The organism is Reinekea sp., from assembly GCF_982785585.1.
Genome location: NZ_CEYAVF010000003.1, coordinates 66,423 through 124,093 on the forward strand (window position 1 = coordinate 66,423; position 57,671 = coordinate 124,093).

At 55.1% G+C, this 57,671-nt stretch carries 49 protein-coding genes (2 of these 49 cut by a window edge); 23 read left to right on the top strand and 26 right to left on the bottom strand.

Annotated elements, in window-relative coordinates:
• The 4 genes from hslV to AC4FIC_RS02210 all read right to left on the bottom strand — a co-directional run.
• A protein-coding gene (gene hslV, locus AC4FIC_RS02195; protein WP_100258191.1) for an ATP-dependent protease subunit HslV crosses the window boundary here: on the bottom strand, positions 1–34 show its beginning. 485 nt of this gene lie to the left of the window's left edge; the window shows 34 of its 519 coding nt (coding positions 1–34); the start codon lies at positions 32–34; its stop codon lies beyond the left edge, outside the window.
• Positions 35–173: 139 nt separating this feature from the next.
• Complete coding sequence (locus tag AC4FIC_RS02200) at positions 174–830, bottom strand: SPOR domain-containing protein (protein WP_100258190.1); 657 nt, start codon at positions 828–830, stop codon at positions 174–176.
• 13 nt (positions 831–843) lie between these two features.
• Positions 844–2,529: an arginine--tRNA ligase gene (argS, locus tag AC4FIC_RS02205; RefSeq protein ID WP_100258189.1), complete on the bottom strand. Its 1,686-nt coding sequence runs from the start codon at positions 2,527–2,529 to the stop codon at positions 844–846.
• Between the two features lie 312 nt (positions 2,530–2,841).
• Positions 2,842–5,037 carry a primosomal protein N' gene (locus tag AC4FIC_RS02210; protein ID WP_158524396.1) on the bottom strand — a complete coding sequence of 732 codons (2,196 nt, stop codon included), beginning with the start codon at positions 5,035–5,037 and terminating at the stop codon, positions 2,842–2,844.
• Between the two features lie 135 nt (positions 5,038–5,172).
• On the opposite strand from AC4FIC_RS02210, the gene rpmE reads away from it, so the two are divergent.
• From rpmE to AC4FIC_RS02225, 3 genes are all read left to right on the top strand, one after another.
• Positions 5,173–5,388 carry a 50S ribosomal protein L31 gene (rpmE, locus tag AC4FIC_RS02215; RefSeq protein WP_100258187.1) on the top strand — a complete coding sequence of 72 codons (216 nt, stop codon included), beginning with the start codon at positions 5,173–5,175 and terminating at the stop codon, positions 5,386–5,388.
• A gap of 223 nt (positions 5,389–5,611) precedes the next feature.
• Positions 5,612–6,859, top strand: coding sequence for a malic enzyme-like NAD(P)-binding protein (locus AC4FIC_RS02220; RefSeq protein WP_100258186.1), 1,248 nt, complete (start codon positions 5,612–5,614; stop codon positions 6,857–6,859).
• 259 nt (positions 6,860–7,118) lie between these two features.
• Positions 7,119–8,465: an SH3 domain-containing protein gene (locus tag AC4FIC_RS02225; protein WP_476194816.1), complete on the top strand. Its 1,347-nt coding sequence runs from the start codon at positions 7,119–7,121 to the stop codon at positions 8,463–8,465.
• A gap of 1 nt (position 8,466) precedes the next feature.
• Here AC4FIC_RS02225 and AC4FIC_RS02230 read toward each other — a convergent pair whose 3' ends face one another.
• Positions 8,467–9,258, bottom strand: a complete 792-nt coding sequence (locus tag AC4FIC_RS02230) for a replication protein P (RefSeq protein WP_145980304.1) — start codon at positions 9,256–9,258, stop codon at positions 8,467–8,469.
• Positions 9,155–9,919, bottom strand: a complete 765-nt coding sequence (locus tag AC4FIC_RS02235; protein WP_100258183.1) for a DnaT-like ssDNA-binding domain-containing protein — start codon at positions 9,917–9,919, stop codon at positions 9,155–9,157. Before AC4FIC_RS02235 ends, AC4FIC_RS02230 begins: the two co-directional genes overlap by 104 nt.
• 264 nt (positions 9,920–10,183) lie before the next feature.
• Between AC4FIC_RS02235 and AC4FIC_RS02240 the strand changes: the two genes are divergently transcribed.
• Positions 10,184–11,062, top strand: a complete 879-nt coding sequence (locus tag AC4FIC_RS02240; RefSeq protein WP_100258181.1) for an ABC transporter ATP-binding protein — start codon at positions 10,184–10,186, stop codon at positions 11,060–11,062.
• 5 nt (positions 11,063–11,067) lie between these two features.
• Positions 11,068–12,075 carry an ABC transporter permease gene (locus AC4FIC_RS02245; RefSeq protein ID WP_100258180.1) on the top strand — a complete coding sequence of 336 codons (1,008 nt, stop codon included), beginning with the start codon at positions 11,068–11,070 and terminating at the stop codon, positions 12,073–12,075.
• Positions 12,076–12,092: 17 nt separating this feature from the next.
• On the opposite strand, the gene AC4FIC_RS02250 is transcribed toward AC4FIC_RS02245, so the two are convergent.
• The 10 genes from AC4FIC_RS02250 to AC4FIC_RS02295 form a co-directional block, all read right to left on the bottom strand.
• Positions 12,093–13,058: a patatin-like phospholipase family protein gene (locus tag AC4FIC_RS02250; protein ID WP_100258179.1), complete on the bottom strand. Its 966-nt coding sequence runs from the start codon at positions 13,056–13,058 to the stop codon at positions 12,093–12,095.
• Positions 13,059–13,142: 84 nt separating this feature from the next.
• Positions 13,143–14,387, bottom strand: coding sequence for a type II secretion system F family protein (locus AC4FIC_RS02255; protein WP_100258178.1), 1,245 nt, complete (start codon positions 14,385–14,387; stop codon positions 13,143–13,145).
• Positions 14,380–16,164: a GspE/PulE family protein gene (locus tag AC4FIC_RS02260; RefSeq protein WP_100258177.1), complete on the bottom strand. Its 1,785-nt coding sequence runs from the start codon at positions 16,162–16,164 to the stop codon at positions 14,380–14,382. The genes AC4FIC_RS02255 and AC4FIC_RS02260 overlap by 8 nt, the downstream gene beginning before the upstream one ends.
• Before the next feature lie 21 nt (positions 16,165–16,185).
• Entirely contained in the window at positions 16,186–17,367 is a 1,182-nt protein-coding gene (locus AC4FIC_RS02265) for a tetratricopeptide repeat protein (protein WP_158524395.1), read from the bottom strand.
• On the bottom strand, positions 17,364–18,284 hold the full coding sequence (locus AC4FIC_RS02270) for an ExeA family protein (protein ID WP_100258176.1): 921 nt from the start codon (positions 18,282–18,284) through the stop codon (positions 17,364–17,366). Before AC4FIC_RS02270 ends, AC4FIC_RS02265 begins: the two co-directional genes overlap by 4 nt.
• A 2-nt stretch (positions 18,285–18,286) precedes the next feature.
• A complete protein-coding gene (gene mshL, locus AC4FIC_RS02275) occupies positions 18,287–19,831 on the bottom strand; it encodes a pilus (MSHA type) biogenesis protein MshL (protein ID WP_100258175.1) in 1,545 nt (514 codons plus the stop codon).
• 4 nt (positions 19,832–19,835) lie between these two features.
• Entirely contained in the window at positions 19,836–20,186 is a 351-nt protein-coding gene (locus tag AC4FIC_RS02280; RefSeq protein WP_100258174.1) for a hypothetical protein, read from the bottom strand.
• Positions 20,179–20,826, bottom strand: a complete 648-nt coding sequence (locus AC4FIC_RS02285; RefSeq protein WP_100258173.1) for a hypothetical protein — start codon at positions 20,824–20,826, stop codon at positions 20,179–20,181. Before AC4FIC_RS02285 ends, AC4FIC_RS02280 begins: the two co-directional genes overlap by 8 nt.
• Entirely contained in the window at positions 20,826–21,440 is a 615-nt protein-coding gene (locus AC4FIC_RS02290) for a hypothetical protein (protein ID WP_100258172.1), read from the bottom strand. Before AC4FIC_RS02290 ends, AC4FIC_RS02285 begins: the two co-directional genes overlap by 1 nt.
• Positions 21,437–22,396, bottom strand: coding sequence for a hypothetical protein (locus tag AC4FIC_RS02295; protein ID WP_490359371.1), 960 nt, complete (start codon positions 22,394–22,396; stop codon positions 21,437–21,439). The genes AC4FIC_RS02290 and AC4FIC_RS02295 overlap by 4 nt, the downstream gene beginning before the upstream one ends.
• A 247-nt stretch (positions 22,397–22,643) precedes the next feature.
• Between AC4FIC_RS02295 and trmL the strand changes: the two genes are divergently transcribed.
• On the top strand, positions 22,644–23,108 hold the full coding sequence (gene trmL / locus AC4FIC_RS02300) for a tRNA (uridine(34)/cytosine(34)/5-carboxymethylaminomethyluridine(34)-2'-O)-methyltransferase TrmL (protein WP_100258798.1): 465 nt from the start codon (positions 22,644–22,646) through the stop codon (positions 23,106–23,108).
• Between the two features lie 40 nt (positions 23,109–23,148).
• Here the strand turns inward: trmL and AC4FIC_RS02305 are convergent, their stop codons facing one another.
• Positions 23,149–24,381, bottom strand: coding sequence for a UbiH/UbiF/VisC/COQ6 family ubiquinone biosynthesis hydroxylase (locus tag AC4FIC_RS02305; RefSeq protein WP_100258170.1), 1,233 nt, complete (start codon positions 24,379–24,381; stop codon positions 23,149–23,151).
• 21 nt (positions 24,382–24,402) lie between these two features.
• Complete coding sequence (locus tag AC4FIC_RS02310; protein WP_100258169.1) at positions 24,403–25,608, bottom strand: FAD-dependent monooxygenase; 1,206 nt, start codon at positions 25,606–25,608, stop codon at positions 24,403–24,405.
• A 275-nt stretch (positions 25,609–25,883) separates the two neighbouring features.
• Between AC4FIC_RS02310 and malE the strand changes: the two genes are divergently transcribed.
• Positions 25,884–27,152 (top strand): maltose/maltodextrin ABC transporter substrate-binding protein MalE, encoded by a 1,269-nt coding sequence (gene malE, locus AC4FIC_RS02315; RefSeq protein WP_227003696.1) that lies wholly within the window; start codon positions 25,884–25,886, stop codon positions 27,150–27,152.
• Between the two features lie 71 nt (positions 27,153–27,223).
• Here malE and AC4FIC_RS02320 read toward each other — a convergent pair whose 3' ends face one another.
• The gene (locus tag AC4FIC_RS02320; RefSeq protein WP_100258167.1) at positions 27,224–27,604 is read right to left on the bottom strand and encodes an MmcQ/YjbR family DNA-binding protein; all 381 of its coding nucleotides are present in this window, start codon (positions 27,602–27,604) and stop codon (positions 27,224–27,226) included.
• A 150-nt stretch (positions 27,605–27,754) separates the two neighbouring features.
• Between AC4FIC_RS02320 and pulA the strand changes: the two genes are divergently transcribed.
• Positions 27,755–31,315: a pullulanase-type alpha-1,6-glucosidase gene (gene pulA, locus AC4FIC_RS02325; protein ID WP_476194820.1), complete on the top strand. Its 3,561-nt coding sequence runs from the start codon at positions 27,755–27,757 to the stop codon at positions 31,313–31,315.
• 71 nt (positions 31,316–31,386) lie between these two features.
• On the opposite strand, the gene AC4FIC_RS02330 is transcribed toward pulA, so the two are convergent.
• Positions 31,387–34,086, bottom strand: coding sequence for an Ig-like domain-containing domain (locus AC4FIC_RS02330; RefSeq protein ID WP_100258165.1), 2,700 nt, complete (start codon positions 34,084–34,086; stop codon positions 31,387–31,389).
• Positions 34,087–34,529: 443 nt separating this feature from the next.
• Here AC4FIC_RS02330 and AC4FIC_RS02335 point away from each other — a divergent pair, with 443 nt between their 5' ends.
• The 7 genes from AC4FIC_RS02335 to AC4FIC_RS02365 all read left to right on the top strand — a co-directional run bounded on the left by AC4FIC_RS02335 (position 34,530) and on the right by AC4FIC_RS02365 (position 41,884).
• Entirely contained in the window at positions 34,530–36,713 is a 2,184-nt protein-coding gene (locus tag AC4FIC_RS02335; protein ID WP_490359372.1) for a CHASE2 domain-containing protein, read from the top strand.
• Positions 36,714–36,730: 17 nt separating this feature from the next.
• Entirely contained in the window at positions 36,731–37,216 is a 486-nt protein-coding gene (locus AC4FIC_RS02340) for an SH3 domain-containing protein (protein WP_158524393.1), read from the top strand.
• Positions 37,213–38,037 carry a M48 family metalloprotease gene (locus tag AC4FIC_RS02345; protein WP_100258161.1) on the top strand — a complete coding sequence of 275 codons (825 nt, stop codon included), beginning with the start codon at positions 37,213–37,215 and terminating at the stop codon, positions 38,035–38,037. The genes AC4FIC_RS02340 and AC4FIC_RS02345 overlap by 4 nt, the downstream gene beginning before the upstream one ends.
• Before the next feature lie 9 nt (positions 38,038–38,046).
• The gene (locus AC4FIC_RS02350; protein WP_100258160.1) at positions 38,047–39,297 is read left to right on the top strand and encodes an OmpP1/FadL family transporter; all 1,251 of its coding nucleotides are present in this window, start codon (positions 38,047–38,049) and stop codon (positions 39,295–39,297) included.
• 162 nt (positions 39,298–39,459) lie between these two features.
• The gene (locus AC4FIC_RS02355; protein ID WP_100258159.1) at positions 39,460–40,257 is read left to right on the top strand and encodes a M48 family metalloprotease; all 798 of its coding nucleotides are present in this window, start codon (positions 39,460–39,462) and stop codon (positions 40,255–40,257) included.
• 35 nt (positions 40,258–40,292) lie between these two features.
• Complete coding sequence (locus tag AC4FIC_RS02360; protein WP_100258158.1) at positions 40,293–41,546, top strand: OmpP1/FadL family transporter; 1,254 nt, start codon at positions 40,293–40,295, stop codon at positions 41,544–41,546.
• Between the two features lie 5 nt (positions 41,547–41,551).
• A complete protein-coding gene (locus AC4FIC_RS02365) occupies positions 41,552–41,884 on the top strand; it encodes a putative signal transducing protein (protein WP_100258157.1) in 333 nt (110 codons plus the stop codon).
• Here the strand turns inward: AC4FIC_RS02365 and AC4FIC_RS02370 are convergent.
• Together AC4FIC_RS02370 and dxs are read right to left on the bottom strand one after the other, a co-directional pair.
• Entirely contained in the window at positions 41,873–42,556 is a 684-nt protein-coding gene (locus tag AC4FIC_RS02370; protein ID WP_100258156.1) for a zinc metallopeptidase, read from the bottom strand. The genes AC4FIC_RS02365 and AC4FIC_RS02370 overlap by 12 nt on opposite strands.
• Before the next feature lie 2 nt (positions 42,557–42,558).
• Complete coding sequence (gene dxs, locus AC4FIC_RS02375) at positions 42,559–44,445, bottom strand: 1-deoxy-D-xylulose-5-phosphate synthase (RefSeq protein ID WP_100258155.1); 1,887 nt, start codon at positions 44,443–44,445, stop codon at positions 42,559–42,561.
• A gap of 170 nt (positions 44,446–44,615) precedes the next feature.
• On the opposite strand from dxs, the gene AC4FIC_RS02380 reads away from it, so the two are divergent.
• The 4 genes from AC4FIC_RS02380 to AC4FIC_RS02395 all read left to right on the top strand — a co-directional run bounded on the left by AC4FIC_RS02380 (position 44,616) and on the right by AC4FIC_RS02395 (position 50,699).
• Positions 44,616–45,896: an efflux RND transporter periplasmic adaptor subunit gene (locus AC4FIC_RS02380; protein WP_100258154.1), complete on the top strand. Its 1,281-nt coding sequence runs from the start codon at positions 44,616–44,618 to the stop codon at positions 45,894–45,896.
• A gap of 9 nt (positions 45,897–45,905) precedes the next feature.
• Positions 45,906–49,007, top strand: a complete 3,102-nt coding sequence (locus tag AC4FIC_RS02385) for an efflux RND transporter permease subunit (protein ID WP_100258153.1) — start codon at positions 45,906–45,908, stop codon at positions 49,005–49,007.
• Positions 49,008–49,011: 4 nt separating this feature from the next.
• A complete protein-coding gene (locus AC4FIC_RS02390) occupies positions 49,012–49,812 on the top strand; it encodes a CLCA_X family protein (RefSeq protein WP_476195063.1) in 801 nt (266 codons plus the stop codon).
• A gap of 155 nt (positions 49,813–49,967) precedes the next feature.
• Positions 49,968–50,699: a substrate-binding periplasmic protein gene (locus tag AC4FIC_RS02395; RefSeq protein WP_476194338.1), complete on the top strand. Its 732-nt coding sequence runs from the start codon at positions 49,968–49,970 to the stop codon at positions 50,697–50,699.
• Between the two features lie 24 nt (positions 50,700–50,723).
• Here AC4FIC_RS02395 and AC4FIC_RS02400 read toward each other — a convergent pair whose 3' ends face one another.
• From AC4FIC_RS02400 to AC4FIC_RS02410, 3 genes are read right to left on the bottom strand one after another with little or no spacing between them, the layout of a single operon-like run.
• On the bottom strand, positions 50,724–51,041 hold the full coding sequence (locus AC4FIC_RS02400; RefSeq protein ID WP_100258150.1) for a MazG nucleotide pyrophosphohydrolase domain-containing protein: 318 nt from the start codon (positions 51,039–51,041) through the stop codon (positions 50,724–50,726).
• Between the two features lie 34 nt (positions 51,042–51,075).
• Complete coding sequence (locus AC4FIC_RS02405) at positions 51,076–51,957, bottom strand: polyprenyl synthetase family protein (protein WP_100258149.1); 882 nt, start codon at positions 51,955–51,957, stop codon at positions 51,076–51,078.
• A complete protein-coding gene (locus AC4FIC_RS02410; protein WP_100258148.1) occupies positions 51,954–52,193 on the bottom strand; it encodes an exodeoxyribonuclease VII small subunit in 240 nt (79 codons plus the stop codon). The genes AC4FIC_RS02405 and AC4FIC_RS02410 overlap by 4 nt, the downstream gene beginning before the upstream one ends.
• 250 nt (positions 52,194–52,443) lie before the next feature.
• On the opposite strand from AC4FIC_RS02410, the gene pomA reads away from it, so the two are divergent.
• Both pomA and AC4FIC_RS02420 read left to right on the top strand, forming a co-directional pair.
• Positions 52,444–53,196 (top strand): flagellar motor protein PomA, encoded by a 753-nt coding sequence (gene pomA / locus AC4FIC_RS02415; RefSeq protein WP_100258147.1) that lies wholly within the window; start codon positions 52,444–52,446, stop codon positions 53,194–53,196.
• A gap of 20 nt (positions 53,197–53,216) precedes the next feature.
• Positions 53,217–54,170 carry a MotB family protein gene (locus AC4FIC_RS02420; RefSeq protein WP_100258146.1) on the top strand — a complete coding sequence of 318 codons (954 nt, stop codon included), beginning with the start codon at positions 53,217–53,219 and terminating at the stop codon, positions 54,168–54,170.
• A 66-nt stretch (positions 54,171–54,236) separates the two neighbouring features.
• On the opposite strand, the gene AC4FIC_RS02425 is transcribed toward AC4FIC_RS02420, so the two are convergent.
• Positions 54,237–54,599, bottom strand: coding sequence for a hypothetical protein (locus AC4FIC_RS02425; RefSeq protein WP_100258145.1), 363 nt, complete (start codon positions 54,597–54,599; stop codon positions 54,237–54,239).
• 303 nt (positions 54,600–54,902) lie between these two features.
• Here AC4FIC_RS02425 and AC4FIC_RS02430 point away from each other — a divergent pair, with 303 nt between their 5' ends.
• Together AC4FIC_RS02430 and AC4FIC_RS02435 are read left to right on the top strand one after the other, a co-directional pair.
• On the top strand, positions 54,903–55,715 hold the full coding sequence (locus tag AC4FIC_RS02430; protein ID WP_100258144.1) for a carbohydrate-binding protein: 813 nt from the start codon (positions 54,903–54,905) through the stop codon (positions 55,713–55,715).
• Between the two features lie 238 nt (positions 55,716–55,953).
• Positions 55,954–57,671: the 5' portion of a winged helix-turn-helix domain-containing protein gene (locus AC4FIC_RS02435; RefSeq protein ID WP_273286466.1), read on the top strand. It continues 931 nt past the right edge of the window; only the first 1,718 of its 2,649 coding nucleotides appear in the window; it begins with the start codon at positions 55,954–55,956; its stop codon lies beyond the right edge, outside the window.

A 57,671-nucleotide genomic window follows, 5' to 3' on the forward strand; every position in this document is an offset into this window, starting at 1 on the left:
GGTCATTACGGCGGACCGCAACAATCGTTGTCATGAAGGGGTTGCCTATCATTGAATTCAACGATCTATGTGGGGACGTCGGCGCAAGTTTAAAAGGTAAGGGGCAAATTAAGCCATTGCTGGGCGCGCAGGCAGGGCGCTAAGCGATCACCCGGCGGTGGCAATGGAGACTGCTATTGGCTCTTGACCAGGACCTGATAGTTGAGTTTCGCGAGCGTGTCTTGGGCCTTGTTGAGCGAGGGGCGATGATCAAAGGGGCCGACCATAACACGGTGAAAGGTGCCTTTACCGGTCACTTCGACCGACTGTATTTCAGTATTGGGTAACCCATTTAATATAAGTTCCGCGCGCAACCGATCAGCGTCAGCCACCCGATTAAACGAGGCGACCTGAATAATCCAGTTTTTAGCGTCGGGCACCGCCACGGGCGCCGCCTTGCTGGAGCTGTCTTGGCTGGCAGCTGGGCCGCTCTGGGTCGGCACGGTCGGGGCTATCCGGTCGCCTGGCAGATCGATCGACACCTCATCGGTTTCCAATAATTGATAAAACTCGAAGGCCTGCTTGAGTGTCTCAGCCTTGGTCTTAATGTCCTCAATGCTTTCATATTCCGGGCTGACCGCCGTGGACTCAGGTGCGGCCAGCGGTTCGCGCAAGGCGATGGCCAGCTGTTTGCGCACGGCGTCGGCACCGCCCTTGTCGGCCGGTACTGCGTTTAAATAATATAAGAAAGCGCCAAAACCAAGGGCCACCGTCACGGTAAAGATCCACACCCAAGTTGGAATGGAACTGCCCTGAGGGGCCTTGGGTTTGTGGGCGAAATCGCGTGCCATCGGTTACTCCAGGTTACATTTTTTCAGGTGCGCTGACGCCTAACAGGTCTAGGCCATTGGCCAGGACTTGTGCAACGGCAGTGGACAAGACCAGGCGGGCGTTACGAATTTCATCGTCGGCTACCAACATCTTATGGTTGTTGTAGTAGCTGTGAAACAGGCCGGCCAGATCCCGTAAATAGTTGGCAATCATAGCAGGTTCGAGGGCTGTACCGGCGCTTTTTACAATGTCACTATAGCGCCGCAGCTGGGTCATTAATTCGCGTTCCGCTTCTTGATCGAGGCGGCTCAAGGCGGCCAGGCCATCGGCCTGGTTAAAGCTCAGTTGCTGGTCGACCAGCCGGTCGAGAACGCCAAATACGCGGGCATGAGCGTATTGAATATAATAGACCGGGTTGTCGTTATTTTTTGATCGAGCCAGATCGATATCAAAGGTGATCTGGGCATCACCTCGGCGCGACACCAAGAAATAGCGGGTCGCATCGCGGCCGACCTCATCGATCAGATCGCGCAACGTGACATAGCTGCCCGCTCGCTTGGAGAGTTTCACCTCTTCCCCACCGCGTACGACCATGACCATCTGATGCAGGTTATAATCGGGGTAGCCGGCCGGAATGCCAACCTGAAGGGCCTGTAAACCAGCGCGTACTCGGGTGACGGTGCTGTGATGGTCGGCACCTTGCTGATTGATAACTCGGTCGAAGCCACGTTCAAATTTATTTTTGTGATAGGCCACATCGGGGACAAAGTAGGTATAGCCGCCGTCTTTTTTGCGCATCACCCGATCTTTATCGTCACCGAAGTCGGTGGTCTTTAGCCACAGGGCGTCATCCTTTTCATAGGTGAAGCCGCTGGCAATCAATTTAGTCACGGTTTCCTCGACTAGACCGTCGGCATAGAGCGAGGATTCGAGAAAGTACACATCGAAGTCGACATCGAAGGCCTGCAAGTCCAGATCCTGTTCGCGGCGCAAATAGGCCACGGCGAACTGGCGTATGGCATCCAAATCGTCTGGATCGCCATTGGCGGTGACATTCTGGTCATCGGCAATCACTGTTTCACCGGCCAGATACGCACGGGCCACATCACTGATGTAATCGCCGCGATAACCATTTTCCGGCCAACCCTCTTGGTCTGGTGCGATATTGTGCACCCGGGCCGACACCGATAGGGCCAAATTTTGAATCTGGGCGCCGGCGTCATTGTAATAAAATTCTCGGGTGGGCTGCCAACCGTTGGCGGCCAAAACGCGACACAGCGAGTCGCCGACGGCGGCACCGCGACCGTGGCCGACATGCAATGGGCCGGTTGGGTTGGCGGAAACAAATTCGACCTGCACTCGACGTCCGTCACCGGAGTTGTTGGTGCCAAAGGCCGAACCTTGGGCCAAGACTTCGGCGACAATTTCCACGCTCGAGGCACCGGCCAAAAAGAAGTTAATAAAGCCCGGCCCGGCAATTTCGATCTTGCTGACCAGCGGTGTCTCGGGCAGCGCCGCAATCAAGGCGGTGGCCACGGCGCGCGGATTATTGCGGCACGCCTTGGCCAAAATAAGCGCCAGATTGCTGGTCAGATCACCATGGCTTTTGTCACGAGTATTATCGACCATGACCGCGATGGCCTGGTCACTCGGAATAAAACCGGTCGCTTTCAATTGTTCGGCAGCGGTGGCTAACAGTTGAGCAATCTGTTGCTTCATGAAAAAGTGTTCTCCGGAACGAGGAAATGGGCGGTAAAGCGCTGCGCATTATCCATATTTTCGGCCTCAGTAGCCAGCGTCCCGTATCGGCGAACGGAGGTTAGACTATCAGCGGATCGGCAGCGGAGTCTTGGTGGGTGGGCGCCATATTATTGACTTTATATTTGGGTATATTTGTCAATATTGTGCCGAATAAGCAAAATGACCGACCAAGTTGATCGGCTACGACCCGTTGGCCGGGACCAGTCAATTCGTCGGCCCGGCTGGTGATGGAGTAAATGATGCGGGCGGCTGGTCGACGTGTCTGCGCGACTAAGCCAGCTCGGCTGGGTCAATATCGATGTGCCAGCTGACCTGCTGTTGGTCGCGCGGATAATGCTGGTGTAGCGGGGTTAGGCTCTGGTGCAGATGGCTGCGCTTGTCACTCTGCACGATGAGCATAAAGCGGTGTTTGCCGGCGCGCCGGGACAGTAGGGCGGGAATGGGCCCCAACACCCGAACTCGTTTCGTACTCAATAGATAATGCGCCATTTGCTGCAGGCGCGCCTCGGCTCGATCGGCGAAGGCGCTATCGCAGCGAATTACCGCCAGATAGCCAAAGGGCGGCAGGCCACTGCGTTGGCGCTCGGCCAGCAGGTCGTTGGCAAAGGTACGATAGTCATGCTGCTTGAGCGGCACAAAGATCGGATCGTCCGGGTAATAGGTCTGGATCAATACTTCGCCGCGCCGTTCGCCGCGCCCGGAGCGACCGGAGACCTGGGTTAAGAGTTGCCCCATGCGTTCCCGCGCGCGCAGATCGGCACTGAACAGTCCGATATCGATATCCCAAATGCCGACCAGTGTCACCCGCTCAAAATGGTGGCCTTTGGCCAGCATCTGGGTGCCGACGATGATCGCCGGACCGGGCAGGTCGGTGCGCTCCAGTTGGGCGACAAACTTGTGTCGAGTACTGGCGGCATCGCGATCGAAACGAATCACCGGAACCGCGGGAAAGAGTTCGCCGAGCAGTTCTTCGGCCCGCTCGGTGCCGGTGCCCATGGCCGATACCTGGTTGGAATGGCAGGTGGGGCAGCTCTTGCGCGGCGCCTCGCGATGGCCACAATGATGGCAAATGTTGCTATAGCCCTGGCGATGATGGGTTAGATGCGCATCGCAAAACACACAGTCGGCCATCCAGCCACAGTCAGCGCAAAACCAAGATGGCGCGTAGCCGCGCCGATTTAGGAACAGCAGCACCTGGTTGCCATCGGCCAGATGGTCGGCCACACGCATCAGGAGCCGTTCAGACAGCCCGTTCTGATGTTGCTGTTTGCGCATGTCGATGGTCTCCACGCCGGGCAGGGCCATCCCGCCGGCACGATGATTTAACAGCAGGTGGCCAAAGCGACCGGTTTGAGCGTTGTGTAAACTTTCCAATGACGGCGTTGCCGTACCCAGGATTATGGGAATGCCGGCATCGTGGGCACGTTTGAGCGCCACATCGCGCGCCTGATAGCGCAGGCTATCTTGCTGTTTATAGGACAGGTCGTGCTCTTCATCGACCACGATCAGTCCGAGATTGGGTAATGGAGTGAGCACTGCCGAGCGGGTGCCAATTACGATCGCGGCCTGTCCGAGGCTGGCTTGCAGCCAAGCCGACAGGCGTTGCGCGTCGGACAGGCCAGAATGCAAGGCCACTACGCGATCCTGGAAACGACTTTGGAAGCGCTGAATGGTCTGCGGAGTCAGACCAATTTCCGGTACCAGTACCAAAGCGCGTTTGCCTTCCCGCAGGCAGCGTTCGATCGCCTGTAAATAGACTTCGGTCTTGCCGCTCCCAGTGACCCCTTCCAGCAGAAAGGGTGAATAGGGCTCGCGATTGACCGCATCGAGCGCCAGTTGCTGCTCATTATTGAGCTCAAGGGCCGGTTCAAACAAAGTGCCCGTAGGGGCTATGGGCTGGTCGTCCTGATGGATTTGGATCGTGATCAGGTCCTTCTTAACCAGACTGGTCAGTTGGCCGCGACTGAAGCCGCGCTCGCGCAGTGCGCGCACCGTACTGGTAGAAATGTCTTGCAGCAAGGCGATCAACTGTTGTTGAGCCACTGAGCGTTTCAGTTGGTCGGGCAGGATCGCCACACCGGGGACCGTCAGGGTGACCCATTCCTCGACCGGCAACTCGGCGCCGCCGCCTTTGCGCAACAGGGCAGGCAGAGCAAGCAGAAAGCCGCTGCTGAATTCATGCAGGTAATAGCGCCCCAACCACGCCGCCAGCGCCAAGATGTCGGCCGGCAGCAAGGCGCCTGGGTCGAGTACGGCGCCGATGGGCTTGAGCCTTTCAATGGGATAGTCCGCGCCATCGGGCCCGGGCGCGACGGTCACTCCGACCACGCTCCGGCGACCTAGGGGGACCAGGCAACGCGCGCCGAGTGCAACCGGGCTGTGATGGCAGTAACCGAGCGGTCCACTGAAGGGGCCGGGTATGGCGACATGGATTCTATAGGGCGGAATCTTTATTTGGCTTGTCAAATGATTGGACTCTGGTAGTATTGCGCTCCCTTTTTGGGGGCTGGTCGAATGACCATTGTGCCCCTAAAGTTTATGTTCCGTCAAAGCGCGGTGCCCGGCAACGACCAGGTAGCGGCGTAAATTGAGGTATTAGTTATGCAAGATAATATGCACCCTAAATATGAAGCCCTTACTGCAACTTGTTCGTGCGGTAATGTTATTGCCACCCAGTCAACTCGTGTTGGTGCCATGCACTTAGACGTATGTTCCGCTTGCCACCCTTTCTACACGGGTAAGCAGAAGAATGTTGATATCGGCGGTCGAATTGACAAGTTCAACACCCGTTTCGGCGGACGTAAAATCGGTAAGTGATCCGTCACATCGATTGTTAGAAGAAGCCCGGTTTATACTGGGTTTTTTTTATGCGGGCAATTTCTGCTCCGGCCCGTCCTTTAGGGTCTTTGGGCATCTTCAAACGCCGCCGATGGCACGATAATTGGTGCTTGGTAAAATGATACTAAGCTTAGGTTGAGCGCGGGGCAGCGCGGCGTTATGCTAGCGCCACCGAAAACACCAATAACAACAGGAAGTATTCATGTCTGACAACTTCAAGCAAGACGCTCTCGATTATCATGCCAACCCCAAGCCCGGCAAGCTCAGCATCGAAATCAGCACCCCTGCAGAAACATCACGCGACCTGGCGTTAGCCTATAGCCCGGGTGTTGCCGAGCCAGTGCGCGCTATTGCCGCCAATCCAGATGATGCCTACAAGTACACCATTAAGGGTAATCTGGTCGCCGTTGTCTCCAATGGCAGCGCCATTTTGGGCTTGGGCAACCTGGGCAGTTTGGCCAGTAAGCCAGTTATGGAAGGTAAGGCATTGTTGTTTAAGCGCTTTGCCGCTATCGATTCAGTCGACATCGAGATCAATTCTGCCGATATCGACGAAATAGTACGCACTGTTGAGCTGATCGCCGATACCTTTGGTGGCATCAACTTGGAAGACATTAAGGCACCGGAGTGTTTCGAAATTGAACGCCGTCTGATCGAATCTTGCGATATTCCGATTATGCACGACGATCAACATGGTACCGCCATCGTGACCGTAGCCGGTATGTTGAATGCGCTGGAAATTCAGGGTAAAGACATCGCCACGGCGAAAATGGTTTGTCTAGGTGCCGGTGCGGCAGCCATCTCTTGTGCTCGCCTGCTGGTTGCGGCGGGTATGAACAAAGACAACGTAATAATGATTGATCGAACCGGGGTGATCTACACCGGTCGTGAAGGCGTCAACCAGTACAAAGCTGAGTTTGCCAATGACGTCACCGAAACACGCACACTGGCCGAAGCGATTGTTGGTGCCGACGTGTTCTTGGGCCTGTCGGGTGCGAACCAATTGTCGGTTGAAAACCTGCGTGCCATGGCCGCTAAGCCTGTCGTGTTTGCTTGCTCTAACCCGGACCCTGAAATTTCGCCGGAACTGGCGCGGGCCGAACGCAGCGATTTAATTATGGCCACCGGTCGCTCGGACTATCCAAACCAGGTCAATAATGTCTTGGGCTTCCCCTTTATCTTTCGCGGAGCCTTAGATGTTCGTGCTAGCAAGATTAACGAGGCGATGAAGTTGGCGGCGGCCTATGCCCTGCGTGATCTGGCCAAAGAGCCAGTATTGCAAGAAGTGGTTGATGCTTACGGCGGTGCAGCCTTTGTCTACGGTCAAGAGTATATTATTCCCAAGCCGTTGGACCCGCGCCTGTTAATTAGCGTGGCCGGTGCCGTAGCACGCGCCGCGGTGGATTCCGGGGTGGCGCGTCTGCCTTTGCCAGAGCATTACAAACTCTAGCATCGACCATCAGGCCTGCTCACCAGCAGGTCGCTGCCGCCAGAGAGTGTTTCTGGCGGCATCTTTGCATCATATGAGTCCACTGAAGCGAGATAAACACACGCTCATTAACCCTGCTAAGGGTATGTTCGTAGGTGTAACGCTGACCTGACGGCGCCCATATTTCCAGAAAGAGCTAATTTGATGTTAGGATAGTAAAAGAAGCAGTATTTATTTGTTACTAATCAGACCCTGATTGAGTTCACTGAAAAACATGACAATGACAAACGATAACCCACTCGATGAATCGACAATGGCTTTTTGGCTAACCCATCCGGACCCGACCCAAGCGTCGGTTCACCTGGCATTACAGTGGTTAGCTCATGTTTATCCTGCGAGTGAGAAACAAATCGATCGAATCCTTAATTCAGCGCTGCCCTATGCGGACAGCGCCCTGTCTGCGCGCTGGGCGCAGTTTCTTGAACAGCAAGACGTGGAAGGTCACATAGATGCCCTGACATGGATCGCGGACACTCTGTCCGAACAACAGATCCCCTTTTTGATCGATACGTGCTGGCGTTTGCTCTTGGTCGACCATGAATTCCCCACTCAGGTGCCATTGGCCTTGCGGATTATCGGCCGGATAGTCGACTTTGAGGACAGCCAGCAAATGGTTATTGGCGCTGCTGTATTTAACGAATATGCAGAGGACGATCTAGAGCGCCCCCGGGCACCCTTGGTGCCCATTGATCCGCGTTATCTTGACCGGGTCGAGTGGCGACTCTATGGCCACAGTGCGACGCACCGGCGTACATCCTATCCGGTTGTGAACCAGGCTGACAAAAATCGTGGCGGCCTCTATGGCTTTATTGGCGGCACCGTCTTTGGTGCCCTACTGGTCGGTGGTCTGGTTTTTGGGCCGCTGCAGCTGGGTCGTTTACAGGTCCCTACCATGTCGCATGATGGGTTGTTGGCCGACGCTCAGCCGGCGTCAAGTGCCCCAGCTCCGGTTGAGATGGTGAGTCCAAAGCTAGTCACCACCCCAGAACCGGTCTACAGTGCTATTTTGCCTGCCGATATGGCGAGCCCAGCGGCAGTCGCTACCGAGTCCGCCCCTGCCGACATACCGACGGCACCGATTGGTTTGACTAATATTGCATCGGCGCCCATTGAGCAGGAGCCCACGGCACCGACAGAAATGCGTGCCGAACGGGTGGGCGATGTTGTGGCGCCTGGCGAAGCGGTGCTTGAGCCGGTGACCATGGTGGTCGTTGAATCGCCAGCGCCAGCGCCACCGCCAGCGCCACCGGTTATCGAGGCAATACCCTTGGCCGTGACGGAACAGCTTGGCGTTGTTACCATCGACCCTTTGGCAGAACGCGCACGCCCAGCAGTCACACCATCGGCCCAGTGGCTCGGCAGTCGAGTCTTGATGGAAGTCACCGCGACGATCCTGAACGTTCGCCGTGAGCCATTGGTCGACAGCCCGGTGCTGATCAAGTTAGCAACCAACGCACGGGTTTGGGCCTATCCGGGTCAAGTGGGTGGGCAATGGATGGCGGTCAAGGTTGAGGGCGAAACCGGTTATGCCAGCGCCCGATTCTTAGCGGAAGTGGACTTGCCATAAGCTACTCTGGTAATTCGAGTGCCAGGTTCAGTTCGCTTAACTGGCTTAGAGCTCTCGCTCGATATCGCTGCCGAACCTGGCTGCCGGCGGGTTTGGTTAGGTAGTAAGCGATCAATTGGGCTTTTTCAGCCGGCACCGCCAATTCATCCAGCCGCACCAATAAGCGATCCTCGGCATCGAAATCTGGCGGCGGTAAACTGACCACCTCCTTTAGCTCCAGACTCTCACCTCGAACCAAGCGTTCAATCAACTTCTGATACTGACGGGCAAAGATTGGTCGCGTGGTGCGTTCTGTTTCTGAGCGCAGCCTAAAGTAGCCGACCTGCTGCGCGGCCAGTTGCACAATAAGATGACTCCAACCATGATTCGATGGATCATGACTGAAACGGCACCCTTCCAAATAGGCGTCTTCTAGGGCTGGTAAGCCTAGTGTCTCGGGTGAGGGTTGCAGTAGTTTCAAAAATTCGGCGATGGTCGGTGGCCAAGCATGCTCACGTTTGCAGCGTTCCAGGGCAAACTCAATCAGATTCGCCGAGGTACCCAGTAGCGTCATGGCCCATTCGCGTTTGGCCTGATTTAGCGTAGTTTCGTCCCGGTAGGCACTTTCGAAGCGATGGGTGTAAATATGGTGGAAGCGGGCAAAAATCATATTGATTAACACCTTGGTGTCGTGATCAATGCTTGGCCGCTTACCAGTCAGTATCCCGGATATTTCGGAGGGCATCTCGGACCTGGGTGCGCTTGTCTCGAGCAGGCTCTGCAGACTCACCATTTGTCGCTTGTTGTCGGTCATGTCTACCCTTGGAATTGAGTGAGTCGTGCCAGGATCGCTGAACCCAGTTCAGGAAGCGAACATCCCAACTGATTTCGGTTCGGTCTGTGGCTGTGTAATACTGCCGGAATTTCGCCAATTCGGAAAGGGCAAATTCCATTGGAATATCGTGGAAGGCGAGCAGTTTTGGAAAGCTGTCACTCGGCTCCCAATCTTGGCCGAGCCGGCTCTTGCGAGCTCGGCCGGCTGGCGTTGCCGGTGGATCGTTTTTTAGATAGGCCAGCTCTTCGTCGAATTGATTGCGCTGGCGTGTCTCATTTATAGGTTCGCTTAGGGCGTAGACCGGCACTGGCTCGCTGCGCAACGCCGGCCGGCTCGCCTGGATCGTGGGCTCCGCCGGCGCCATGACCTGGAGCTTAGCTGCGTTATCGAATAGGGCGGTATCGCAGACAATGGTCCAAGGCCCCTCACCCCTGACCTGGACCAGCCCGAGCGCCCTGAGGCGCTTAAGCACGAGGCTGAATTGACTGGCGGTCCAGAACGGCACCAATGTTTGCTGTTGTTGCCGACTTAACGGGACTTCGGCGCTGCCCTGCAGTTGTTGCAGATCAAACAGCAGCTGCACCAAAAGAGCCTCTTCCAGGCCGAGAGTTTGGGCCAAAAGAGGTGACACCAGCAACATTTTTTCCAAGAGTATCACAGCCTTTTGTCGGTTTAGCGGAGTCTAAACGAAGTTAAATACAGCCGGTCATTATATCACAGGGTCAGGCATCGAGTGAGTTTGTATCGTCGTTTGAACGCTGACATTTTTGCCGCGGCGGCCTTGGTATTGCCGTCAGCGGCTGCAAAGTGAGGCAGGGACGCCAGAAGAGGCTGGTAAGTTGGGCCGGGCTTAGTTAGCCTGTCGCTTTTGATCTGCAGACGCATCAACAGGAGACGCGTGACCATGGCCGATGTGATTGAGGTGCGGTCCTTAACAAAAACCTATGGCTCTCTGCTGGCCGTCGACGGTATCAGCTTTGCCATCGCCGAAGGCAGTTGCTTTGGTCTGCTCGGTCCCAATGGCGCCGGTAAAACCACGACCATCGAGATGCTCGAGGGTATCGTTAAGCCCACATCGGGTCTGATTAGCCTCTTTGGCCAGCCGGCCAGCAAGGCGCTCTATAGTCGTGTGGGTATTCAATTCCAGCATACGGCCTTGCAGGATCATCTCACCGTGGCCGAAACCCTGCAGCTCTTTGCATCCTTTTATGAACAGCCGGCCGCCATCGCAGAACTGGTCGAGCTGTGTGCTCTGGGTGAGTTTATCCGCCAGGACGCGCGCAAATTGTCGGGCGGCCAGCGGCAGCGGATGTTGCTCGCGTTAGCGTTGATCAACAATCCCGATCTGGTGTTTCTCGATGAACCGACTACCGGTCTGGACCCTCAGGCACGGCGTAATTTTTGGGACCTGATCGGTGCCATCAAGGCGCAGGGGAAAACCATCGTCCTGACGACTCACTATATGGATGAGGCGCAGATGTTATGCGATACCATTGCCATTCTCGATCAGGGTCAGATAGTCGCGCGCGGCTCCCCCAGCAGTCTGTTGGCCGAGCATTTTCAGGGCGTGCTGGTGCAATTGCCCAAGGCCAATCTGGTCGGCAAGGCGGTTGATCTGGCCTTTGTGGAACGCAATCAGCACATCGAGTTACTCACGGAACAGCTCGATAAGACGCTACAACAGTTGCTTGCTCAGGGTATCCCTTTAGATGGTATGCAGATCAAGAGTGCTAACCTGGATGATCTGTTTCTCAAACTAACCGGCCATGCGCTACGGGGGTAGGCACTATGAAACGTATGCTGGCTGTTTTTCGGGCCCGAAACACCGAGTTCTTTCGCGATCGCAGTACCTTTACCTGGAATCTGTTATTTCCATTTCTGCTCTTGCTCGGCTTCTACTATATTTTTGGCCAAGCACAACCCATGTATAAGGTTGGGGTCCTGTCGGAACAGGATGGCTACATCAGTCGCCCAGTCTTTATGGCCACCAAACACATTCAATTTATTCCCTATGGCGACCTCGAGCGCGGCTTGGCCCCCTTAGCCCGCCATCAGATCGATCTGCTGATCGATATTGATCGAGCGCAATACTGGGTCAATGAGGAGAGTCGAAAGGGCTATATGGCTGAACAGATCTTGGCGGTCAGGGATCCGGATTTTAACCGCACGGTGATTCGGGGCAGCGCCATTCGTTATGTCGATTGGGTCTTGCCCGGCATTATCGGCATGAATATTATGTTTAGTGCCCTCTTTGGTGTCGGTTACGCCATCGTTCGCTATCGTAAAAATGGGGTGCTCAAGCGGTTGAATGCGACGCCGTTGACCGCCTTGGAATTTATCGGCGGTCAGCTGATGTCGCGCATTGTGATGGTGGTGATTGTCGGTCTGGTACTCTTGCTGGGCGCGCGTTTTTTGCTCTCGACCTTGATGCTCGGCAGCCTGGCCTTGCTAGTATTGACCATGTTTATGGGGGCTTTGGCGTTGGTCAGTCTAGGGTTGCTGGTTGCCGCCCGCCTGCGCAGTGAGGAATTTACCGGCGGGTTATTGAATATGACCACTTGGCCGATGATGGGCTTATCCGAGGTCTGGTTTTCACTGGAGGGCGCTCCGCACCTGGTGCATCAGATTTCCCAGCTGATGCCTCTGACCCATCTGGTCCAAGCACTGCGGGCGATCATGGTCGATGGCGCCGGCTTTGTCGCCATCAGCGATCATCTGGCGGTTCTAGCGCTGATGTCGGCGATCTTTCTGGCCATCGGTTCGATGACCTTTAGCTGGGCTGCCGACGGCCGCTAGCGCGTCGGGCGCCCTAATTAAAGGCCTTCTTCGATGGTCAAGGGCGGTGTGATGATATCCGGCGTCGGCTCGCCACCTTGGGCCTCATAGCGTTTTAGGGCGTCCAGGCATAGATCGTAGCCGCGTTCGATATTTTTGTCCGCAAGATGGTAATCGAATAGGCCGCCGCAATCGTAGGGCACTTCGACCAAAATATCGGGAATATTGGCCGCCAACTTCATCTGGGCGATGGTGTTTTGCATTGTTTCGATACTGCGGTTGAGCAGTTCCAACGTGCTGTATTCGTTCGCACGTCGACTCTCTGGTTCCACAGCATCCTCGCTTTTCCAACGATCGATAAACCGGCCGATGGCCCGTTGCACGCCGCGCTGCGATACCTGATCGAGCGCGATATGCGGCTCGCGCGACTGGCTAACCATATTGAAGGGTGTTCGTTTGGCATTCAGATTGACTGCGATGGTCAGATCCGTGACCTGCTGCATGGCTGCCGACACCGGAACCGGATTGAGCACGCCACCGTCGACCAGCCACATATCGCGATAGTTGTGCGGTTTAAAGACCGAGGGGATCGCAATAGAGCCTCGAATGGCCTCGAATAGGCTGCCGTCGGTAAACCAGACTTCCTTCTGGCGATCCAAATCCACCGCGACAACGGTTAATTTGATGGTCAGGTCCTCGATGACCTGATCTTTGACCAGCGAGCTGAGCGCATCCATCAGCTTAACGCCTTTAAAGAAGCCTCCACCGGTAAAGCTGAGATCGAGCAGGCCTAACACATCCTTGCGCTCCAAGGCGGTAACCCAGCTTTGCAGCCGATCCAGCTGCCCCGCCGCATAGAAGCCACCGACCAGCGCACCGATGCTGGCGCCGGCAATGTTTTCGATCTGATAGCCCTGATCTTCCAAACATCGAATCACGCCGATGTGGGCCATGCCACGGGCGCCGCCGCTGCCGAGAACCAAAGACACGGTTTTTGCTGCCATCTGTAACTCCTTAAGGGGGATCGTACCAGGCGAGTGGCCATTGGCGGCCGAACGCGCAGCCGCTGAGCAGGGCATGGGTAAGGCCTAGTTGACCGCTGAACCCAGTTCCCACATCGGCAAAAAGACGCCCAGTGCCAAAATCAGGACCATAGCGCCCATAAACATCAATAACAAGGGTTCGATCGATTCGGCCATGCGTTTTAAATCGTATTCTACTTCTTGGTCATAGAAGTCGGCGATGTCGACCAACAGATCGGAGACATTACCGGTCTCCTCGCCGACGGCAATCATTTGCAGAATCAGCGGATTGAACATCCCGCTGCTCGATGCCGTCGCCAAGAGCGACTCGCCCCGCTCGATGCCATTCTGCATGCCGTCAATGCCCTTGCCTATATGCTCATTGCCAACGGTGCGGGCGGTCACTGCTAGGGCCTGCAGCAAGGGTACGCCGGCCTCGAGCATCATCGCGAAGGGTCGGGCGAAGCGGCCCAGAGCGACCCGTTCGAAGATGCCGCCAAGAATCGGTACCTTTAACACCCATCGGTCCCAGGTGAGGAGCCCAGATGGGGTTTTTTTCCAACGCACCAGGGCAATAATACTGCCGGCGAGCACGCCCAAGATGGCCCACCAGTAAGCGATCATAAAGTTTGAACTGGCGATGAGCAGCAGCGTCGGCGCGGGCAGGTCGGCACCGAGCTTGCTGAAAATACTGGCAAACTGTGGCACCACAAAAATATTAATAATAAATAGTGCAATCAGGATAAAGACGGTAACGATCATCGGGTATCGGGTCGCGGCGACGATCTTTTTACGGGTGTCCTTTTCCAGTTCCAGATGATCGATCAACTGCTTAAAGGCGGAGTCGAGTCGACCGGTGGTTTCACCCATGCGAATCATCGACACAAAGAGCTCCCCGAACACCTCCGGATGGCCGCGAAAGGCGTTTGACATGGTGGTGCCCTGGGTTAGGCTGCGGGTGATATCGCGCAGCACCCGGGCCAGCACCGGCGAACGGGTAGCATCGGCCAAGCCGCTGATCGCCCGGATCAACGGAATGCCCGAGCGTGCCAAGGCATACATTTGCCGACTGAACATGATCAGTTCGTCGATCGAGACGGTAGTGGGTTGAAAGAGCCTTGATAGGCTCGCCCAAAGCGTGCTCAGCGACAGACCGGTGCCCTTGAGTTGGCCACTAGCCGGTTCGACTCGGGTGGCGATCAGGCTTTGACGCTTCAGTTGCGCCAACACCGCGCTGCGCGACTCAGCGCTTAGGATGCCCTCTACCTGGGCGCCCTGGCCGTCGCGGCCTTGATAATAGAAGTCAGCCATCGAGCTCGGCCCCCATATGGGCCACAGCCATATTGGGTCGATCGCCCTCGAAGTCATCGAGATCGATCGAAATGCGGAACACCTCATCCAGATGGGTGATGCCCGCCTGCGCGTATTCCAGGGCCAACTCTTCCATCGTCTTAAAGTTGGGATTGTTCCGCGCTGCATCGATAAAGGCATTGTGATTTTGATCGCGCAGAGCCATCAACAGCGCGTCATCTAACTCTAACCATTCATAGACGGCGATCCGGCCGGTATAGCCGGTATTATTGCAGTGGTAGCAACCCTCGCCGCGATGGAACTGGCCATTGGCAAATTTGCCGCCGAGCATATTGCGTAACCATAGCTGTTGGCGCGAATCGGGTTGGTGCGGTACTCGGCACTCCAAGCAGATTCGGCGCAACAGTCGCTGGGCCAAAATTCCGCGCAGTGCGGTGGCCACCATATAGGCTTGCACGCCCATATCGGCCAGGCGTATGGCACTGGAGACCGCATCGTTGGTGTGTAGGGTACTCATCACCAGGTGACCGGTCATCGCCGCTCGAACGCCAATGGCGACGGTTTCCTGGTCACGCATTTCACCGATCAAGACGATATCGGGATCTTGGCGCAGGGCCGTGCGCAAGATATGGGCAAAGGTCAGATTGATCTTGGTGTTGACCTGTACCTGATTGATACGACTCAAGCGATACTCGATCGGATCCTCTGCGGTGATGATCTTCCGACTGGGCGTATTCAGCGTCGACAGGGCCGAGTAGAGGGTGGTGGTCTTGCCACTGCCGGTCGGGCCGGTAACCAGTATCAAGCCGTGGGGTCGTTCAATCATGATTTCAAAGCGTTTGCGAATATCCTCTGGCATACCGAGCGCCTCTAAGCTCAAAATGCCGGACGACTGATCGAGTAACCGCATCACCACCGACTCGCCAAACTGTACCGGCATGGTCGAGATGCGGATATCGACCGAACGATTGCGCACTCGGACATTGAAGCGGCCATCTTGCGGCAGGCGACGTTCGGCGATATCCAGATTGGACATGATTTTCAAACGCATCACCAGGGCCGACGCGACGCGTTTTTCCTTAATCACCTGCTCTTGCAGAACGCCATCGACGCGCATGCGGATTCGAAATACGTTCTCGTCCGGTTCGATGTGAATATCCGATGCTTTAATGGTCACCGCATCTTCCAGCACCGACTGCAGCAAGCGCACCACCGGGGCATCCTGCAGGTCGCTGTCATCGGCCAGACCGGCTAGGTCGAAGTCGGAGTGGGACAGCTCACTGTCGAGTTCACCGGCCAATGATTCGATTGCGCTGGTGTTGCGATAGACAATGTCGAGCGTCGCCAAGAGTTCCGATTCGCGTACGATTGCCGGGTAAATGGTTTTGTTAAGGGCCTTTTCCACCGCGTCCATGGCCATCAGGTCGAGCGGGTCGGCCATGGCCAGCTGCAGGCCGTCCTGGTGCTCGGCTAAAATTAAGCAGCGAAAGCGGCGCGCAACGGACTCATCGAGTGCCAGCATCAGCTTGCTGTCGAGCTGAAATTGGCGCAATTCAATAAAGGGAATCTTGAGATGTTCAGACAGGATCGAGAGCAGTTGCAGTTCTTGAATTAGGCCCATATCGAGCAGCACCCGGCCGATTTTCTTGCCAGTGATTTTTTGCTCCTGCAGAGCCAAACCCAGTTGCCCGGAAGTGATCGCACCGGCCTCGACGAGTAGGTCGCCGAGTCGAATTCTTGCCCCTTTGGTGGCCGATGAGGCTGCTTGCGTCGTCATCTTAGGATCTACCCGGGGCCATTAATACCCACCGAGGGCGGTCAAACGTTGCTGGCTAAACTGCGTCAAGGCCGGATCCTCTAATTCAAAAAGTGTTAGATAAGTTTGGTACAGAGATCTGGATTTCGCCAGTTGTGCGCTGTTTTCACTGTTAATCGCCCAAAACAGTAGCCAGCGACCGTTCTCGGGATTTACCTGATAGAGCGCTTCGAATAGCTTTGCGGCCAATTGGGGGCGGTCGGTGCGTTCATAGATTAGACCGAGCAGTGCGTTGGCGTCCGAGCCCGTGAGGGTCGTTAACAACGGCTCGGCAGCCCGATAGAAACCACTATTGATGTAGATGCGTGCCAACCAGATGCGCGGTACTGGATCACTCGGGGCGGCGCCGAGCCACTGTTTTAAAATGGCTTCGGCCTGTTCGATAGCCCCCTCGGCCACGGCCTGCTGGACCTGCTGTTGCCACAGGTTCTTGCTGCGCACAATAACCTTATCAGTCGGCGGCTCGACCGATATCGAGTCGATCAGCTCTGCGCGCAAGCCAGGGTCGATCAAACCCTCCCCACTCGCGGCGCGGGCAGTGCCCGAGCGTGCGGATGGCGCGGCGCTGGACACAGGACTTTTAGCCCGGGTCTGAACCGTGCTTGGTATGACCTGGGTTAGGCTCGATTGGGCTGCGGGAGGAAGTGTGGGGGTGGCATTCTGCACCGCAGCGGAGGTTGCGCGGTCGGACCTGAGCGTTTTTTTGCGCGCGCTCGCGCTGGCCACCCTAGGCGGGGCATCCCCCGAGGTCGGGGTTAGGGTGCTGTGCGCTACCCCAGGCAAGGCTGCAGCTGTCACGATGGTCTGGTTCAGTGCATCTTGACGCGATTCAGTGGCGGCGCCTGCCGGTACCTCGTCAGTTGCCGGATTGTTGCTGGAGCTCTGTTCGGATTCGATCTCGAGCCGCGACTCGGGCGTCAATGCATCCGAGGTTAAGGCCTCAGGTATCAAGGTTTCTGGCTCAGAAGTAAGCACCTCTGATTTGGTGACCGGCCACGCGACCACCGCGATGGCTGCCCAGATCAGTAGTCCGCCAATAATAACCAGCGGTGAGATCGTAGCTGGAGAGGATTCCTGGGGCGTCGAGAGCGGGTTGTACTCATTCTTTGGACCTTGGCTTGAGGCTCGTTCGGCTTGGCGCAGCGCCTTATGAATAAGGCTCACACCAATCTCCAATAGACGGCGGCAGCAAATAACAGCGTGGCCACTAGGGTTAACCAAGACGCGAGCTTAAGGCTTGGTGCTCGCTCCGCAGTGTCTTGACCGTATTGGCCGTCGGCCACTGCGCGCTGTATATGGACCGGTAAAACCTCTTGGCTTTGGTCGGCAAAGGCCGCCATTAGGGATTTATGGGCGATTACGTTGATCATTCGGGGTGTGCCGTGGGCCGTGCGGAATAACAGATCAACGGCTTTGCTGCTAAACAAAGCAGGCCCGTTGTAACCGCATTGGCCTAGACGAAAGGCAATATATTGGCCGGTTTCCAAGGCGCTCAGCGGTTGCAGATAATGGGCGAAGGTAATGCGTTGGCGCAGCTGGCGGAAGCGATCTTCATTTAATAGGGTGTCCAATTCGGTCTGACCAAAAAGGATCACCTGGACCAGTTTTTTCTCTTCCGTTTCCAGATTGGTAATCAGTCGCAAGGCTTCCAGAGTTGCGGCTGGCAACGATTGCGCCTCATCGATAACAATCACAACACTTTTGTTCAATTCGGCCAAGGCGAGGATTTTTTCAGTGATATGGCTCAAGAGGGCATCGTGATCATTCTGCTGCTCGGCCAGCAAGCCCAATTCTTGACCCACGGCACGATACAGTCCCACCGATGAGAGCATCGGGTTGGGTATATAGACCGAATGGTATGCTTCGGCCTGATCGGCATCGAGGAAGCGCAATAGTTTTCGACACAGGATGGTTTTACCGGTGCCGACTTCACCAACCACCTTGAGGAAACCCTCACCGCTTTCTAAGACGTGAATCAAGAGCGCAAAGCAGCGCTCGTGGCCGGGCAGATTAACAAACAGACCGGTGTCCGGGGTCAGCGAAAAGGGTTTTTTAGTTAAGCCGAAAAAAGTTTCATACATGATTATTCAAATCGTTCCAAAACAGTGTCCACGTCGTTCAGACTGGTGTATTGATCGTACACCGTGGGTTTCAACAGTATCACCAATTCGCTCTTTTGTTGGCTATTGCGATCTTGGTTAAACAACCAGCGTAGCCCTGGGATCTTACTAAACCAGGGCAGTCCAGTCGAACCCAAATCCTGCTTCTGTTGCAATAGTCCGCCAATCACAACAATCTGACCATTGGTCGCACGGATGATGCTATCGGATTCGCGAATGTTTGAATAGGCCAAGGGTAGGGAGTAGGTCTCGCTGCCAAGGTTGATCACCTTGGTGCGGCCAACAACCTCGGTCACGGTCGGTCGCACATGCAGGGTGACCGAGTTGTCATCGGAGATTTGTGGCGTGACATCGAGCGCGATGCCGGAAAAGAACTGTTGCAGTTCAACCGCCGGGGTGACCTGACCTTCGGTGCCGGAGGCAACATTGGTGACGGTGGCAAAAAACTCATCGGTACCCACCTTAATCACCGCTTTCTGGTTGTTGACCGTCGCAACCCGCGGACTGGACAGCACCTGAACATCGCCCTGATGATCGAGTAATTGCAGCATGGCACTAAAGTTATCGAGTGTCAGGCTGAGATTGAATATACCGCCGGCGTTGCCGATGCCGGTAAGATTGTCGCCGGACAAGCCGGTACCGACCGAGTCATTCGCCCCGCCAACCCTATCGTTAAAGAGCGACCAATTGATGCCGGAGCGATACTGTTGGTCGAGCGTGACCTCAACTATTTTGGCTTCAATTATGACCTGTTTTTGCAGTATTAATGCGGCATCGGCGAGAAAGCGGGCAATGGCCGCATGCTCGGTGCTGGAAGCACTGACCACCAGCAGACCCGTCTGCGGATTGATCACCACAGCATCGCTGTTGCCCTCATTGGAATTGATAAAGCCCAGTAGCGAGCGTTTGATGCCGTCCCAAAAATTCCCTTCCGTGCCCACCAAATTGGTGGCAAAGGCTGTGGTGACCGTGTTGCTGTCGTCGCCACCGACGGTGGTTTTGGAATTACCGGTCCGTTCTATATTTAGATAATTGAGCCGATAGATGCGCGTTGATACCTGATTGGGAGCAATTCGATAGCCATAGCTAGTGCGGCTAAACTCGTAGCCATAGATATCGCGTAGGACGGCAATGACTTGGGTTAGGGTGACGTTGCGCAGCGACAGTGTGATGCTGCCGAGCACTAATGGATCGATCACTATATTGAGCCCTTGGCTGCGACCCAATTCGGCGAAAAACAGTGCGGCCGGTCGATTGGTGGCCTCAATGTCGATGCGCTGCTCACTTTCGGGCGGTGTCGTTAAGGTCAGCAAATCTTGGGTCAGGGCGCGGGGTGACAGCACCGGGTCGAGCGTCCCAGCGTTGTTGGTGACGGTGTCTGGACGATCGCCTGCCAGCTCGGCGCGCACATCGAGCGGTGGCATATCGACCTGAGCCGATTGATGGGCACAACCGCTCAGACCGATTGCGATCAGGGTCAGCCATGGCCAGATACTAGGTTTGATCAAGGTGTTAATCCTCTTGTGCCGATGAAATAACCAGTTCACCGGTCGATTGTAGAGTTAATCGGGTGGTTTGACTTCCCCGTTTGAGTCGCACGCTGGTGGCATCGATGGCGATTAGGGTATAGCCATCGATCCGATCGCCAACCGCCTGTTCTCTATTGCCAGAAAAAATCGCGCGTTGCCAAGCGCCGATAATTACAATGCCAGTTAACTGCGGCACCCGCGGGCTTGGCGCCCTCACCTTGTCGGGCACGCTACTGTTTTGTGCCGATTGCGGGTCGGGACGCATGGGATTGGCCCAGCTAATCAACGGAATGACCAAGAGCAGAAGCCGTAAAGAGGGTGCGAGTCTAAACATTCAACCAGTCCTTGTCTTGACTTAAAGTATGGACAATCAGTTCGATGCGCATCAGGGGAAATGATTCGGTCTGAATCGTTAAGGCATCCCAGAACAGCTGGGTCGGTAAGGCTTCGATTTTAGCTAAATAGGCGATTAGGGCATCAAAACCGCCTTCCAACTCGAGCTTGAGCGCATGTTGGTAAAACAGCTGGGCGCCATCGACATCGGATTCGATCACCGTGACCGGTTGAACCTGAAAACTGACCAATGCCAGTTGCCCCTGCTTGTCGAGCAACTCCTTTAGCAAGGCGACCATTCGATCGGGCGACATCAACGATTCATCGATGCGTGCGATCCGATCCTGCAAGCTATCCAGCTGCATTTGCAAATCGTCATTGCTATTTTTCAGCGCAATGATTTTGGGATTGTTGCGCGCCGTTTCGAGTCCGCTCAGAGTGGCTTGATAGCGCGCCACATCGGTCTGAATCCGGCCAATGCGCTCGAGTATGAGCGTATGTTTGTCGAAGCCAGTGAGCCGCAATCCGGCCCACGTCAGCAGCAGCACGGCGGCACCGATTAGCAGCACGATCATGACCCGCTCGCGCATTGAGCGGCGATCGATTAATAAGCGCAGCGCGTAGGATTGTCGATTCAGCATTAGGGTCGCTCCACGCTAACGCGTTCACGATGATTGGACAGGGTGAAACGCCATAAATTGGATCGGCCGGGGGACTTGGCCAGCGCTAATTGATCGATGCCGATGCCGCCGAAACTCGACCGCCCAAGCCGATCGAGGTACTGCGGTATAAGTTCAGGGTTGCGCACAAAACCGTCCAGACTGAAAAACCGTTGGCCGTCTTTAAGCGCAATGGCGTTCAACCAGAGACCGTCGATATCCTGCTCCGCCAAATGAATCAACGGAGTGTGGAAGCCCTCGATGGCATTCTCAACCTGATTGGTCAGCCCACTATAGGTTTCTCGAGCCGTCTGCAGTTGGCCAGCGAGCTGCAGGTTGATGCTCGACAATTGGCTTGCGTTAGTGAGAGCCGGGTAGCGCTGACGAAATTGATTGAGCCGCTCTAAGCTGCTCACCGCCTCGGCCTGCCATTGTTGTTGTTCGCTTAGTAACCCCTGGCGCGCCAGTAGCGATAGCCCAACCCACGCGCCCGCCAGCAGCAGCGAAATCAGCACCGCGCCGACAAAGACTGGCAATTGCATCTTGCCGTAACCGGGCAATAGGTCGTCGCGCAGTAGGTTGATCTGGCGGGTCATTGCGCCGCTGCTCGGAACAGGGTGCCGGCCAAACCAAAATAGTCCGCCGGGTCCTGGTCGCTCTGGGCCATGCGAATGTCCATCAGATCGTTCGGGTCGAGCCGTTCGAAGCGCACCCCCAACTTATCGGCTAACCGGTCGGCCAGTACATGGTGCTGGGGATCGCATAAAAATTGAATCTCGGCAATCGCACCCAGGCCGAGTTGGGACTCGTAATAATCGAGGGAGCGGCGAATTTCCAGCACCAGGGCTTCAAATTGGATGATCGCTTGGGTGTCCTCGGCCACCGTCACTTCCAATTCGCCCTCCAGTACAGTGCTTTCGCTGAGCAGACTCGAAAGGCCAATATCGAAGGTACGCGTCAGCACCATTTCCTGATGGTAATTGAGCACCAAGCGACTGTTATGGGTTTTTAGATGAAAAACCCCGGATTCATTGAAATTTTGTTTCACCAACGCTAAATTGCGCAATTGGGTGGTTTCTATATCGATAATATCCACCCGGATACCCAGACGAATCAGTCCCATCAGCCAGAGCCGCAGCGGATTCTTGCGCGCGGCAATAATCAGCGCCATGCGCATGCGGCCGCGGTAGGCCTCTTTGGGCAGATGAATGGTATCCAGGGTAGCATCATCGAGATCATAGCTGAGCAGATCGCCGGCCTTGAGCTCGATAGCTGCAGCCATTTCGGCCTCCGGCACGTCCGGCACGTCCGATAATAATATTTGATAAAGTCCATCGGCGAGCAAGATATTGAGCCTTCCGGCGACCTGCGATTTAACCCATCGGGTCTGGGCATCGATCTGCTCAAACGGCTTGGCGCTGGCTGTACTGGCCTTGATCGCTAGATAAGGCAGGCCGCTCTTGGTCTTGCCCGTTTCGAACAAAGTCAGACCATTGGGCAACATATAGAGCCAGTTTTGGGTGTTATGTAGGTATACGGTACTTGCAGACATCTAGGACCCAGCTCTTTTTTTATTAGTTCACAACCTATAATCAGTCTAGCAAGGGTTTTTGTTTACTGCCCAATTAGCAGCATATTTAGGTGGATTTTGCATTCGGCATGGTTTCGGTTGCTGGCACCCAAGCACGCTGATGACGGCCGTCTCGGTCAGGGTGAAAATGGCCAGGCCTAGGTGCTGACTTGTGTTCCGGGGTAATTCCACTATCATGCCGAGCTGGCCGATCAATGGAGATTTCTGTGTGTTTAATATAGTACTGTTCGAACCGGAAATACCGCCGAACACCGGAAACATCATCCGTCTGTGCGCCAATACCGGCTGTCAATTGCACCTGATTGAGCCGCTCGGTTTTTCGATGGATGAGAAAGCTTTACGCCGCGCGGGCTTGGATTATCATGAATTTGCCTCGATTCGATTGTGGCCGGATTACCCGACCTTCTTAGCCGAGGCCAAACCGGAACGGCTCTTTGCCTTGTCGACCAAGGGCACCGCCGGCTACACCGAGGTCCGCTTCGAGCCGGGCGATTATCTGCTGTTTGGGCCAGAAACGCGGGGTCTGCCGGCGGATGTTCGAGCGGCACTGCCAACGGATCGGGTCTTGCGCTTGCCGATGCTGGCGGCCAGCCGCAGTCTGAATCTATCCAACACGGTGGCCGTCATCGTCTATGAAGCCTGGCGTCAACAAGGCTTTGCCAGCGCCCTCTAAACCCAGTTAAACGACCCGTTTGAGCCTTAAACGGTCCGCTTCAGCGGCACAGCTCGGGCAATTCTGGCCCGATCTGGCCCAGTGCGCCGAGGATAAGCGGGCGTTTGGCCAATGCACTGGCATTGAGCATGCGCAGTCCACTGTTACGCAGCAGAACCGGCAGCGCCGATTGGCTATCGAACAGGCGTTTCAGACCTTCCATTGCGCCGCCTACGGCCAAGTTGTGGCCTTGGCGTTGGCGTTGAAAACGGCGCAAAACAAAAGACTGGCCCAAGTCCATGCCCTGTTGGCGCGCGCGTTGCCAAGTTTCGGCCAAGGTCGCGGCATCCAAAAACCCCAGGTTTGCACCCAAGCCCGCCAGTGGATGAATGCTGTGGGCGCTGTCGCCTAAGATGACCACGCGCTGGTTAAAATAGGTTTTAGCCTGTTGCGCCGAGAGTGGAAAAGATGTCCGTTCGCTTACCTGTTCGACGCGTCCTAAACGCTGCTCGAAGGCCTGCGCCAAGGCTCGAGCAAAATCCTCGCTCGACAAGGCCAGCAGCTCGGCTACCTGCTCACTCTTCACCGACCACACGATCGAGCTATGGTGCTCTGGGCTAGCGGCATTGCGCAGCGGCAAGAAGGCCAGTGGGCCGGTCGGCAGAAAGACCTGTTGCGCGCAGCGCTGATGGGCCAATTCATGTCGTACCGTGGTGACGATGGCGGTGTGATGATAGGGCCACTGCCAGCTAGCGATATCGGCCTCTTGGCGCAATGGCGAGTGTTTGCCTTCGCTTGCCACCAGGCTTTGGGCAACCAGCACGCGGCCAATTTCAGTCTCCACCTTAACCCCTGCGTCATCCTGATGCCACGTACTGATCCTATCCGGCAGGCACAAGTCGATACTGTCCAGTTCGTCGATACGCCGCCAAAGGGCCTCAATAAGAGCCGGGTTTTCGATGATATGACCGAGCTGCGGTTGTTGAATTGCGTGGGCATCAAAGTCAATCTGGCCCTGACCCAAGCCATCCCAAACATGCATCGCATCATAGGCCGATAGGCGTTCTGCCGGCAGGTGCTGCCAAACCCCGAGATTGGATAGCATGCGCTGGCTGGCCAAGTTGATGGCACTGACCCGCGGGCTGAAGTGCTCGGCATCGGCATCGAACGGAACTCTGGGCTGTTGTTCGATAAGGGCGACCGTGAGCCCGGCCTGAGCACAGGCCGCGGCCAAGGACAGACCGACCAGGCCGGCACCGGAAATTATTATATCGTGTGTGAAATGGTCGGCCATGATGGTATCTCCTTCGATGAATTAGGTGGTCGCGAGTGCCGGCACATCAGCCAATAGCCCCATCCCCGCCAAGGCAACGCCCTGGCGCAAGGTGGCATGACGATCTAGGCTATTAAGGGCCAGCCCCCGCCCCCAACGCAACAATGGAGCCGATGACTGAAACAGTTGGATCAGTTCACGCGATACGTTCGCAGTTTGGGCCTGGTCGCGGGCGATGGTCTCGGCCACCGCGTTGAATTGGCGGAACGAGGGTAGGCCATGGTCTTGGTCATACTGACGATTGATCAGGTTGGCGGTGCGCGCTAAGCCGCGCATGGCGAGGTTGAAACCTTGACCGGCGACCGGATGTAAGGTTGCGGCGGCGTTGCCCAAGGCTAAAAAACCATGGCTGCAGGCGGTCGTCATTTGGCGTTCGATTAGAGGGTATTCCGACCAATCCGTCAGGCCGGTAATACGACCTAGGCGTTGGCCAATACGCTGCTCTAGCCAAGGAATGGCGGTTGCAGGCGTGTTGGGCAGGGTGCCGATGAGCTTCTCGGGTACAGTCCAAACCAGCGTGCTCGCTTGGCCAAAGGGCAACAGGGCTATCGGGCCCAATTCGGTAAAGCGCTCAAAGGCTCGGCCCCGATGTGGCTTCGCGGTGGTTAGGGTCGCGACCCGGGCCACGGCCTGAAAGGGTGTTTCGCGTAAACTAAAGCCTAACGACTCGTGCAGTTTGGAGCGGCCGCCATCGCATAGAATAACTTGATCTGCCGCCAAGACGGTGCCATCGGTCAGCGTCACCACTTGCCCACTCTGGCTAGGCGCTAGGTTGGCCACCTGACTATTAAAGCGCCAATGGACGGGCAGAGATTGGATTTTTTGCCAGAGCAGAGCACCTAGGTCGGCATTGGCCACCACCGCGCCAAAGCGTTCAAAACCCAGCGCGTGGGCGTTTAGGTCCAACAAGCCGGCATGGCCGCGATCGCTGACTTCAATCTCTGTGATATCGCTCAGGGCCTGCTCGAGCTGGGCCATGTTCAACGCAGCAAACAACTGCAAGGCTTGGGCCGATAAGGCTGTGGCGCGACCGTCAAAGCTTGGCGACGGAGCCAAGCCAAGTTGCGGCTGTACCGCAGGGTCGATCAGGGTGATGCCCAAGCCTTGTGCCATGGCCGGCGCAAGCGCTGCAATCAGCGTCATGCCCACCATGCCTCCACCCACTACCACCAGTTCGAACCTTGCCATAATTCAACTCATTGCCTGTAACCGTTCTCCTATACTAACAGTCTATGAGTAATGGATCAGAATAGTTCACCCAATGGAAAAAGATACTTTTTTTAATAATTTTTAAATCGAAGCCATTCAGAAACTGATTATTCTTGCTGCGAGGCCCGCACCCCTAGCTCGGAACGACCTTTACCACTAATACAATTACAACCAACAAAGCCGTATTTGCTTGGTTAGACGGCCGTGATAAACAACTCAATATTTACAGCGTAGCGGAGAAAGGTATGCACTTTATGTCCCAAATACGATTAGCCTCACTGGTTCTTTTCCTGTCCTTGTTTGGCCAGGCCAGCGTCGCCTTTGAGCGCGATGCCCTGGTGGTGTGGATCAATAATGACAAGGGCTACAACGGCTTGCGCGAAGTCGCGCAGCGCTTCACCGCCGACACCGGCGTGCGCGTGATCGTCAACACCCAGGACGATTGGGACGGCGGTGAAGATCCGGCCAACCGCTTCGCCAAGGTGGCGGCGACCACCGAAGGCCCCGACATCATTTTTTGGGCCCACGATCGTTTTGGGTCCTGGATCAACGAAGGCTACCTGGAACCGGTGTACCCCAGCCAGGAGCTCTACGGCAAGCTGCACGATTTCGCCTGGAACGCGGTGACGGTAGGCGATGAAATATATGGTTACCCCATTGCCATGGAGGCGATTTCATTTATCTACAATAAGGATCTGGTGGCCAAACCGCCCAAGACTTGGGAAGAGGTGATCGCCCTAGATAAGATACTGCGCAAAGACGGCAAGCGCGCCCTGCACTTTAAGTATGGCGATACCTACTTCGCGTGGCCGTTGATTACCTCCGCGGGTGGTTACTCCTTTAAAAAGGTCAATCGGGTCTATCAACTGGTCGATGTCGGTGTTGACAGTCGAGGTGCTTTGAAGGGGCTGAACATGATGCGGCGGCTGCACGATGCCGGTGTGATCGAAACCAGCGACGGCCAAGATTGGGGCGCAATGATGACCGCCTTTAAAGAGGGCAAGGTGGCCATGACCATTAACGGGCCATGGGTCTGGAACGAGCTGCGGGATTCGGGCGTCAATTACGGCCTGGCCAAATTCCCGCAGGTGGACAAAAATTCCGGCTCCGGTCGACCTTTCGTTGGCTTTATGGCGGCGGCGGTGAACAGCTTTTCGCCCAACGATGCCCTCGCAAAGAAATTCCTCGAAGAATATGTCGTTGTCTACGAAGGGGTCAAGGCAATGGATGCTGATCGCCCCTTGGGCGCGGTGGCCAATAAGCGTTTGATGACCGAGCTTGAGTCGAACGCCAATATTGCTCATACCTTTGCGCTCGCTGCGACCGGCGAAACCATGCCCGATATACCCGAAATGAAGCGTTTCTGGAGCTCCATGCAAGCCAACTTGCAACCCATGGTTACCGGTGAGGTAAAGGTTGAGGAGACGATGGCCGATGTCGCCAAACGTCTGCGCAAGTTGGACACCATGAAAATGTGGACCCGCAAACACTATCTAACGGCCGCAGCCACTGGGCCAAACTAGATTTTTCGTGCGCATAGCACAAGCCCGCCTTGCGGGCTTTTTTTTGCCTGATCAATCTGGCTAAAGCGGGATTAGGATTGTCCGCCTAAGCGAGCCTGGAGGGCTTTGGGTAAACCCTTGACGACCAGATCATAGGAATCATCGAGCCAGCCCGCTAACAGGTCTTCGTCCAGCTCGGCGCTCAGGTCTATGGTGTTCCAATGTTTTTTGTTCATATGATAACCGGGTATGACCGCCGCGAAGCTGGCGCGCAGGATCATCGCCTCTTGCGGATCGCACTTGAGATTGATCGTTAGCGGCGTATTGACCGACAGGGAAGCAAACATCTTACCGGCGACCTTATAGACCAACACATCGGGTCCAAAAGGCGTTTCTTCGCTGCTGCCCAGCTTGGCCAGGCAACGCTGGCGCCAGTAGTCGAGTCGATCGGCGGCCTGGTTATTGTGTGTCATCTGAATTCATCCCCCTTGCTAATTCGGCTCCACCCCGTCTAAGGATGACGGCTAGGATAGCCCGACTTGTGCCATCGTTGGCCTGACCGCTTCAGTGCGCCGGCCCGGCCCTACAGCCCGCCAAAATAATAGAAATGACAGGGAATTGCCATGCTTAGAATCGCCTTAACTCGAATAGTATCGGTCTTGCTCGCCACTGGGTGGGTACTGGGATCGACCCTTGCAGCGGCCTCGGACGCGTCTGTTGACGAGCTGTATCAAGCCCAGCCCAATGAAGCCGTGATCTACTATAAGCGCGCCGACGGCCAATATCAGGACTGGGGCCTACACCTCTGGGATGGCGATGGCCGAACCAATGGCGTCAATGAGCTGATCAGCAGCACGGCCTGGGATGTGCCGCTCGCCCCGGCGGGTGTGCACCCGGACTATGGCGCCTACTTTATCGTGCCGATGACTGGGCCGGACTGGGCTGACTTTATGTTTATTGTCCACCAGGGCAGTGACAAGGATTTAGGCGGCCTCGATCAGCTGTTCGACCGGGCCACGCTGGGCGGTCAACGGGTGTTTACCTTTGCCGGTGTCTCGAAGCTTTTCAGCGAACCTCACTTGGTGCCACCGATCGCCATCGAGGGTGCCGCGGCCCATTGGCTGGACCGACGTACCCTGGTCTTTAACCCCGGCCCGGTGCCCAGCGTGCGGCTCTATTACAGCGCCGATGCCGATATCCAAACCGATGCCATCGCGAAAAAAATCATCGGCGGGCGCTCGGTCGTGCTGACGCGCAGAACCTTAGGCGCTGAGCTGCGGGCCCGTTTTCCGCATCTGGCCGACTTTAAGGCCTGGACCGTTCCGGTAGACCTGGATATAGGCGCCGCCCTCAAGGGCCAACTGGTCGTTGCGACCTTTAATCCCGATGGCAGTCTGGCGGCCGCGACGCAGGTGCAGACCGCCGGCGTGCTCGACACACTCTATGCCGATGCGGCCGCCAACATCCAGCTGGGCGCCCAGAGCACTGGCCAAGTTACCCACTTTCGACTTTGGGCGCCCACCGCGCAGGCCGTGGCACTGCAACTCTATCCGCAGCTCGACCAACCAGCTCAGAGCCTACCGATGACCTTCAATGATCAGACCGGGGTCTGGTCTGCGACCCGCCCGGGCAACCTCCAGGGTCTCTACTACCGTTATCGAGTGCAGGTCTATCATCCCGACAGCGGGGCTATTGAACGCTATGAGGTCACCGACCCCTATAGTCTTAGCCTGAGCCGCAACAGTCGGTTCTCCCAGGTGGTCGACCTTGAGCACCCCAGTCTATTGCCGACCCATTGGGGCGAGACGGAGCACGGGCTCGGGGTCGCAAACACTGTCGCAAACACTGCCGGGGGAGCGCAAAACAGGGTGATCTATGAAGCCCATCTGCGCGACCTCACCCTGAGCGACACCAGCGGTAGCGCCGCCCTCAATGGCAAATACGGCGCCTTTGGCGAACCCGAGCGCGCCAGCATGGCGCATCTTCAGGCGCTACAGCAGGCCGGTCTGACCCATCTGCATCTGTTGCCCAGCTTCGATATTGCCACTATCAACGAGTCTGCCGAGCAACAGGTCAAGCTTGACGACCCAGTCTCCCGGCTGTGCCAGCTCAGCCCGAGCATGCAAACCAGTTCATTTGCCGAACACTGTCAGAGCGACCAGAGCATCGCCTCGCTGCTGCGTTCATTGCCCGGCGACAGCGAACAACAGCAGGCCTTGATGGCCTATATCCGGCCCTTGGACAGCTTCAACTGGGGTTATGACCCCTATCACTTCACCGTGCCGGAGGGCAGCTATGCCAGCGACCCGCAGGGCTCGGCGCGCATTCTGGAATATCGTCAGATGGTTCAGGCGATCCACGCTATGGGGCTCAAGGTGGTAATGGATGTGGTCTATAACCACACCAATGCCGCCGGGCTAAGCGATAAGTCGGTGCTCGATCGGGTGGTGCCCGGTTATTACCAGCGCCGCAACCCGACCTCCGGCGCCGTGGAAAACTCCACCTGTTGTCAGAACACCGCGACCGAACAGCGCATGATGGCCAAGCTGATGATCGACTCGCTGGTGGTCTGGGCGCGCGACTATCAGATCGATGCCTTTCGCTTTGATCTAATGGGTCACCATATGAAAACCAATATGGAGCAGGCCTTGACGGCCGTGCAAGCGGTGCGCCCCGAGGTCTACTTCTATGGCGAAGGTTGGAACTTCGGTGAGGTGGCCGATGGTGCGCGCGGTGAAAACGCGGTGCAGTGGACCATGGCCGGCACCGGCATCGGCACCTTCAGCGACCGACTGCGCGATGCCGTGCGCGGCGGCGGTCCGTTCGATGAGGGTGCCGCGTTGCGCCGTAACCAGGGTTTTGCCAATGGCCTCTATTATCTGCCCAATGAACTGCGCCAAGATGCCGACCAGGACCGGGCCGATCTGCTCCACCAGGCCGACCTGATTCGGGTCGGCTTGGCGGGCAATCTGCGCGACTTCGTGCTGATCGACCGCACCGGTTTCCCGGCCCTGGGTCAGGACATTGACTACAACGGTCAACCGGCCGGATACACTCTGGATCCGCAAGAAAACATCTCCTATGTCTCCAAGCATGACAACCAAACCCTGTGGGATAACAACCAATATCGTATCGCCGATTCGGTCTCCACAGCTGACCGGGTGCGCATGCAGAATTTGGGCTTGGCGCTCAATCTGATGGTCCAGGGCGTGCCGTTCGTCCATATGGGCTCGGAGTTGTTGCGCTCCAAGTCGATGCAGCGCGACAGCTACGACAGCGGCGATTGGTTTAATAGCGTCGATTTTAGCGCGCAGGAATCGGGCTGGGCCCGCGGCTTGCCACGCCAGGATAAGGACGGCGGTAACTGGGCTTGGATTCGTCAGGCCTTTGCCAATGAGCGAACTTACAGCTCGCCCGCCGATCGCCAGCAGGCTGCGGCGGTGTTTAAAGAATTCCTCAGCATCCGCCAGAGCAGCCAGCTGTTTCACCTGAGCACGGCCGAGGCGGTGCAACAGCGGCTCGATTTTCACAACGTTGGCCCGAACCAGGTACCCGGCCTGATTGCCCTATCGATCAACGACGGCCAAGGCCTGGCGGATCTGGACCCCGAGGTGGATGCCATCCTGGTCTTGATCAATGCCGCCGACGTCAGCATGGGCCTGGCCGTGCCGGGTGCACAAGACTTTGTGCTACACCCTAATCAGCAGCAATCGATAGACCCAACGATTCGCCGGGCAGCCTTTGTCGCCGGCGAATTCCATCTGCCAGCCCTGAGCGTCGCCGTGTTTGTGCAACCCCAGCAGGGCGAGCAGGGTCCGGGTCTGCCCGTGCTCGGCAAAGACCTCAGCCAGCGGCCGCCGCTCGGCCGCACACCGCTGCATTTGCTCGGCACCGCGACCAGCTGGGATGTGCTCGATGCCAGTAATAGATTTCAGTATCAAGGCCAGGGCCGCTACGCGCTTGAACTGAGCCTCAGTAAGGGCTTTTATCGGCTGACCGTCGGCAATAAGGCCGATCTGAACTGGGGCCGACTGGGCGCGGTGCTAACAACTGACATACCGGTGGAGCTCGACAGCTCGGGCGGGGTGATGAATCTGCAGGTGGCTCAAGACGGCCGCTACCGATTTGCGGTGGATCTGACTGACCTGCAGCAACCTAGCTTTGCGGTGCAGCAGATCGATTAGGGGGTAAACCAATAGACCAAAAAAAACCGCCCGAGGGCGGTTTGATGGATTGTGGGTATTAGACGCGATTATTAATCGTAGATATCGTCATAGGTATCTGTGAGATCCGTATTATATGCCGTGGGAATGCCGCCGCTGAAGTCCTCGGTATAGACATCGTTCATGCTTATATCACCGTTGCTGTCTAGGCTATTGAGAATAAAGTTATCAAAACCAACGGGTTCCTGAACCCGCAGCAAGATTCGATTGTCGGTGCCACTACGAGTCGCCAAATCGGTTACGGTTAAATTGCCGACTGCCTCATAGGCGGTATCATTTTCACCCAGGACTTTGGTGTCCACCATCAGATCGTTGCCAAACACACGAATACGATAGGTTTTCCAGCTGCCGTTAAAAACACTGCGTGTTTCGCCATCGATCCAGTGCCAATTGTTGTCTGTATCCTCGTAGTCCACCCATGACCAGCTACCTAGGCCCATTCTGAAGTCCGTCCGTTGATTTGGCAGGCCACTGGCCACGTCAAATAGGTACAGTTCAACACCCTGCCAGTTGAAGTTCTTAGCATCAAAGGTCAGTTCAAAGTGATCCGGTGCCGAGGCGCCAACCAAATCATAGGTTGACCACTTACGGGTACCATCGCTCCGGCCGGCATAGAGCAGGGTCTCGTTAGTATCGACATACCAACCTGAGCTCGGGCGGGTGGTCACTGTTTGGCTCGCATCAGAGACGAGAGCGTTGCCGAAGACATCATTGGTGGTAGCGGCCACGGTTAGAGTGTAGGCGGTGTTGGCCGCCAGTGGCGCGGTGCCAGTACTGTCAGAGAGCCCTGTGACGTCTAGGTCGGGAATCAGATGCAGCGTCTTATTGACCCAGATTTTCATCATATCGATGGGGTTCGAAGCCCCATCTACTAGGCTCAGGTTTTCCTCAACCGAAGCAGTATTCATGCTGGTACTGAAGTCGATGCTCATGGAATAGAGGTTGTCCATGGACTGGAAAAACGTCAGGTTAGGCTCGTCTCCCGGGTCAATCTCAGTGCTGACCGCACGCAATACTTCGATATCTTGAATGGCCGATGCTGCACCAGAGGCCGAGGCGGACTCGGTTACAGTCAAGTAGACAGAGCTGTCGGTTTCCGGTGTGAACCGCGCTGTTTCGATAACACCGGTAACCACACTGTTGTTATCCTTCTTAAGCCCAGAGAAATGCAGCTCATCGCCGGCTAAACGCCAGTTGTATATTTCATAACGACCCACGCCATCAACAGGTGTGAGCAGTTGTGTCTGGAGGCGAGTAGTGAGGTCAACCATAATAATAACGTTGGCGGTTCCTAAGAAGGGTACGTCGACCGAGTCGCTGTAATAGAGCGTATCACCGGATACCTGGAAGGGCGTATTTTGCATCCAATCCCACCAGCTGACGCCGTCAGCCAAGACCAGCTCGAGCTTCGGCACGCCATCAAAGGGTAAGATTTGATAGACGGTCAGGGTGGTCTCCCAACCCGAGTGCACGCCATTCGCATCGATGGTATCACGACCGCCTTCAAACACACCGTAGATACGGCCGTTGTCGCCGACTAACAAACGGCGCGGTTTCGGGTTACCCCAGCCACTGCCGCCGCTATCGCCGCCAAAGAGCGAGGTATCTAAGCTGGCTTTCTCAACACCGCCTGCAGCACGTGGCCGAGCAAAGCGTAAGCCGTTTGCCGCACTGCCAGAGCCTTCAGCGCCAAAGATAACTGTATTGCTGTCGTCAACAGTAAAGAAATCCAGGCCCCAACCGGAGCTGAGATCTATCACACTATCGCCTTGTAACATCTTCAGTTCGGCCGACCAGGTTGATTCATTGCGGGATTGGTAAACCAATTCACCGGATTTCAGCACCGAGAAAAACTCGATATATTCGTTATCTTGGGTGATGGCGGTGGCTGTGTCTTCACCGACCAAACGACGGAAAATTCTAGGCTGCCAATCGGTCGTATCGAGCCATTTGTTAGTTCGAATTTCACAGATCTCTTGGTCGTTTTGATCATCAAAAAAACAATCGGTCCAGCTGTCTTCTTGCACCGAAAAGGTGGTGCCGGCAAAGTACAGATTGCCGTCACCATCGAATTGGATCGGCTTTTGATTGCCGCTGACTGCTTGCCTGTACTCGTCATTCATGTTCTGCACGAAGATACCCTCGGCGACACAGCTGTGCTCGTTGGTGGCAACGGTTACCTCCATTAGGGCGCATTTTGTTTCCGCGATTACCCGGGAAAAATCAATCCGGCGACCGTCGGCGTCAACGGCCTGTTCATCGTCGAACCAGCCTGGGTCAAGTGCCAGATAAATTTTATTGCCACTCGGGCTGCCCACTGAGTACATTACCTTGGTCGGAAAGTTGGTCTCCATAGCCGGCGTAAGGTCTCCTTGGTCGTCGAGTGCTAATAGGTTTGAGCCCACTACCTCGGATGCGTCACTCGAATCGCGTGACAGCACAGCCCGTTCGGAAATGCCCATGCGTGTCCTAGAGCCGCCAATAATGCGGTATTCGAACAGGCCTGTTTCGAGCGAACGAGTCCCCTCGGTAATATCCGCATTGGCGACCAAGGCGACAGCCGAGTCCATAGCAAAGTTCATGACTACGTCTACGTTGCCATCGCGGGTGATGGTCGTAAAGTCGTTGTTATCGGTGCTACTACTAGTGCCGTCATCTACGGGCACTTCACAGCCACTGAGAACCAGAGCTGTTGCGGCGATACAGAAGCCGAGTGCAGAATTTTTAATCATAGTGTTGATCCTGAAATGAATTGGTATTAAATCCCAGTCTGCATATAGGCGGAAAGGGATCCCAACTGTTATTAGCGTGCATTTGTTGCTGAGGTTAGCATAGCATCTGCCTCTAGGTCGCGCTCCAACTCGTCTTATTGACATATGTGGCAATTTCTCGTCTGAGGAACCCAAAAAAACAATAAGCTAAGCAATAGTAATGCTGCGTAGTAGCTACATTGACACTTATGTGTTTTTTGTGCGGTTATATTTTGACGCTAAGGCTCATTGTGTAATTTTTATCGTGCTTATTAGGAAGTTGATTCGCTTTTTTAAGGATGATCTCAAATATAAAAGCAGCGGGTCGGTATCGGATAATGCCGTATCGCACCAATTAGAGTCGTTATTAGTGGCCAAAGAGTCCTATAATGGCCGGTCATAACCTTATCAGCAGGAAGTCGCCCGTGGCAAAAACCCTAAGCCGAAATCTATTGGTGCGTATGCGTATCCAGCTCTCCATACTTATAGTGACGGTATTGGCTGTGCTGGTGATGGACAGCCAAGGCTGGGTGCTCCGCCTGGAGAATGCCCTGTTCGATTACCGCATCACCCAAACACGGTCCGCCACAGTGTTGCCCTCTGCCGTCAAGGTCGTGTTGATCGATGAATCGTCGATGGCCAAGATGTCCCAGAGTCTCGGTCAGTTTCCATGGCCTCGAACCGTCTACGCGGAGTTGTTGGAATTTTTCGATATGGCCGGTGCGCAGGCGGTGCTGTTTGATATTCTGTTTACCGAGCCGGAGCGCGCCCAGTTCGGTAACAGCGATAGCCTGTCCGACCACGATGCGCGCTTGGTGGAGGCCACGGCCGAATTCCCCTTCAGCGTTCACGCGGCCATGTTTAATTTGGATACGATCGATGAGGAGCTGAATGATCTAAACCAGGCTTTACCGCCGGGCGTGGTGGAGAAATTCAGTATCAAGCAGGTGCAATCGAACGGTACCGCTAAGTTAAACAGCTTTACCCTGCCGCTGCCGGAGTTAACCGCCGCAAGTTCCCATCTGGGCTTGGTCGGTGCCGATCCCGATGAAGACGGTATCTATCGACGATTGCGTTTGTTATGGCCTTATCAAGGTGACTATTTTCCAGCCTTTTCATTGGCCCCACTGTTGATCAATGAGCCCGATCCCATAATAGTCAGCAGTCCTTACCAGATGCGCTTCAATGATCGCGTTATCCCAACGGACCAGAACGACCGACTCTTAATCAATGTCTACGGCGACTACCGACCCTATCCGATCGCGCGTATTTTTCAGGCCTATGACCAAATTAAAAAAGGCGAGCTCGATCAGCTGGCAATCGATCCCTATGAATTTGAAAATGCGGTGGTGTTTATTGGCGCCAGCGCGGTCGGATTAGAAGATATCAAGTCGCTCGCCAATAACCGCAAAGCACCCGGTGTCTATCTGCACGCCGCCGCTTACGGCAATATAATAGACGATGATGGCCTGAGGATCGCTCAGCCCTGGGTGACCCGCTCTGCGGTGATTGCGGCCGCCATACTGGCCCTGGTGCTGATCTTTATGGTGCCGTCGTTCTCGTTAAAGATCGCCCTGTTATCGGCCCTGCCGGTGGCTTGGTGGTTCGTCACCGGTCGAGCCCTAGAGCAAAACGGGGTCATAGCTTTTTCCCTACCGGTACTGGCGCTGTTGCTCACAACCGGGGCCTCCTTTACTTATTTAAGCTTTACCGAGGGTGCAACCAAGAAACGGGTTAAGCGCATGTTGTCTCAGTATGTCTCAGCAGCCATGCTCGACCAGGCCATGGCCCAGTCAGACGATATCCTCCACGCCGGCGACGGGGTTGAGGAGGAGCTGTCGATTCTGTTTTCAGATATTCGCGGTTTTACCAACTTCTCAGAGACCTTGCCGGCCGTCGATGTCGTTCGACTGTTGAATTGCCATTTCAGTGAAATGAGTGAAGTTATTTTCAATAACAGTGGCACTCTGGATAAGTTTATTGGCGATGCCATGATGGCCTTTTGGGGCGCGCCGATTCAGGTCAACAACCATGCCGATCTAGCGGTGAAGGCCGCCCTGGATATGCTGGTACAAATTGTTGTGGTAAATCAGCTGTTAGCGGATAAGCAGTTGCCGCCGATTGAAATCGGCATTGGCATCAATACCGGCCGGGTGATTTTGGGCAACATAGGGTCCGATCGGAAGCTCGACTACACCGTCATTGGCGATGCGGTGAATTTGGCGTCGCGTATGGAAGGCATCACCAAAAGCTATGGCGTGCCGTTGGTGATTAGCGAGTCAACCCGTCTGAGCCTGCAGACCGACCGACCCTGTCTGATCCTGGATCACGTCCGAGTGAAGGGCAAGCTGCAGCCCGTGCCGATCTATTTACCGCTGCCGAACCAGCAGGAAGAACCCGACAACTATCAGCAGCATCTCGATGTTGCGTCAAACGGGCAGGCGGCCTTTGCGGCCTATCAGGCCGGGAACTGGTCTGAAGCAGAATCGCTCTACGCGCTGTTGCCGTTTGAGAAGTTACGGGACCTCTATTTAGCGCGGATTGCCAACTTTCGGGTCAATTCGCTTCCTGAAAACTGGGATGGTGTCTATACTTTCGAATCAAAATGAAACGATGGGGTCCGTATATGATGAAACAACCGATGGTCTGGTTACTTGCCGCTTTGGCATTGAGCCCCTTGGTCGCGGCTGAATCGCTCTACGTGCACAGCGCAAAAGCCTCTCTGCTGGCGGCGCCTAAATTCAATGCCGACATCCTAGTAAGCGTCGAGAAGGGCGCCGAACTGGTATTGATCGAGCAGCAGAAACGCTGGTTTCTCGTGCAATTCGATGATCAGACCGGTTGGGTGTCTTCCCTGTTGGTCAAGAGTGAGCCACCCTTGGATAAGGTCAGTGTGATCGGCTCGGATGCGGTCGAGATCACCGGGCAAACGCGCAGTCGTGCCTCCGAAGTGTCGACAGCAGGTGCAACACGTGGCCTCACCGAGTCGGATGCGAGCACAGATGATGGTGTGTCCGATTACAATGAATTGGTCGAGATGGAAGCTATTAGTGTGCCCGGAGAAGAAATAATAGAATTTGCCGATGCTATTGTGCGTGAAAACGGCGAATGAGGGCTTTGGGTAATCGGGTTCTGCTGGTCCTAGCCGCACTTGGGCTGGCCGGCTGTGTCAGCATGGACCAAGACTTCAGGGCGCGCTTGTCCGAATTGGACAAATCAGCCGATGCGCAAGGCGATGTCGAGGCAGAAGTGCTTTTTGGTCGTAAGGTCGCCGCCCGTCTGCTGGGCGGTTACGATGGGGTGTCAGACCAGGAGCTGCAGTACTATGTAAATCAGGTCGGCGCTTATCTGGTCCAGTTTGCCGGTCGTGATGAGATAGACTTTCATTTCTTAATTATCCAATCTGCCGAAATTAATGCCTATGCCCTGCCCGGAGGTTACATCTTTGTCACCTCGGCAGCGGTCGCGGCCATGCGCAATGAAGCCGAACTGGCGGGTGTGCTGGCACACGAAATTGCTCACGTCCGAGAAAAGCATATCGTTAAAGCATTGGATATTCGCGGTGTCTCGACCGGCGCCGCCTTGGGGCAGCTCACTTCAGGCGGTAACGACGCCTTTCGCGTTGCCTTGACCCAAGCATCGCAAGCGGCCTTGGCGATATTAACCGACGACGGCCTGCAACAGGAGGATGAATTTGATGCCGATGAGCTGGCTTTTTATATTCTGGTGCAAAGCGGTTACGACTCCCAAGCTTATCTCAATTTTTTAGCTCGCATCGACCAAGACCAGCAGCTGTCGACCCAAGAGGTGAGTCGAACGCATCCGGACATGTCGACTCGACTGAGTCGATTGCAAGGGCTGCGCGAGGCCAATGGTCTGGACAATCTACAATATGCTGTCGTCGAAGACAGATTTTTGACCTTCAAACGCTAAGGGATCTCTATGTTTAGGTATGGCACAGCAGTTTGGCTGTTTTTGGGAGTGGCCCCCTACCTGTTCGCCGATGCCGGCCGTAACATCAATCAGATCGTGGGCGATCGCGCCATCGGTATGGCTGGGGCCTATGCCGCGGTGTCGGATGACCCATCCGGTATGTACTACAATCCGGCGGGTATCGCCTATTCCAGTAGCGCGAACATTTCCGCTAACGTGAATACGCTGCAGAGCTATGCTATTACCTATGATGATGTTGTGGCCGGTGAGTTCGACTATGTGCGCGATAGCTTCCAGGTCTTACCCAATTTTTTCGGGGTTATTCAACCACTCGGCAACTATACGGTCGGTTTTTCGTCGACCATCGTCGACTCGGTACGAGAAAAACAGAGTCAGACCTTTAGCGATCTGACCGCCATTAATGTGGACAAATTTGTCTTCAATTTCGATCGCATTGATACCACCTACAATGTCGGGCCGAGCGTGGCTCGGGTTCTGGATAATAAGCTGGCCGTTGGCCTCAGTATGCATCTGCATTATCGTTCGGCGGAGTCGATCTCGAATCAACACATTAAGTTCTCTGCCGCATCGGGCAACAATATATCCTGGAATAATAGCTACGCTGAAATCAAAGAAGTTGGCATTCGACCCAAGTTAGGCCTTATTTGGTCTCCGATGCAGTCCTTGTCCTTCGGCCTAAGTGCTGACAAAACCTTTCTTATTAGCGGCAACCTGACCAGTCAGGTGAGCGCGTGTGGCACGGATTTGACGAATATAGGCTGCCAAACACAAAGTGACCCAAGTATCACCGCAACCGCGTTTGAACGCGACTACCCTTGGCAAGTGCGCATGGGCGGTGCCTGGTTCCCGTCAAATGTCCTGCTAGTCAGTGCCGATCTGATCTACAACAGCCCGACCTATGATGACTCCGGTGACGGCGTGTTGTTGTCAACGGTTGATGGCGCGCTTGGTGTGGAATGGTATTGGTCGCCGAAATGGGCTTTGCGCTCCGGTCTCTACACCGCTAATGCCAATACGCCGGAACTGGCCCTCGGCTCGATTAATCAGGCCGGCCACGTCGACTTGATCGGTGCCACCGTGAGTATCACCCGCTTTAATCAGGGCTCGTCTATTTCACTAGGAACCTTGCTTAACTACGGTCAGGGTCAAAGTCAGCTTTTCCCGACCGTTGCATCGTTACTACAAACAACCACAATCGTCGGCGGCACGGTATTTTTTACCACGTCCTATCGCTACTAGGCACTCGCTCCTGACAAGAACCATCGTCACCGCTGCCGACACGGCTCAATGCCGCTCAGGGCGGTGATGACGGGATAGCCCTATTGCACCGCCGAGCGAATGCAATAAAATATTACCGGAGGCTAAGTCATTTTAAACTCCAATTTCTGGCGCACATTTGCCTTGCCGCTGCTGATGCTAACCGCCTGCAACACGATGCCAACGGATGGCGATTTTCGCGCCCGTGCCTCCGATTTACTTAAAACGGCCGACAATGCCGCCGATGTGGATGCTGAAATCCGCTTCGGCCGCGAAGTTGCCGCACGCTACTTGGGTGTCGTCGATGCTGTCGATAACAACGAACTGCAACGTTACGTCAGTACCTTAGGCGGCTATTTGGCACAATATTCCGGACGTAGCGAGCTCGTTTTTCACTTTCGAGTGGTCGATTCGCCGACTATTAACGCCTATGCGATGCCGGGTGGTTATATTTTCTTAACCTCAGGTACTTTAGCCCTAATGCGCAACGAGGCCGAATTGGCCGGTGTCCTAGCCCATGAAATTGCCCATGTACGAGAAAAACACATCGTCAAGGCGCTCAATATTCGCGGGCTGGGCTCCGGCGCCACGCTTTCTCAGCTCGCCTCCGGTGCCAGTGATGCCTTTCGTGTCGCGCTGGATCAGGCGACTGATGCGGCCTTGGGTATTTTACAGGCCGATGGCCTGCAGCAGGATGACGAGTTCAGCGCCGATGAAATTGGTCTGTTTATTATGGTCCAAGCCGGTTATAACCCGGATGCCTATTCCGAGTTTCTGGCGCGGGTCAGTCAGGCTGCCGGCAGCGACCGGGCTCAGATGTCTCAGACCCATCCGTCCTTTGTGGATCGGCTAGACAAAATCGAGGTCATTAAAATCACCCATGGTCTTAATGACCTCGATTATGCTCTACTGGTGAACAGATTTAAGGCCTTTAACCCGTGAACGCTCCGTTGCGGTCGGCCCTAGGAAGGAAATCCATGACCCGTCAAGTGCTAGCGCTGTTGGCGCTCTATATTGCACCGCTCAGTCTGTACGCGAATCCGAATCACAATATCAATCAGGTAGTCGGTGACCGCGCCTTGGGCATGGCGGGTGCCTATGCCGCGATTTCCGACGATCCGGCCGGTATGTATTACAACCCGGCTGGTATTGCTTACAGTCGCAGCGCCAATATTTCGGCCAACGTCAACACCGTGCAATCGCTCAACATTACCTACCAGGACGCCTTGGCCGAAGAATTCGATTACAATCGCAACAGCTTCCAGGTCTTGCCCAATTTCTTTGGTGTGGTGCAGCCTTTGGGGGGGTGGATGGTTGGCTTCTCCTCGTCGATCGTCGATTCGGCGCAAGAAAATCAGGACCAGAGTTTTCTCGCCTTTGACCATATTGAAAGTTTAATCCTCAATATTAGCAATCTCGATACGGTCTATAATGTGGGGCCAACGGTCGCCAAGAAACTTAACGATGATCTGTCCATCGGTCTATCGCTGCATTTCCATTATCGGCGGGCCGAATTTGTTAATAACCAGTTTGTTAAGTACAACGCTACCGACGAGAATAATCGGGATACCCAGTGGGTTAATTATTATCGCAAGTTGAGCGAGCAGGGTGTTCGCCCCAAGCTGGGGATTCAGTGGTCGCCCCTGCCGCATTGGTCGCTGGGTCTGATGGTTGATAAGACCTTCTTGGTTAGCGCCACCGAAACTCGGCAGCTGGCCCGATGTGTAACCGATAGCACTGCTGTTGGCTGTTTAACGGAGCAGGTGCCGGAGATTATTACTTATCAGGATACCCGAACTTACCCATGGCAAGTGCGCACGGGTATTGCTTGGTTCCCGAGCAGTGTATTGCTGATCAGTGCCGATGCTATCTATAGCACGAGCTCAGCAGCCATTGGTGGCTTTAGCGGCCGAGAGCCGACGCTCGATGGAGCAGTGGGCCTGGAGTGGTATTGGACACCGCGCTGGGCCCTGCGCGCTGGACTCTACACCGCCTTCGCCAGCACACCAGAGGTGGATCCAACCCGTTCAGGTCAAGTTCAAGAAGCTCATATTGATATCTATGGCGTGACCAGTAGCATTACCCGCTTTAACGAGGGTTCGGCCATATCCATAGGCCTAATGGGCAATTATGGCAATGGCGATAGCCAGATCGTAGAGGATTCGACTACGATCCAGCAAACCACGATCTTGGGCATGACGGCCTTTTTCACCACCTCCTATCGATACTGATGCCCATGAATGTCCAGCCGCGCCAGAAACCCGAGCCAATTTACGCCCATCCCAACCTATACCAGGTGGTCAATGTCCAAAACAGTTTGCGCCTGCAACGCATTGAGACCAGTCTACGCAATGAATTTGCCGCCGGTGGGGCCGGTGAGTTATCACCGATCGATGTCTGGCCGCAGCTCTGGCTAGTGAACGAATGGGATCGCGATGCAGCGCAGCGGCTGATTCAGGAGGCCACCGCCACAGACGTGGAGGAGTGGTTTTGTGGCGCGTGCGGCGAACAGAATGGTGGCGCGTTTGAACTGTGTTGGTCTTGTCGCCACGAACGCTCAGCGCCTTAGTAACGCAAACCAGCGAGTGAAATTGAGCACACCCAAGAGTGCCTGGGCGACATAGGTCAGGGCGCAGGCGAGCAGAATGGTGCGCACCTTTTTCATATCCCGGTTCGAGACATAGTTGCCCTCGCTCAGGATCGGCAGGGCCCGGCCGAATGAGGCGTCGAACTCGACGGGCAGGGTGACAAAATGAATAATGGTCGATAAGAACATTGAACCGATAAAAAAAACCAATACCAGTCGTGCCACGGGGGCCAGCCCGGGCACCATGGCCAGCAGCGGAATTACAAACACCGCCAAGCCGGCCAAGCGCTGTATCTTTACAGCTTGCTTCGCCAGTATCGTGCGAGTGCTCAGCGCCCGATAGGCTTTGGCATGCTGCAAGGCGTGGCCGAACTCGTGCGCCGCAGTGGCGATCGCGGTTAGACTCTTCTGGTTCATGACCGCATCGGTCAGGCGGACGGTTTTGCTCTCCGGGTCATAGTGGTCACCCAGTTCGGTTAGCTCCAACGACACCTCGCTCAGCTCAAAACGCTTGATCAGATGCGTGGCCAGTTCACCGCCGGTCCCGGACAGATCATCGCGCACCCGACTGTTGCGCGCCAAAACCCGCTTCACCCACAGGCCCGGCCCAACCAATAGGCCTAGGACCAGCACAACTAACAGGATAATCGGCATACTCAGGCCTCCGCGAGACGTTGTTGTATCGAGCGCAGAATCCCCGCGCTGTCTAGGCCCACGGCCGCCAACATGCGCTGCGGTGGCGCGTGGTCGGTGTAGGCATCGGGCAAGCCGAGCTGCAAACAATGGCACAGGATGCGCTCGGCGCTGAGCACCTCGGTGATGGCCGATCCGGCGCCGCCCATAATGGTGTTTTCTTCTACTGTGACGATCAGTTCATGCTGCTGAGCGGCCAAGATAATCGCCGCCCGATCGATTGGCTTGATGAAGCGCATGTTAATCAGCGTAGCATCGAGTTGTTCGGCCACCGCCATGCAGGGTGCCACCATGCTACCAAAGGCGAGGATGGCGACCTGATGGCCCTGGCGTAATGTCTCAGACTGTCCGATGGGCAGGCAGGTTAGGTCGTTGGCAATCTCAACTCCGGGACCGGTACCGCGTGGGTAGCGCACCGACGCCGGACCCGGGTGCATAAAGCCGGTGCTGAGCATCTGTCGGCACTCGGCCTCGTCTTTCGGGGCCATGACCACCATATTGGGCACGCAGCGTAGGAAGGTATAGTCAAAGCTGCCGGCGTGCGTCGGGCCGTCTTCACCGACCAAGCCGGCCCGATCGATGGCGAAGAGGATATTCAGGTTTTGTAGGGCAACATCGTGGATCAGCTGGTCGTAGGCGCGTTGTAAGAAGGTTGAGTAGATCGCCACCACCGGCTTTAGGCCGGCGCAGGCCATGCCGGCGGCAACCGTCACCGCGTGTTGCTCGGCGATCGCGACATCGTGATAGCGCTCGGGATAGCGCGCCGAAAAGGCCACCATATCGGAGCCTTCGCGCATGGCTGGGGTAATGCCGACCAGGTGCTTATCGTGCGCGGCCATATCGCACAGCCATTGGCCAAAGACACTGGAATATTTGGGTTTAGTCGGCCCTTTGACGACATCGGCGGGTGCTTGGCGCTCAATCTTATTGATGGCGTGATATTTGATCGGTTCATTTTCCGCCGGTAAGAAGCCCTTACCCTTCTGGGTCGCGACGTGCAAAAACTGCGGTCCCTTAAAAGTCTTGATATTGCTCAGGGTCTGCACCAGCTCGATCACATCGTGGCCATCGACCGGACCAACATAGTTAAAGCCGAGTTCTTCAAACAGGGTGCCGGGTGCGACCATGCCCTTCATATGCTCCTCGGCTTTGCGGGCGAACTCCAGCATCGGCGGCAGATTTTTCAGTACCTTCTTGCTGTTCTCGCGCAGATGAGAGTAAGTCTTGGAGGAGAATACGCGTGAGAAGGCGCGATTTAGGGCACCGACGTTTTCGGAGATCGACATATCGTTGTCGTTCAATACCACCAGAATGTTGGCGCCATCGTGGCCGGCGTGATTGAGTGCCTCGAAGGCCATGCCGGCGGTGATGGCGCCATCGCCGATTACCGCAATCGCCTGTTGGTCCCGACCCTGTAAACGATCGGCAATGGCCATGCCAAGCGCGGCAGAAATGGAGGTGCTGGAATGGCCGACACCGAAGGTGTCATAGTCACTTTCGGCACGGTGCGGGAAGGCATGCAGGCCGCCTTCCTGGCGGATGGTTGGCAAGCGCTCGCGGCGCCCGGTCAAGATCTTATGCGGGTAGGCCTGATGGCCGACATCCCAAACCAATTTTTGCGCCGGCGTGTCGTAGACATAGTGCAGGGCAATGGTCAGCTCAACGACGCCCAGACCGGCGCCAAAATGGCCGCCGGATTGACCGACGCTGTAAAGCAAAAAGGCACGCAGCTCATCGGCCAGGAGCGGTAACTGATGCACAGCCAGCTGCTTTAGATCGGCGGGGCTGTCGATCGTATCGAGCAACTCGGTGGTTGGGCGAACTTTCGGAATGTGGTCAAAAACCTTCATCTATTACCCTGATTTTACAGAAAACCGCCTACGGCGCAGCGCCCAGAGCGGACTGCGGCTAGTGTACCCAAAAGAATCGCCGATGGGAGTGCCTATTGTCTTATTTCTGCCATCCAAGATGGTTTGACCGGCGTATGTTAGACTATTCTTAAATTTTTTTTGGAGTTTGTATGTCTATTCGCTGGCGTCGTTGGTTATATCCCTTGCTGGTTTTGATCGTTGGCGCCGCCGTGGGCAGTTGGTTGATGTCTAATCCGGTCGCCCGCGCGGGTAAACCAGAGGCCGGCGTGGTTGTGGACCCCTTGCTCGATGCCCCAACGGTGGCGGCGCTAGCGCCGTTGTCTCAATCTTATGCTCCGCAGATGCAACTCTACAGTCAGTTGCAGAGTCGCCAGCAGGTCTCGGTAACCAGTCCGGCCAGTGCCGATGTGTTGGCAGTTCGGGTCCAAGAAGGCGATAGCGTTGAGGCTGGCGCGGTTTTAATCGAATTAGACACCCGCGCCCTGACCCGTCAGGTTGATCAATTAGCAGCACGTCGCCAAGATTTAAATGCTCGGCGCGCGCTCGAGGCGCAGCAGCATGACAGCAATAAGAAGGCCCTGGACATCGAACGCAATCTGGTCGCCATCGCGCGACGCAGCGTCGAACGCTTGACCGACCTGAAGGCTCGTAATCTGACGTCCTCATCTGAAATGGAAGTAGTCGAACGCACCTATCAAAACCAACTCTTAGCACTGCAGAATCGTGAGCTGGCAATAGCACGATTCCGCTTAGTGGATCAGCAGTATCAGGCACAGGGTGTCGATTTGGACAGTCAACTCGATCAGGCCAAACAAGCCCTGGCCGAGGCGACCATCAGCGCTCCTTTTGCCGGTCGCGTCTCGCGCGTGCTGGTTCAGGTCGGTGCGCAGGTCCAGTCTGGCGCAGCGTTACTGACCCTAGTGGACCCCGATCAGCAGCAGCTCGTTGCGTGGGCCGCGGCGAGCAGCTTGGCCGGCGTGGATTTGTTAAGCGGACTCAGCGGCAACCTGGCACTGGACGCCCAACTGGGTAACCAAGCCGACATTCAGACCGTCGGTGTGGCGCTGTCCTATGTTGATCCTGCCTCAGATGGCGGCAGCCTGCGGTTGTTTTTCGCCACTGACCCGGGGGCTAATACCTTAGTGCTCAATCGCTATTATCGACTGTGGATCGATCTGCCGCGAGTGGAAGCTTTCGCCGTGCCGCAAACCTCGGTCTACAGTGATCAATATGTTTATCGAGTCGAGAACGATGCCTTGGTTCGGGTGCCGGTCCAGATGGTCGGCGATCGCTTGCAGGATGGTGAGCTCTGGCGCTTGGTCACCGGTGACCTTGACGGTAGCAAGGTATTAGCAACCCGATTGCAAGAAGCCGCCCAAGGGTTGGCGGTGCGTGTTGCTAGCACACCCAACTCGCTTGTTTTGCGCTAGGAGAATTCGATGACCGGAATCATAAGCGCTTTTGCCAAGCATCGGATCGCCCCGAATGCGATGATGTTTATCGTTATCTTTCTCGGCCTGATTGGCCTGGATCGGCTCAATACCCAGTTTTTACCCGACTTCGATCTTAATTTGGTGCGGGTCAGTACGCCTTGGCCGGGTGCCAGTGCTGAAGATGTTCAAGAGGGTCTCTCTATCCCGGTCGAACGCGCCATTCTTGGTCTGACCGACGTCAAGCGGGTCACCACGACCAGCATCGAGGGGCGGGCAGAGATGACCGTGACGCTAAACGATTCGGCCGCTCCGATCGAGCAGGTCATGAGCGATATCGAGAGCGTCATTGCCGCTCTGTCGCTGCCCGATGGCGCCGACGACACGGTGGTCGATGCCGTAGTGGTCTTCGACCCAGTCGCCGATGTCCTGATCTACGGGGATCTGACACTTGAGGAGTTGGAACTGCTCAGCGACCGGGCTGAAAAAAGCCTCAAGGCGTCAGGGATTCGCCAAGTGGTGGTCAGTGGCCTACCGGAGCGGCGCATTGAAGCGGAGTTAACGATCAATGACTATCTCAGTGTCGGGGTTGGTCTGGACCAGATCGGCGAGCAGTTTGCTCGCTCGAACATCAATGCCCCAGCCGGCATTACCGGAGCCGACGCGGTAACCACGCAGATTCGCGTGCGTAATGCCGAACAGACGGCCACTAATTTAGCCCGACAGAGCGTCACGCTTAATGACCAACTGTTGAGTCTCGACCAGATCGCCGACGTGTCGAGTCTTCGCGATGACAGTCAGAGCCTGATTTTTTATCAAGATTTGCCTGCCTTGAAGCTCAGCCTGAGCCGTTCCGGTGAACAGGATACGCTGGAAATGGCCGATGCATTGGCCGCCTGGCAGACCGATTTCGCCGAACAATTGCCCGGCGGAGCCCAGATCCTGGTCTACAACGAGACCTATAAGTTTGTTCAATCGCGAGTCAGTATTATCGTCAATAACGGCCTGAGTGGGCTGGTATTGGTCTTGATAGTGTTATTTATCTTTCTCAATCATCGACTGGCTTGGTGGGTCGCCGTTGGCGTGCCGGTGTCCTTTTTAGCAACCTTTATGTTCCTGGAATTGTCCGGCAATTCAATCAATGTGATCAGCCTGCTTGGATTTCTGATTGCGCTCGGGGTGATCGTCGATGACGCCATCGTGGTGGGGGAAAACGCTTACGCCAATATGGCCAATGGCGATGAGCCAGAGGCGGCGGCGATAAAAGCGGCGAAACGCATGTTGCCGGCGGTGGTTGCCTCATCGGTGACTACCATCGCGGCCTTCCTGCCGTTGTTGCTGGTCGGCGGGCCATCGGGCGCGTTCACCAAGGGTGTCCCGATTGTTGTGATTATGGCCATACTCGCGTCGCTGATCGAATGTTTTCTGATCTTACCGGGCCATTTGGCGCACAGCTTTAAGAAGGGCCAAGCCAGAACGCCGAGCCGCTGGCGGCAAGCTTTTGAACGCGGTTTTGACGCCTTTCGTCAGAAGGGTGTACGCCGTGTGGTGACTTGGGCTGTCGATTATCGCGCGACTACTTTCACGCTGGTGATCATGGCCTTAGTGCTGTCGATCATGCTGGTCGTGTCTGGGCGGGTCAAATTCGTCTTCTTCCCCGCCATTCAAGCCCCTCAGGTGCAGTTGCAGGCGGAGTTTGCCGAAGGTACCCCGCAAGCGACCATAGAGGCTTTCTTGATTGATATGGAGCAAGCCTTGTTGAGCGTCGAACGCGATGCTGGCGAGCCTCTGGTATCGACCATCATCCGTGAATTGCAGGCCGGCTCAGCGCAACGCGGCGAGCTCTTTGTTCAGCTCGATGCCGGTACCGATCGCGGTCTGTCCAATACCCAGATCATCAGCGCCTGGCGGGCCAAGGTCACGCCACCGGCTGGCTTGGTAAAGCTTAGCTTTGTGGAAGGTCAACAAGGTCCCTCTACCAACGGCGTGAGTGTGCGTTTAATCTCCGAAGACCTAGCCCAATTGCAGGGTGCCAGTCAGTTGCTCAAGATGGAGTTAGCGGAAATGACCGGTCTGCTCGATATTCGCGATGACCTGCCCTTAGGCGCGGAACAAATAAATTTGAAGCTGACGGCAGATGCCCAGGCTTTGGGGCTCACCCCAACCATGCTGGCCCGCTCATTGCGTGAATTTGTCGACGGCTATGAAGTACAAAGTCTGCAGGTCGAGGGCGAGGAGTTGTCGCTGGTGTTGCGTATCCGTGAGACCGATGTCGACAGTTGGTTTGCCTTAGCGCAATTACCAATCGCCTTGGGCAATGGTGCTTTTCGGCCGCTCGCGGCCTTGGCCAGCCCGAGCTCTGAGCGAGCCATTCAACAACTTAGCCGAGTCGATGGCGAGCTGTCAGCGGTCATTACCGCCCAGTTGGCCAACCGAGGCGTTAACCTGACTGAAATCAATCAGGCGATCGATCAAGACATGCGTGCCCAACTGAGTAATGCCTTTCCCAATGTTCGCCTCGATGTAGAGGGCGATCAAGCGTCTCAGGCGGAATTCTTTGCCGACGTTAAGACCGGCGGACTGTTCGGTCTAGCGCTGATCTTTATCACCCTAGCTTGGGTGTTTGAGAGCTGGACCTGGCCCTTTGCCGTGATCAGTGCGATTCCATTCGCCCTGACCGGTGCCATCGTAGGCCACTGGGTGTTGGATCTGGATCTGAGTGTGTTAAGTATCTACGGGCTATTCGGTTTATCGGGGATTGTGATCAATGATTCCATTGTTCTAGTTAGTTTCTATCGAGAATTGCGTAGCCAAGGCATGCCGATGCGCGAGGCGGTCATCGAGGCCAGTGTGCAGCGTTTCCGCGCCGTTCTGCTGACCACGCTGACCACCGTGGGCGGCCTAACACCATTGATGTTCGAAACCTCGTTCGATGCTCAATTTTTGATTCCCCTAGCGGCCGGCATCGCTTTCGGTCTGATGTATGGCATCGTGCTGATTCTGCTCTTCGTGCCCGCCATGCTACTGTCGTTGGAGAATTTTTTGGCCCGGTTCAATACCCCGACAGATCGCTCGTTAGCTGAACCGGTGTTGGCAGCGATAGAGCCATAGCCAGGTGTCGGTCTCGGACCAGGGTCGCTTTTACCGCAACGGTCAGGATCATCGTGGTGGGTGGCTGGTCAGCTTCGCTGATGTTCACCAAAGCTTTGGCTTTAATGGGGTGCGCATTGGCCGCTGGGTAACGGCCGAGGAAAAGGCCGTCTCGGCGCCGCTCTTTTACGATGCGTTGGCCGATCTGATGAGCATTTTGGCAGCCCCGGCAATCCTCATATCATTGCGTGGAACTCTTTCATTGGAATATGGTACCGGCGGTCAATGGGGCGTCGCGGCCCATTACACTCCGGCCATGCGCGCCTTTGCGCTGGCCAAAAATGCCGGTCCCGGCAGTATAGCTCATGAGTGGTTCCATGCCTTCGATCACTATATAGCGGGCAAAAGCATCATCGACCCGGCGCCGTTGGACTTCGCCTCCAGCGCATGGACTAACCAACGGCCAACCATCGATCACCCGCTCAACCAATTGTTATTTGCTTGCTTCGAGAAGATTTTTTACCAACCGGACAGCCGAGTAGCCAGTCCGTTGCTGCTCGCGGCCCAACAGGCCGATCGACGTGCCGGTCGACGCTACTACAGCTTGCCAGCGGAAATGTGCGCGCGCGCCTTCGAAGCCTTTGTGCAGGACGCCGCGATTAAAAACACCTATCTGGTCAAGGGCACCCGTCAATCTGCGGAGGCAGAGCTTGGTCTGTACCCTAAGGCCACGCAACGCAGCGAGGTTAATCGAGCCTTTGCCAGCTATTTCAGCACCCTGGGGGCTCTGCTACACAAGTCCCCACAGGGCTCAAGCGCGGGCTAGAGAACCAGCCAGTCACGTCGATTTTGAATTCATCATCGGTTTGACCTACTCTTCGAGCAAGGCAGGTCAACAAGCTTATCAGTGCGCCTGACGAAAAGAAGCCGGAGCTCGTTGGCTGCGGCGCAGCGGTCTAATGGGAGTGCGCCTCGATGCGGATGAAGATAATTTTTGGCTTTGTAATACTTGGGCTGATCCAGCCCGCGGCGATAGCGCTTGCCAGTGACGAAGTGATAAATGTGCACTACCACGATCGGCCTCCCTATGCCGTCTCGACCCCGTCCGGAATGGTCAGTGGCTTAACGGCCAGTCCGGTCGTCAAGGCCTTCAGTCAGGCGGGTGTTCAAGTTGCTTGGATCCAAACGCCATCGAACCGGCAGCTGCGGCTGGTGCAGGGTAATAGCGCCAATGATTGCGTGCTCGGTTGGTTTAAAAACGCTGAGCGGGAACAGTTTGCCCGCTTCAGCCAGCCGATCTATAGAGATAAGCCGCAGCGGGTCATCGCCCTAGAGTCGAATCGCCGAGTCACCAAGGGCACTAGCCTGAGTGCACTGCTTAGGGATCAGTCGTTAAAGCTATTGGTTAAGTCCGGCTATTCCTATGGACCGGTGGTTGATCAATTGCTGGTGAAACTTAAGCCCCAAACCACCGTGGTCACCGGTGATAACCTCAGCATGCTGCGCATGCTCAATGCCGGTCGGGTGGATTATTTTTTTGCCGCAGTGGAGGAAATTGACTATTTGATTGGCATCAATGATTTCGCTCGGGCCGATTATCAGTTCCTACCCTTTGTAGAGTTGGCGCAAGGCACCAATCGGCACCTAATGTGCAGTCGGCGGGTGAGCGATGCCCTGCTCGATCGCTTCAACGCTCATTTGCCTCAGTATTAAGCCCCAAGGGTTCACGCCCAAGTCTTAACGCCAGGACCGGGTTTTATTGAGCGCTTCCTTGGCCAGAAAGGCATCCGCCAGATCAACCTGATAGTGGTTGGCGATGGCACAGACAAAGATAAACACATCGGCCAACTCGGCATCGATGCTGCCGACCTGCGAATTGGGGTCCATGGCCAAGCCTTCCCGTTGGCGCACCGCCTTAAACAACTCGCCCACCTCTTCGCCGAGCATCAGGCATTTATCGCGGCCCGTTTGCTGGTCGAAGCCGCGTTCAACTTCCAGCTCGGCAACATAGCGTTGAAAATCGGCCAGCTGGGGCTGGGGGGCTAGTTCGGGCATAGGTTAGAGACTCCGCTAGGGGTGAATGGTTGGCTTAATAATCGCGTTGGATCACGTACTCGGCCAATTGACCCATTAGGCTCTGTGAGTCCAAACCAACGCGTGCGAGTGCCGCTAAGGCCAAACGGCCTTGCTCATCGGCCTGCTGGCGTGCACCGTCAAGTCCGAGCAAACTCACGTAGGTGGCCTTATCCGAGGCCAAATCACTGCCGCTCGGTTTACCCAACACTAGGGTGGAGGCGGTCACATCAAGAATGTCATCGGTGATTTGAAACGCCAAACCTAAGGCATGACCGTAATCATCCAAGGCTTGGAGCAGGGCTGGATCGGCTTGGCTGTGGCACAGTGCGCCCAGACGCAAGGCGGCCTGAATCAGTGCACCAGTTTTAAGGGTATGCAGCGTCTCCAGTTGTTCGAGGGTCAGTTTTTGCTGTTCCGACTGTAAATCGATCATTTGCCCACCGACCATACCATTGGCACCGGCTGCGCGACTTAATTGGGCAATCATCTGGCGAGCTTGTCGGTCGGTCAAATGTTCGTCGTCGGCTAGGATGGCGAATGCTTCCGATTGCAGAGCATCACCGGCCAATATCGCTGTGGCCTCGTCGAAGGCCTTGTGATTGGTGGCCTTACCGCGGCGCAAATCGTCGTTGTCCATGGCCGGCAGATCATCGTGCACCAGGCTGTAAACATGCACCATCTCCAACGCCATGGCCGGCACGAGCCAGTCTTGGGTGTCATTGCCCGCCGCGAGGGCAGCGGCGCGCACCAGGGCTGGCCGCAGTCGCTTACCGCCATTGAGTAGGGAATAATGTATTGCGGTGCGCAGTCGTTCACTGCGTGGTGCTGCAAAACTGGCTAACAGTCGCTCTTCCAGTTGGCTACGGGTATCGCTTAAAAAATCTTCGAGGTTCATTCACGACCCTGTTCAGGCAAGGGCTGGAGGGTCTGTTGGCCGCTTTTGGTCATTAGGATCTGTACCTTCTGCTCAGCCGTCGCGAGCGATTCTTGGCAATCTCGCGTTAACTTTATACCCTGTTCAAAGGCATCCATAGCCTCGTCCAGGCTCAATTGCCCTGATTCTAGCCGCTCTACCAAGGATTCCAAGGTGCTTAGCTTGTCTTCAAAGGCCGGAGTTTTCTTGCTCGCCATGGTATTTCCTCAATAATGATTGTACTAAAGGTAACGATTTGAAAAATAGGGGTCAATATATCCTTTTCCAAGCCGATAGATATACGGCAATAGGGATGTATTATGGCCCGTGTTCGCTCCGGTCGCTCGACACCATTCGAGCATTCGTCGCATAATGGTGACTATGCCGAAAAGGGCTTGGTCTTAGTGTTAAAATGACCCAGTAGGTTGAAAACCGTTCAGGTCAAAAAATTTTATAAAGGGGTAATTTGTGGATATAGCCATGCTGGTTGGGTTAGTCGGCGCCGTAGGTATGATCCTAATGGCAATGTTGCTCGGTGGTAGCCTAACCATATTCATTAACATACCGTCGGTCCTGATCGTATTCGCCGGTAGTACCTTTGTGGCCATGTCAAAAATGACCCTTGAGCAGTTCCTCGGTGTCGGCAAGGTCGTCGGTAAGGCCTTTGCCTTTAAGATGGCCAAGCCCGAAGATATGATTGCCGAGATTGTAGAGCTCGCTGATGGAGCCCGTAAAGGCGGCCTGCTGTCCTTGGAAGGCAAGGAAACCTCGAGTGACTTCTTGTCCAAGGGCATTCAGTTATTGGTCGACGGCCACGATCCTGAAGTGGTCAATGCCTTGCTCAGGAAGGATGTCAGCATGACCACCACCCGGCATGCTGACGGTGGGTTATTTTTCCGAGCGCTCGCCGATGTTGGCCCCGCCATGGGTATGATCGGCACCCTGATTGGCCTAGTGGGCATGTTGGCCAACATGGACGACCCGAAAACCATTGGCCCAGCCATGGCGGTGGCACTTCTGACTACCCTGTACGGATCATTCTTGGCCACGGTGGTTGCCATTCCGATTGCGGACAAGTTGGCGGTTCGCGCCACGCAGGAAGAAATTATCCAGAAAATGGCCATCGATGGGATATTGGCGATTCAGGCGGGTCAAAACCCCCGTATTGTCGAAACGATGTTAAACAGTTATTTGCCAGCCAATATACGCGTTGGCGGTTAGTGAAAGGTAGTTAGTAGACTATGGATGATGATGAAGAAGACGATTGTCCCGAATGTGTTCCCGGCCTACCCGCATGGATGGGCACCTTTTCGGATCTGATGGCCCTGCTGATGTGCTTTTTTGTGCTGTTGCTGTCCTTCTCCGAAATGGATGCCTTAAAATTTAAGCGTCTAGCGGGTTCGTTGCGCAACGCCTTCGGTGTGCAGACTCAGATTTACGCCGATGCTATCCCTAAGGGGACCAGTATTATTGCGCAAAATTTCAGTCCTGGTCGCCCAGATCCGACGCCGTTGAGCGTGATCAAGCAGGATACAGTGGACGATCTTAAGGATTCATTGGAGACGCTGTGCCAAGACACTTTTACTATGCAGGAAAAGCGGCAGGGTGAAGACGGCGGTCTGACCCGTGAGATAATGATGCCCGATGCCGTCACCGAAAAAATCGCCGAACAAATGGCCCAGGCCTTGGCTGAGGAAATTGCTGAAGGCATGCTGCAAATAGAAGCGGTCAATCAGACCATTGTTATTCGCGTTAAGGAGCAGAGCTTTGGCGCGGGCAGTGACTATGTGGCCGATCAATTCTTACCCGTATTGGATAAGGTGCGCAGCCTGTTGGTGACCACACCCGGCGAGATTCTGGTCGAGGGTCATACCGATGACCGGCCTATCGCCACCAGTCGGTTTCGCAATAATTGGCTGTTGAGTGCTTCTCGAGCCTTGGCCGTGGCGGAATATTTGTTTATTGCACCGGAACTGTCGGAGAACCGCTTTACCATCGTCGGCCATGGGGCCAGTAAACCCTTGGCGCTAAATGATACCCGGGAAGGGCGGTCGCAAAACCGACGAGTGGAAATTTTGATCAGGCGCACCAATCCTGAATACGACAAGCCCATTATACCTGTGCAAGAACAGGGCGAGGACGTGGACGGTGGTGACCCGGCATCCTTTGGCTTGACTCCGGATGAGATCTTTTAACGGCTCACCGGCCGCCTCACCGAGCAATCGCCCTCGAGCGGTTGTTCGGTGAGCGGCTGCACTGCTCTAGTCGTTGCCGTCGGCCGAGTCTGGCCCATCAGCTTGACTGACCGTGTTTGACTCGGTAACGGCGCCTGTGGAGACCCCAACCAACTCATCTCGCAAGGTCTCTAGCTCTTCGCGCACCAATGCCTCATCTTCAGCCAATCGAGTGCGTTTGGCTTCCTCTTTGCCCTGCTCGCTACACAGCTTTGCAGCCTCGTCCCATTTCAATGCCGTGATTAACTCGATGGCCAGCGCTTGCTGAACGTCCGGTTCGGTCAATTCATTCTGCTTGTCGATGATCTTATCGAGCTGGTTATTGAGTTTGAGCATTTGCTTGGAAATATCACCAGCCATCTTCGCAATCACCTCATAATTATATGTCATTAGTACCTCGGTCTCAGTGCAGTGTCTGTTTTCGAAATGTCTTGGGTCTGTATGAATATACAGTACTGCCCGTAGTCAGCGCAACCCATCCTAGCGTCGTTCGGCGCTAGAATAGCATCCGCAAACCTATATCTGGGGCAGGGGTAGATTGGTTTTAATTTCGCCAAATCGATTTAAACAACCCTCCCGAGCTCATAAAAATCTGGTCTTATTAGCGGGTGGCAAACACCACCGCTGGCCTACAGTTGGTAAAAAAGGATATACAGCGGTGTTTAATACTGACTAGGATGAGAGGATTTAGGAATGAGATTTGTTAAATATATAGCGTTAGTTTGGCTGTCGTTGTTAGCCATCTCCGCCCAGGCCGCGCAAATTGAATTGAATAAGGTCGATAGTCGATTGCATTCAAAATATGGCTTTAGGTGGCAAGGTATTAATATTGAAGCGGTTGTGGAAAACCTAGCCTATGAGAAAAAAGTACAGCTGATGTACCGCGACGATGACGGTGAATGGGCGACCGAAGATCTGAGCTATTCCGGTTCAATAGGGGATGGCTTGGAAACCTGGTCGTTGTGGATTAATCGCAACATAACTGGCCCTTATGCAGAGGGTGAGGCCTTGGATCTGGAGTTTGTATTGCGCTACGAAGTTGACGGCGCGGTCTACTGGGATAATAACCTGACCCGAAACTATTTTATTCCGGCCGGATCAGGTGAATACACGCCCAAGCCGTTATTGGTCGATACGGCCGTTTCTCGGGCACCCTATGACTACGACTACAATGGCAACACCGGTCATGTAAACGGCTATCTTAGTATCGATGTGATGCTGCAAAACTATGCCATGTATAAGGATGTCGAAATTCACTACTCCTATGATAACTGGCAGACCACCCATATCGGCAATGCCAGCTTCGTCTCGGGCCGTTATAAGGGCTATTCTTGGGTGAGCTATCCAAATGCCAATGATGTTGAGGTGTGGAACTTTTACAGCGCCGGACCGGAAGCTCAGAGTGACGCCGAGTCGCTTCAGTTTGCGGTTAAATACAGCGTCGACGGTCAAGTTTATTGGGACAATAATTATGGTCAAAATTACAGCCTAACCACTGTGCGCTAATTTAGATCCGGACGGGCGGCCCATTGTCGCGCGTCCGCTTTCTAGCCAGGGCGAACTGCTAGTCTTATGTCCTCGCTCCGATACTTCTATACAGTCCATTTCTTTTTGATAATAATGTTAATTTAAATATAAACTTAGTTCGAAAAACTAAAATATTTTTACTGACATTCCTACCGTTTTGATAAAAGATAGTCGATTAATCAACGTTAAACCTCGACGCTGTGGCTATGCTAATTACATGAAGATTAAAAATAATTTCCTCGAGCAACATGCAATTCTCTCGTCCAAGCTGCGCTGCCCGACCCGCCCTCAACATCTAATTGCCCGAAATCGGCTGCTCATGAGGCTGGATGAAAATCAAACCAATGCCCTGACTCTTATTCAAGCGCCCGCTGGTTTTGGCAAAACAACCCTGCTTGGAAGTTGGTTTGAACAACAGGAAAACCAGAAGGGCTGGTTTACCGCTGATGAATTGGATAACGATTTCCCCCGCTTTGTAACTTATCTATTTGCCCTGCTTGCGCAGATGCCCGATAAAAAGGTGGCCCGATTCTGCTCCGACACGACGAAAATAAACTCCACAAATCTTCTTCAGATTGTCGAATTCTTTTGTCAACAGCTACGTCATTTCTGCCGGCCCCCTTTGCTAGTGATCGATGATTGGCACTGTATCTCTGAACCCCTAATTGTGGAATTGCTGGCCAAAATCCTCGAGCGTGCACACGACAAGATGCATCTGGTGGTCGCATCGCGGTTACCTATTTTGGGTTTGTCCTGTGTGCTTAAGGCGGACTATAAGTTTTGTGAATTATCCATGGAAGATTTGAAGTTTACCGAGCAAGAGACCAGCGCTTTTTTCGATGACCTAAGTGTTCGCCATTATATCCACCAGGACAAACAGTTGCTGCAGGAAGTTGATGGTTGGGTCGCAGCCTTGCAGTTGATTCGCATCTCCCACCTGTCTGAGCCGTCATGGCAACCGAGTCTGGACTTGCAGCAACGGCGCATGATTGGAGATTATCTGCTGGAAGAAATTATCAGCACGCTCGACCAGCCAACACTGGTCTTCTTGGCTGCTACCTCCATTTGCCGGCGGTTTAATTTAGAGTTGGCCCAGGCATTAACGAGTCTTACATCGGCCGGTCCAATTCTGGAACACTTGCAGCAGCGACAGCTGTTTGTCACCACGACCGGTCGGAAAGACGTTTGGTATCGCTATCACAGTATTTTTCGCGCCGCGGTCATTAAACATTGCCAAGCTTGCTTGCCATTGGGGTTGTCGGCGTTAAATTTAATCGCCGCTCAGTGGTGGTTGGAACGCGGCTACTATCTGGAATCGGCCGATCATTTTATTGCTTCGGGCGACCGTGATGCCCTGATTGTCTTTATCGTCAACTGGGGTTGGGAGCTTTATCGCAAGGGCCAGTACCCAGTTTTGAACCACTGCTTTGACGCGCTGAGCTGGGAACAGATCATTGCCCAGCCATACTTGACCCTGACCTTTGCCTGGTTGTCATTGGTTAATGAACGCACTGGGCTTGCCAGCGCCGTGGTCAACGAGGGCGAGCAGATTTTCTTGGCAAATGGTGAGCTGACGCCCACCATTTATTCGGGTTTGGCCGGTGTTAAGGCGGCCATTGCGGCCATCCAAGAAGACTATGGCGAGGCCATTCAATGGGGTCAAGCGGCCATTATCCAGGCAGACGATAAACAGCTGCAATGGGAGCGATGTCAGGCTTATCTGGCCCTAGCAGAAGCCTACTTTAACAATTGTGATTTCCCCGTGGCCCTAGCCTATACCCAAAAAGCTGAAGCGGTTTGCGTGCAAAATAACTACACCACGCTCAAGGTGCGGACCTTTCATCTACAGGCCCGCATTCTTTTTCAGCAAAATAAACTCGAGCAAAGTCTGGCGCTGCAGCAAGCGGCATTGGACATCGGTCGAGACCAGGGCCT

Coding starts and splice junctions, on each gene's coding strand:
- pulA (WP_476194820.1), top strand. CDS start 27,755: ATGCTTAGAATCGCCTTAACTCGAATAGTATCGGTCTTGCTCGCCACT.
- AC4FIC_RS02230 (WP_145980304.1), bottom strand. CDS start 9,258: ATGACCGACAACAAGCGACAAATGGTGAGTCTGCAGAGCCTGCTCGAG.
- AC4FIC_RS02225 (WP_476194816.1), top strand. CDS start 7,119: ATGACAAACGATAACCCACTCGATGAATCGACAATGGCTTTTTGGCTA.
- AC4FIC_RS02305 (WP_100258170.1), bottom strand. CDS start 24,381: ATGGCCGACCATTTCACACACGATATAATAATTTCCGGTGCCGGCCTG.
- AC4FIC_RS02240 (WP_100258181.1), top strand. CDS start 10,184: ATGGCCGATGTGATTGAGGTGCGGTCCTTAACAAAAACCTATGGCTCT.
- AC4FIC_RS02385 (WP_100258153.1), top strand. CDS start 45,906: ATGACCGGAATCATAAGCGCTTTTGCCAAGCATCGGATCGCCCCGAAT.
- AC4FIC_RS02345 (WP_100258161.1), top strand. CDS start 37,213: ATGAGGGCTTTGGGTAATCGGGTTCTGCTGGTCCTAGCCGCACTTGGG.
- rpmE (WP_100258187.1), top strand. CDS start 5,173: ATGCAAGATAATATGCACCCTAAATATGAAGCCCTTACTGCAACTTGT.
- AC4FIC_RS02250 (WP_100258179.1), bottom strand. CDS start 13,058: ATGGCAGCAAAAACCGTGTCTTTGGTTCTCGGCAGCGGCGGCGCCCGT.
- AC4FIC_RS02245 (WP_100258180.1), top strand. CDS start 11,068: ATGAAACGTATGCTGGCTGTTTTTCGGGCCCGAAACACCGAGTTCTTT.
- AC4FIC_RS02310 (WP_100258169.1), bottom strand. CDS start 25,608: ATGGCAAGGTTCGAACTGGTGGTAGTGGGTGGAGGCATGGTGGGCATG.
- AC4FIC_RS02235 (WP_100258183.1), bottom strand. CDS start 9,919: ATGTTGCTGGTGTCACCTCTTTTGGCCCAAACTCTCGGCCTGGAAGAG.
- AC4FIC_RS02380 (WP_100258154.1), top strand. CDS start 44,616: ATGTCTATTCGCTGGCGTCGTTGGTTATATCCCTTGCTGGTTTTGATC.
- AC4FIC_RS02270 (WP_100258176.1), bottom strand. CDS start 18,284: ATGTATGAAACTTTTTTCGGCTTAACTAAAAAACCCTTTTCGCTGACC.
- AC4FIC_RS02280 (WP_100258174.1), bottom strand. CDS start 20,186: ATGTTTAGACTCGCACCCTCTTTACGGCTTCTGCTCTTGGTCATTCCG.
- AC4FIC_RS02285 (WP_100258173.1), bottom strand. CDS start 20,826: ATGCTGAATCGACAATCCTACGCGCTGCGCTTATTAATCGATCGCCGC.
- AC4FIC_RS02290 (WP_100258172.1), bottom strand. CDS start 21,440: ATGACCCGCCAGATCAACCTACTGCGCGACGACCTATTGCCCGGTTAC.
- AC4FIC_RS02410 (WP_100258148.1), bottom strand. CDS start 52,193: ATGGCGAGCAAGAAAACTCCGGCCTTTGAAGACAAGCTAAGCACCTTG.
- AC4FIC_RS02420 (WP_100258146.1), top strand. CDS start 53,217: ATGGATGATGATGAAGAAGACGATTGTCCCGAATGTGTTCCCGGCCTA.
- argS (WP_100258189.1), bottom strand. CDS start 2,529: ATGAAGCAACAGATTGCTCAACTGTTAGCCACCGCTGCCGAACAATTG.
- AC4FIC_RS02400 (WP_100258150.1), bottom strand. CDS start 51,041: ATGCCCGAACTAGCCCCCCAGCCCCAGCTGGCCGATTTTCAACGCTAT.
- AC4FIC_RS02395 (WP_476194338.1), top strand. CDS start 49,968: ATGAAGATAATTTTTGGCTTTGTAATACTTGGGCTGATCCAGCCCGCG.
- AC4FIC_RS02220 (WP_100258186.1), top strand. CDS start 5,612: ATGTCTGACAACTTCAAGCAAGACGCTCTCGATTATCATGCCAACCCC.
- AC4FIC_RS02330 (WP_100258165.1), bottom strand. CDS start 34,086: ATGATTAAAAATTCTGCACTCGGCTTCTGTATCGCCGCAACAGCTCTG.
- AC4FIC_RS02370 (WP_100258156.1), bottom strand. CDS start 42,556: ATGCCGATTATCCTGTTAGTTGTGCTGGTCCTAGGCCTATTGGTTGGG.
- AC4FIC_RS02200 (WP_100258190.1), bottom strand. CDS start 830: ATGGCACGCGATTTCGCCCACAAACCCAAGGCCCCTCAGGGCAGTTCC.
- AC4FIC_RS02295 (WP_490359371.1), bottom strand. CDS start 22,396: ATGTCTGCAAGTACCGTATACCTACATAACACCCAAAACTGGCTCTAT.
- AC4FIC_RS02430 (WP_100258144.1), top strand. CDS start 54,903: ATGAGATTTGTTAAATATATAGCGTTAGTTTGGCTGTCGTTGTTAGCC.
- AC4FIC_RS02260 (WP_100258177.1), bottom strand. CDS start 16,164: ATGACGACGCAAGCAGCCTCATCGGCCACCAAAGGGGCAAGAATTCGA.
- malE (WP_227003696.1), top strand. CDS start 25,884: ATGTCCCAAATACGATTAGCCTCACTGGTTCTTTTCCTGTCCTTGTTT.
- AC4FIC_RS02365 (WP_100258157.1), top strand. CDS start 41,552: ATGAATGTCCAGCCGCGCCAGAAACCCGAGCCAATTTACGCCCATCCC.
- dxs (WP_100258155.1), bottom strand. CDS start 44,445: ATGAAGGTTTTTGACCACATTCCGAAAGTTCGCCCAACCACCGAGTTG.
- AC4FIC_RS02255 (WP_100258178.1), bottom strand. CDS start 14,387: ATGGCTGACTTCTATTATCAAGGCCGCGACGGCCAGGGCGCCCAGGTA.
- AC4FIC_RS02320 (WP_100258167.1), bottom strand. CDS start 27,604: ATGACACACAATAACCAGGCCGCCGATCGACTCGACTACTGGCGCCAG.
- AC4FIC_RS02340 (WP_158524393.1), top strand. CDS start 36,731: ATGATGAAACAACCGATGGTCTGGTTACTTGCCGCTTTGGCATTGAGC.
- AC4FIC_RS02425 (WP_100258145.1), bottom strand. CDS start 54,599: ATGACATATAATTATGAGGTGATTGCGAAGATGGCTGGTGATATTTCC.
- AC4FIC_RS02360 (WP_100258158.1), top strand. CDS start 40,293: ATGACCCGTCAAGTGCTAGCGCTGTTGGCGCTCTATATTGCACCGCTC.
- AC4FIC_RS02350 (WP_100258160.1), top strand. CDS start 38,047: ATGTTTAGGTATGGCACAGCAGTTTGGCTGTTTTTGGGAGTGGCCCCC.
- AC4FIC_RS02405 (WP_100258149.1), bottom strand. CDS start 51,957: ATGAACCTCGAAGATTTTTTAAGCGATACCCGTAGCCAACTGGAAGAG.